The following is a 57671-nucleotide window of genomic DNA, read 5'->3' as shown; positions in this document are numbered from 1 at the left end:
TTCCAGGGCGATGAACCACCAGGCCGCCGCGTCGACGGAGGTGCCGACGGTGAGCGCCCCGTGGTTGCGGAGCACGATCGCCTTGAAGGTGCCGAGGGCGACGGCGATCCGGCGTGCTTCCTCGGCGTCCACGGTGACGCCGGTGTAGGCGTCGTAGAGGGCATGGTCCTGGTAGAAGGCGCAGGCCTCCTGGGTGATCGGGTCGAGGAGTTCGCCGAGCGCGGCGAGGGCCCGCCCGTGGAGGGAGTGGGTGTGGGCGACGGCGACGGCGTCGGGCCGGGCCCGGTGGACCTGGGCGTGCACGGTGAACGCGGCCTGGTTCACGTGCCGGCCGCCCCGGAGCACCTGGCCTTCGCCGTTGACCAGGATGAGGTCGCTCGCGGTCACCTCCTCGAACGGCGCCCCGAAGGGGTTCACCCAGAAGGCGTCGGGGTACTCGGGGTCGCGCGCGGTGATGTGGCCCGAGACGCCCTCCTCGTAACCGAACCGTCCGAAGAGCCGGAGCGCGCCCGCGAGCCGCTGCTTGCGGTGGACGCGTTCCTCCTCGGCCGTCGCGTGGACGGGCGGCAGGGCGAAGTGGAGCCGGTCGACGGGGACGGGTTCGGGTATCACGCTCATGCGCCGGAAGGTAACGCCCGGCCGGGCAAGTCACCAGAGCCCGGACACGACGAAGCCGCCGCCCCGGAACCCCGGGACGACGGCCTCACACACCTACGGGAGCGACTACTCCCACTCGATGGTGCCCGGCGGCTTGCTGGTGACGTCGAGGACGACGCGGTTGACGTCCGCGACCTCGTTGGTGATGCGGGTGGAGATCTTGGCGAGCACGTCGTACGGCAGGCGCGACCAGTCCGCCGTCATGGCGTCCTCGGAGGAGACGGGGCGCAGCACGATCGGGTGGCCGTAGGTGCGGCCGTCGCCCTGGACGCCCACGGAGCGGACGTCGGCGAGCAGGACGACCGGGCACTGCCAGATCTCGCGGTCGAGGCCGGCCGCGGTGAGCTCCTCGCGGGCGATGGCGTCGGCCTCGCGCAGCAGGTCCAGGCGCTCCTTGGTGACCTCGCCGACGATGCGGATGCCGAGGCCGGGGCCGGGGAACGGCTGGCGCTGGACGATCTCCTCGGGCAGGCCGAGCTCCTGGCCGACCATGCGGACCTCGTCCTTGAAGAGCTGGCGCAGCGGCTCGACGAGCTCGAACTCCAGGTCCTCGGGAAGGCCGCCCACGTTGTGGTGGGACTTGATGTTGGCGGTGCCGGTGCCGCCGCCGGACTCGACGATGTCCGGGTAGAGCGTGCCCTGGACGAGGAAGGCGACGTCCTCGCCGGCGCCGGCCGACTCGGCGACGATCTCGGCCTGGGCCTGCTCGAAGACGCGGATGAACTCACGGCCGATGATCTTGCGCTTGGTCTCCGGGTCGGAGACGCCGGCGAGGGCGGTGAGGAAGCGCTCCTGCGCGTCGACGACCTTCAGCTGGACGCCGGTGGCGGCGACGAAGTCCTTCTCGACCTGCTCGGTCTCGTTCTTGCGCATCAGACCGTGGTCGACGTACACGCAGGTGAGCTGCGAGCCGATGGCCTTCTGCACCAGCGCGGCGGCGACGGCGGAGTCGACGCCACCGGAGAGACCGCAGATGGCGCGCTTGTCGCCGACCTGGGCGCGGATGGCCGCGACCTGCTCCTCGATCACGTTGCCCGTGGTCCAGCTCGGCTCGATGCCGGCGCCGCGGTAGAGGAAGTGCTCCAGGATCTGCTGGCCGTGCGTGGAGTGCAGCACCTCGGGGTGGTACTGGACGCCGTACAGCTTCTTCTCGTCGTTCTCGAAGGCGGCGACCGGCACGACGTCCGTGGACGCGGTGACGGAGAAGCCCTCGGGGGCGGCGGAGCAGGCGTCGCCGTGCGACATCCACACGGACTGCTCGACCGGGGTGCCCTCGAAGAGGGTGGAACCGGCCTTGGAGACGTGCAGCGGGGTCCGGCCGTACTCGCGGGCGCCGGTGTTGTCGACGGTGCCACCGAGGGTCGTCGCCATCAGCTGGAAGCCGTAGCACATACCGAAGACAGGGACACCCGCCTCGAAGAGCGCGCGGTCGAGACGGGGGGCGTTCTCCGCGTACACGGAGGACGGGCCGCCGGAGAGGATGATCGCCTTCGGGTTCTTGGCCAGCATCTCGGCCACCGGCATGGTGGACGGGACGATCTCGCTGTAGACCCGGGCCTCACGGACACGGCGGGCGATGAGCTGGGCGTACTGGGCGCCGAAGTCGACAACGAGGACTACGTCCGGGTTGGAGACGTCGGGCGCGGCAGCGGGAGTCGCTGATGACACTACGGCGGCCTTCCGGCGGTAGGGAGGGTCCCCCGAGAGGGGGGCTATTTGTCGATTCTACCGGCGCGCCGGTGACGCTTTTCGTCTCACCATCCGAACCCGGTTTGGCTCCGGATCGGTCCGGGGGCCCATACTGTCGCCATGCGCAAGCTCACGACCTTCGTCTTTACCTATGGCAACCGGCCCACCGGCTGCCATGGTCGTGCTGCTTGAGCAACTGACAAGCGACTTCCCAGGCGCCCCGGGCCGACAAGGCCCGGGGCGTTCTGCTGTTTCCGGGCCTGATCGGTCCAGGGCGTCCGACACCACGAGGAGCCCCACCATGACCGCTCTGACCGAGACCGAGAAGACCGGCGCCCGCACCGACGAGGCGGCGGCGCTGATCGGTGGCGCGCGTGAGCGCATCGACGCGCTCGACGACCGGATCATCGGGCTGATCCAGGAACGGATGGCCGTCTCGGCCGTGATCCAGGAGGCCCGGATCTCCTCCGGTGGCCGCCGGGTGAACCTGGCGCGCGAGATGGAGGTCCTCGGCCACTACCGGGACGCGCTGGGCAAGCCGGGCACGACGCTGGCGATGACGATGCTCGAACTGTGCCGGGGACGCGTCTGAGCGCGCCTGCGCCCGCGCCCGGACCCGCGCCCGAGTGGGTTCCCGGATCTGAGTTCGGGCCCGCTCTCACCCGTACGGCGCGTGACCGGCTCCGGCCCGGCTTCGTTGGTCCGGGTGTCCGTGCCAGCCAGGGGCGGGCCCGTAAGAAACCACGCGTGGCTTCGCTGGGGCGTGTGGCGTACTCCGGTACGTCGTGGGACCTCGCACCAGCGCTTGTGACCGGACAGCAGGGGACAGCAGTCCGGTCACCCAGAAAGGGCGGTCGGCCCCGGGGACGCCCGGGGCCGGCCGCAACCGGCCGATCTTCCGTCCCCCGTCCCCCGTCACCCCCGTCCCCGGTCCTTGCGTCCCTCCAGCCTTCCTCCCCCCGCGCGGCGCGACCTCCCGGCGCCGCCCCGCTCGGCACCGCAGCTGCCCTGACACCGGTGCCGACCCCAAGGGCCCCGTGCCGTCGCGACTCGAATCGCGGGCACGGGGCCCTTGCCCGTGCGCACCTCACCCTCACCGCACCGCACCGCACCAGATCGAACGTGACGCGCGTCACACGAAGATCCTGTGCAACCGCTACAACCAATCCCGCCGGTCGCGGGTCATCTATGCAGCATCACCAAAAAGCTGGTTGGGGCGCTGCACTCGGAGGGGGGTGCAGCGCCCTTTCCTGTGTCTCAGGTGACGCAGGTAACGCAGGTGACGCACATGACTCACACCTTCTTCGGCGGGACCGTCGGCATTCCCAGGAACGGCAGTCGCAGGGCGCCGAAGGCCTCGGCCGGGACCGCGGGGGACTTCGGCTCGACGGCCGTGAGCCGTACGTACGCCTCTCCCTGGCGCGGGCGCGTGTCCTCCTCGCCCTTGTTCGGCCAGAAGGACATGGCCCGTTCGGCCTGGGCCGTGATCGTCAGGGACGGGTTGACGCCGAGGTTGGCGGAGACGGCGGCCCCGTCGACGACGGAGATCCCCGGGTGGCCGAAGAGCCGGTGGTACGGGTCGATGACGCCGGACTCGGCGTCGGCGCCGATCGGGCAGCCGCCCAGGAAGTGGGCGGTGAGCGGGGTGCCCATCAGCTCGCCGACGTTGGAGCCCGCGAAACCGTTGATCTCCTCGGCGAGGAGGGTCGCGGCCCGGGTGGCTTCCGGAATCTGGACCGGGTTCGGCGCCCCGTGCCCCTGGCGGGCGGTGAGCAGGCCCTTTCCGAGGCCGCCGGGCTTGCGGTAGGTCGTCAGGGAGTTGTCGAGGGACTGCATGACCAGGCCGATGATGGTCCGCTCCGACCAGTGCCGGTTGGAGAGCGAGCGGGCGGCGAGCGTGGGGTGCCTGAGCAGGTTGAGGAACCAGTTGCGTACCCGGTGGGCCCCGTAGGGCACCTGGAGGACGGTCAGGCTGCCCATCGAGTTGGATCCCTTGCCGTACCGCACCGGCTCGATGTGGGTGTTGGCGTCGGGGTGGACGGAGGAGGTGATGGCGACGCCGCGGGTGAAGTCGGCCTTCTCCTTGCCGAACTTCGCGCGGTAGCGGCGGTCGGTGGTCTGCGCGCCGACCAGGCCCTCGGAGTTGGTGCGGGTGAGTTCGCCGAGCCGGTGCGAGATCCGGGGCAGCAGTCCGCTGTCCTTCATCCGGTGCAGCAGGGTCTGGGTGCCGTACGTGCCGGCCGCGATCACCACCCGGCGGGCGGTGAAGGTCCGCCCGTTCCCCTTCCTCCGCCGGTCGGTGGGGAGGGTCTTCACCGCGAAGCCGCCCCGCGAGTCCTCGGTGACGGTGACGACGGTGGTCATGGGGTGGACGGTGGCGCCCGCCTTCTCGGCGAGGTGGAGATAGTTCTCGTTGAGGGTGTTCTTGGCGCCGTGACGGCAGCCGGTCATGCACTCGCCGCATTCGGTGCAGGCGCGACGGGCCGGGCCCGCGCCGCCGAAGTACGGGTCGGGGACCTCGCCGCCCGGTTTCGCCTTCGCCGTCCCGTCGGCGTCGTCACCGTCCCCGAAGAAGACGCCGACCGGTGCCATGTGGAAGGTGTCGCCGATGCCCATCGCCTGGGCGGCCGCCTTGAGGTGCACGTCGGAGGGGGTCGTCGTCGGGTTGAGCCGGACGCCGAGCATCCGCTGGGCCTGGTCGTAGTACGGCCGCAGCTCGTCCTGCCAGTCCGTGATGTCCTTCCACTGCGGGTCGTCGAAGAACGGCTTGGGCGGTACGTAGAGGGTGTTGGCGTAGTTGAGGGAGCCACCGCCGACGCCGGCGCCCGCGAGCACCATGACGTTGCCGAGCAGGTGGATGCGCTGGATGCCGTAGAGGCCGAGCGCGGGGGCCCACAGGAAGTTCTTCACGTCCCAGGAGTTCTTGGGCAGGCTCGCGCGGGTGAAGCGACGTCCGGCTTCGAGGACGCCGACCCGGTAGCCCTTCTCGGTGAGACGGAGGGCGGTGACCGAACCGCCGAAGCCGGAGCCGACGACGAGGACGTCGTAGTCGTACGCGGTGTTCCCGGCGTTCCCGGCGTTCCCGGCGTTCTCCTGATTTTGGGTAGGGGGTACCGCGGCCATGGCTCTCCTCGTACGAAAAGGTGTGAAAAGGAAAGTGCGTCAGCGCAGGCGCAGGGCCTTCATCGCCTTCAGGGACACGCTCATGAAAGCGGCGTACTTCTCGTCGTCCATCCCGAAGGAGGGCGCGAGCGGGATGAGCCGCTGCTGGGCGACGGTCTGGGCCTCGGTGTACTTGAGGATGCCCTCCGAGCCGTGACGTCGGCCGAGCCCGGAGTCCTTCATGCCGCCCATCGGGGACTGCACGCTGCCGTAGGCGGGGGCGTACCCCTCGTTGATGTTGACGGTGCCGGTCCGCAGCCGGGCCGCGACGGCGTGGCCGCGGCGCGAGTCCTTCGTCCAGACCGAGGAGTTCAGGCCGTACGGAGTGGCGTTGGCGAGGGCGACGACCTCGTCCTCGTCGGTGAAGCGGTAGATCGAGACGACCGGTCCGAAGGTCTCCTCGGTGCAGACGGCCATCGGCGCCTCGACGCCGTCGAGGATGGTCGGCTCGTAGAAGAGGGGGCCGATGTCGGGGCGGGCGACGCCGCCGGCGACGAGCGTGGCGCCCTTGGCGACGGCCTCCTCGACGTGCTTCGTGACGGTCTCCAGCTGGCGCTCGCCGACGAGGGAGCCCATGTCCGCCCCGTACGCGAGGGAGTTGCCGAGCCGCATGGCCTTGGTGCGGGCGGCGAAGCGGTCGAGGAAGACGTCGGCGACCGACTCGTGCACGTACAGCCGCTCGATGGAGATGCAGAGCTGGCCGGCGGAGGAGAAGCAGGCGCGGATGGCGCCGGCGGCGGCCTTCTCGATGTCGGCGTCCTTCAGGACGAGCATCGCGTTCTTGCCGCCGAGTTCGAGGGAGACGCCGACGAGCCGGGCGGCGGCGCCCTGGGCGACCTCACGACCGGTGCGGGTCGAGCCCGTGAAGGAGACGTAGTCGGCGTGCTTGACGACCTCGGGGCCGACGACCGGACCCTCGCCGAGGACGACCTGGAAGACCTCGGCGGGCAGTCCGGCCTCGATGAGCAGGTCACGGGCCCACAGCGCGGTGAGCGCGGTCTCCGTGTCGGGCTTCATGACGACGGCGTTGCCCGAGACGAAGGCGGGCAGCGCGTCGCCGACGGAGAGTTCGAGGGGGTAGTTCCAGGGCGCGATCTGGCCGACGACCCCGCGCGGCTGGCGCAGCTCGGTGACCTTGGTGAGGGTCGGGACGACACCGGTGTGGTGACGGGGGCGCAGGTAGGAGGAGGCCTTGCGGCCGTAGTGGCGGGCGGCGACGGCCACCGCCTGCACCTCCTCGTGGGCGTGCAGGCGCGCCTTGCCCGTCTCCAGCTGGATGAGGTCGAGGACCTCGGACTGGCGCTGGAGGACGAGGTCGTGGAAGCGGAGGAGTACGGCGGCGCGGGCCTTGACCGGGGTCGCGGCCCAGGGCTCCTGGGCGGCGCGGGCGCGCGCGAAGGCCTCGGCGACGTCCTCGGGGGTGGACTCGGGCAGGTCCGCCAGCTTCTCCCCGGTGAACGGGGTGTGGTTGGCGGTACGGCCGGAGCCGACGACACCGCGGACGAGCCGGGCGACCACCTCGGGCGTCACGACGTCGGCGGCGGTGCGCGCGCCGGCGGGCGCGGGCGCGACCGGGTTGGTCGCCGCGGCGGGCGCCCCGGTCGCTGCGGGCGCCTTGGCGGCGGTGTCGGGAACCGAGGGGGCGGCGGGGGCCTGCGAGTCCGTCATGAGGGCGAGCGTAAGCCGCCTTCCGCCCTTTGGGTACCCGTCGGTAACGCGTTTTCACCGGGTACGCGCATCGCGCCAGCGATCACTGGCACATAAGCCCTGATCAGGGGCTTGTGACTGAAGGAGGCTCTCCTCGGAGATTTTCCGGCGGGTTCGGTCGCCCGGCTTCCGAGAGCTCAGTCGCCCGGCGCCCGCCAGTGCTGGAGGACGATGTCGAACTGCTCGCGGGTGGTCTCCCAGCTCGACTCCGGCGAGGACATGTAGATGGCGTACTCGGTGCCGTCGTCCTCGTAGTACATGAGGTCGATCGCGTGCCGCGGCCCGGGGAAGTCCTTCTTCTCGGTCCAGGTGAACTCCCACTGGGCGGAGCGGACCTGGTCGCGGTAGGTGACCTGACCGAGCTTGATCCGGGTGTAGTCCATCCGCTTCTCCAGGACGCGCTCCAGGTCGAGCGCGTGCATGTACGGGTTCTCGAAGTCGGGGCTCCTGTCGATGCTGATCCGGATGCGGTGGTTGCCGTTGTCCGGGGTGTAGTCGATCTGGTCGCCCTCCGTCTGCCGCTTCCAGCCGTCCGGTACGAGCAGGCTGAAGCCCTCCCGGTCGTGGACGCGGTGCCAGCCGGCCGGCACGTCGTTCGCGAGGCCCTTGGCGGCGGTGGAGGGGGCGGGGCCGGTGGCCGCGGTCCGTCCGCCGTCGCCTCCGCCGCCGTTCCGGTCGGCGTCCGCGTAGTTCATGGCGGCGAAGACGGCGCCGCCCGCGACGAGCCCGGCGAGCACGGCGGCCAGGACGGCGGTGCGCCAGCGGCCACGGCCGGGGGACGACCCGGGAGCGGTGGGCGACGGCACCACGGTGGACGGAGAGGCGACGGGACGGTGCGTGGAGGGCTCGGGCCTCTGCGACGGGTAGTGCGTGGAGGGCTCGGGCCTCTGCGGCGAGTGGTACGTGGAGGACTCGGGCCTCTGCGGCGGCTGGGGCCACTGGGCGGTACGGGCCGGTCCGGACGCGCGGGAGGCACCCGTCGGTCCCGTGGCGTCCCGGCCCCCCTCTCCGTCGTCCTCCTCGCTCAGCTCCACCAGGCCGTGGCCGAAGCCGGTCCCGTCTCCCGTTCCGTCCAGGTCCGTCCTGGTCACGCGCTGGGTCGGTACGTACGCCTGCGCCGCCTCCGGCGTCCGTCCCTCCATCGCGTCGAGCAGCATCCGTCCGGCCTCGTCGGCCTGCGGCCGCTGCTCCGGATCCTTGCGCAGCAGGGCCACGATGACGGCGGCCAGCGGCCCCGCCTTCTCCGGATACGGCGGCTCCTCGGCCACCACGGCCTGCATGGTGCTGATCGGGGAGGTCCGGCGGAACGGCGAAGTGCCCTCCACCGCCGTGTACAGGGTGGCGCCCAGGGACCAGAGGTCGGAGGCCGGCCCCGGATCGCCGCCCCGTACCCGCTCGGGCGCCAGATAGTCGATGGAGCCCACGAGTTCACCGGTCCGGGTGATCGTGGCGTCTCCCTCGATCGCCGCGATCCCGAAGTCGGTGATCAGGACGCGGCCGTCGCGGGCGAGCAGCACGTTGCCCGGCTTGACGTCCCGGTGCAGCACCCCTGCGGCGTGCGCGGCGCGCAGCGCGCCGAGCACGTGCAGCCCGATCCTCGCCGCCTCCCGTGGCTCGATCGCGCCCGTCTCCTTGGCGGCGTCTGCGAGCGAGGGCCCGTCGACGTACTGCATGACGATCCACGGCCGGTCGTCGTGCTCCAGGACGTCGTGGACGGTCACCACACCCGGGTGGGAGATCCGCGCGGCGGCCCGCGCCTCCTTCTGCGTGCGGGCGTGCAGCACGAGCCGGTCGGCCTCGGCCACGAACCGGCCCGCCGTCAGCTCCTTCACCGCCACCACGCGGTGCAGCACCTCGTCGTGCGCGCGCCAGACCTTGCCCATGCCGCCGCGTCCGATGGACTCGCCCAGCCGGTAGCGACCGGCGAGCAACAGCCCCGCCCCTGTGCTCTGAGAATGTTCCACTAGCCCCCGCCCGTTCCTTCGGATGACAGGTTACGGAGGGGGGTACGGACGGCGGAACCTCGGGGCGGTCATAGGAACAGCACTGTGACCGGGGGCTGGTGACGTTCCGGCCTCCGGGCGGGCTCCGCGGAAGCCCCGCCCGGTTCAGCGCCCCGGTCGGAACGCCTTCGTGGCCTCGCCGTAGATCTCGGACACCTTGTCGCGCTCGCCCTCCGGACCGATGACGAGGACGACGTGGTACCTGCCACCGTCGATCAGGGCGAGATTGCGCACGAACACCTCGCGGCCCGTGCTGTCCAGCCACACGTAGTGGCCCTCGGCCGTCGGCGTCCGGCCGATGTCCACCCGGCGGGCCTTCTCCACCCGCGACCAGCTCGACGTCCGCCACGGCTCCAGCTCGCGCTCCTTGACGCTCTGGTACTCCAGCGGGTCGGAGCCGTTGTCACGGACGCTGTCACGGCCGGGAACGACGATCATCGTGAAGTCGCCGCTCGTGTACCGCACTTGCCCGGCGTCGTTGATCGGGCTGCGCCGCCAGCCGTTCGGCACCCCGATCCGGAAGCCCTCGGGGTCCTGGCGCACCGCGTACCCGGCGGCGAGCGCGGGAGCCGACGGATCCGCGGCGGGCGGGGTGGTGCGCGGCGCGGCGGACGGTGACGCCGTGCTCGCGGACGGCCGTCCGGTGGGCGTGGGCGGGGTGGTGCGCGGGGTCCGGTCGGCGGTGGGCGTACTCGGCCCGGTGGGCGTCTCGCCCTCGCCGGGCAGGAAGAGGACGGCGTACGCGACGGCGCCGCCGAGCAGGAGGAGGACGAGGACCAGGAGCGTACGGCCGAGGGCGCGCGGGGACCCCTGGGACCGGGAGGACGACGGGCGCGGGGCGCGGGGGGCGCGCTGCGGGATCTCCTCGTGGAACGACTCCTGGTACGGCTCCCGGTACGACTCCTGGTGTCGCTCCTTGTACGACGACGGCCTGCGCGACTCGTGGAACTCCCCATGACCGTCGGCCTGTACGGGGGTGGGTTCGGGTCCGCGCGGGTGCGTGTCCTCGCGGCGGGCCGCGGCGCGCGGGGCCTTTCCGCGCTTGTGCCGGTGGCGCCCGGCGCCCGCTCCCCCGCGCCGGCGGCGCACCAGCTCGCCCCGCCGTCGCACGATCGGCAGCCGCGTCTCGTCGAAGGACGGCAGCGGTACGACTCCGACGCCGAAATCCGGCTCCGGTGCCGAGCGCACGAGGGAACGCAGCCAGCCGCGCAGCTCCTCGAAGTCGGGCCGCTCGGTGGGGTCCTGGCGCAGCAGGGACTCCACGACCGGGCGGAGCGGACCGCACTCCTCGGCGAAGGCGGGTGGCTCGGCGCAGACCAGCTGGACGAGCTCGGCGGCGCTGTCCTCCGGGTAGGGGGCGTGCCCCTGGACGGCCCGGTAGAGAAGCGCTCCGAGCGCCCACAGATCGGTGGCGGGGCCGATGGGCGGGGCCAGCCGCCAGTTCTCGTGGACGGGTCCCGCCTGTTCGGGCGCCCAGCGCTCGGTGACGGCGCCGACGACCGCGATACGGGTCTGCCGGGCCCGCTCGGCGGCGAGCCGGGTGGTGGGGCCGCGGTCCGCCTGCGCGGGGATGACGACCGGCGCTTCCTCCCGCGCGCCGGTGGGGACCGGAAGGCGCGCGGGGTCCGGGGTCGCGGCCGTGTACCCGGCGGGCAGGGCCGGACGGCCCGAACCCGGCAGCACGGGGCCGCGGCCCGGGCCCGAACCCCCACCGGCCGGGATCGGCCCCGAACCGTCCCGCGAGGCGTGCGGGCCGTCGCTCCAGCTGCCGGCCAGCATCACGCGCGGCGGCGGACCGGCCTGCGGGCCGCCGCCGTACGGCTCGTCGCCGTCGTCCTCGTCGTCCTCGTCGTCCGCCACCCGCGCCCACCACTGCGGCTCGGGCGCGCCCGCCGCCTGCGCCGTCGGTGCCGGGGGCGGCTCGGGCGGGTCCGTCGGCGCGGGACGCTGGACGGGGAGCGCGCCGGTCTCACCGAGGCGGGCGGCGGCGCGGGCACCGGCCCGGTAGGCGGCGATGGCCCCGGCCCGCGCGGCCCGTACGTCGGCGGTGGGCGGCGCGGCGGCGGGCTGCGTCTCGGTGGCGGGCGGGCGGGAACGGCCGTAGGGGTCGGCGCCGTACGCTCCGGGGCCGGGGACGGTTCCGTGGGTTCCGTGGGTTCCGTGGGTTCCGTAGGGGGAGGCGTCGCCGTCCGCGCCCGGGTCGTCGGAGGCCGGACCGGAGCCGTACTCCTCGACCGCATACGTGTCGGAGTCGTACGACCCGGAGTCGTACGGCTCGGCGTCCTGACCGTGGTACGGCTCCTCCGCCGTCTCCTCGACCGTTTCCGCCCCGTACGGAGTCCGCTCGTCCGCCTCCTCGTAGACCTCCGCCTCGTACAGGTCGGGCAGGTCGGGTCCGTACGTCTCGGAGTCGTGTCCCTCGGAACCGTCCTCGACCGACCCGTACCCCTCAGCCCCGTACCCCTCGGGCCCGTACTCCTCGGGCCCGTACTCCTCGGGCCCGTACTCCCCGGGCCCGTACTCCTCCTCCGGCGCGCGCCAGGCGGCTTCGTGCGGCTCCTGCTCCTGTTCCGGTACGGGCGCGTACCCGCAGAGGGCCTCCTCCGCCGCCCCCACCGCGAGGCCCGAGAGGACCACCCGGCCGTCGTCGCAGACGAGCACGGTCCGGGAGGTGATGTTCCGGTGCACCCAGCCGTGGGCGTGGAGCGCGCGCAGGGCGGTGAGGACGTCGGCGCCGATCTCGGCCGCCCGGTACGGGTTGAGCGGGCGCTCGGCGAGGAGCGCGGCCAGCGGCCGGGCCGCCACGCGTTCGCTCACTATCCACAGCGAACCGGCCTCCGCGAAGACGTCGAAGACCTGGTCGAGGAGGGGGTGGTCGGGGATCTGCGCTGCGGCCTGGGCCGCCTCGATCGCGCGGCGGACGACGGGCTCGGCCGGGCGGCGGGTCGCCCGCCCCGCGCCCCCGTGGGAACCGGCCCGGTCGCCCTCCTCGTCGAGCACCTCGGCGTCGACGAACTCCGGCAGCGGCACCTGGCGGACCAGGACCTCCTGCCCGCTGTACGTGTCGAAGGCACGCGTCTCGGCCAGGGCGTACGCGGCCCCGTGCACGTCCGCGTCCGCCGGCGGCAGCGGCAGGCGGTAGCGGTCCGCGAGCACCCTTCCCGCGTAGTCGTCCACGACGCCTCCCCACGCGCGCACGCTGTCCCCCGTGGGCCCGCGGATCCCTCGGGATCGTGCGGGATCACGCGAGTCCGTCAGTTCCGGTCCCGCACCGCGCAGTTAACGACTCTGTTCGGCTGTGTACGGTCCTCGAACTCTCACGATACGTGGCACCGGTCAGTCCTTGGGGCTGAACGTGGCGAACGCCGTCTCCCGCAGCGTCCGGCACTCCGCGCCGTTCCACTCCTCCGCCTTGCAGCTGATCATGATGGAGTAGCCGTGCTTGGCGTCCACCTTGAAGCCGCGGTTGAGGACGTGGACGCGCATGCCCTGCTGGACGCGCTCGAACTCCCAGTCGGCGACGGTCGGGTAGCCCTTGTACGAGACGGTCCTGATGCCGAAGTGCTTGTAGCCCTTGCTGGTGGCGGCCACACCGATCTTGCCCAGCTCCCAGGCGGCCGCCGCGTCGTCCTTCGGGCTGGCGTTGAAGTCGACCTGGACGCGCGGGAAGCCACCGCTCTCGCTGAAGATCCCGCCGCCGCTGTATCCCGGTATCGAGCGCACCCGGAAGGTCGAGGGCATCGCCATCGAGAAGTGGAAGCGCTTGTTGGTGACGAGGCTGTAGCCGGCGGGCAGCTTCGCGGCCGCGCCGCCGCCGGGCGTGCCGGACGGCGTGACGCCGCTGCCGTTCGTCGCTCCGGTGGATCCCGTCGTGCCGTCGGTGCCCGTCGACCCCGTGGCGCCGTCGTCGCCGGGCTGGGCGCCGCCCTGCTGGCCCTTGTCCCCGCCGGAACCGCCGGAACCGCCGGAGCCTTCGGAGCCCCCGGAGCCGTCACCGCCGGCCGAGACACCGGCGGAGGCCGTGGTACCGCCGTTCTCCTTGCCCTGGTTGCCCTCGTCCCCTCCCCCGCTGAGGGAGACCGCGAAGATCGTTCCGAGCAGGGCGAGAACGGCGACGGCGGCGATGATCACCAGTGTCCGGCGCGGTACGACGTCGGTCAGCGGCGCACGGGCCGGGGCCTGCCGGCCCGCTCCCCGCGGCGCCGCGGCACCCGCGCCCGCGTTCACCCGCGCGGCGCCCGCGCCCGCCTGTGCGTGCGCCGTGGGCTCGGCCTTCACGGAGGCCGCCGCGTTGCGCACGGACTTCAGGGCGCCTCGCATACGGTCGGCGGCCGCGTCGGGCGCCTTGGCCCGGTCGGCCGCCGGAACCTCCGGCGTCCGCTCGGGGTGCGGCGGCAACGGTACGACCCTGGTGACCTCGGGGGAGGCGTCGAGCACCGGCGTCGCGGGCGCGTCGAGCACGGCCCGCAGCAGGACGCGCGCGCCGGCGTCGTCGAGCCGCTGGGCCGGATCCTTGGCGAGGAGGCCGTAGATGACCTTCTCGAGATCGGGTCCGGCGTTCTTCGGCGGGTCGACCGGTTCGGTCATCACCGCGGTGAGGGTGGCGATGGCGGAGCCCTTGTCGTACGGCGGGCTGCCTTCGACCGCCGCGTACAGGAGGCCGCCGAGCGACCACATGTCGGCGGCGGGGCCGGGCTTGTGGCCCCGGGCGCGCTCCGGCGAGATGTACGAGGGGGCGCCGACCAGCATGCCGGTGGAGGTGATCGAGGGGTCGCCCTCCACCTGGGCGATGCCGAAGTCGGTGAGTACGACCCGGCCGTCCTCGGCGATCAGCACGTTGGACGGCTTCACGTCGCGGTGCAGGATGCCCTCGCGGTGGGCCGAACGCAGGACGTCGAGGATGGCGAGGCCGACCTCGGCGGCGCGCCGGGGCGTGAGGGTGCCGTCCTCGCGCACGGCGTCCGCGAGGGACTTGCCCTCGATGAGCTCCATGACGATCCACGGGCGGTCGTCCTCGTCGACGACGTCGTACACGGTCACGGCGCCGTTGTTGCGGATCCGGGCGATGGCCTTGGCCTCGCGCAGGGTCCGGGTGATGAGGCGCCGCTTCTCGTCCTCGTCGATGCTGCTGGGGAAGCGGAGTTCCTTGACGGCGACGGTACGGCCGAGGGTCTCGTCGACCGCGCGCCAGACGGTGCCCATGCCGCCGCGGCCGAGGACCACGCCGAGCCGGTAGCGGCCCGCGAGCAGACGCCCCTCTCCTGCCGGGGTCCTGCTCGGCCTGCCGCCGCCGGTACCGCGTCCGGCGCCCGGCGCCCGCCGGCGGTCGCTCTCGCCGTCGCCGTCACCCGCGCCGAAGCCGGCCCGTCCGGTCGACGGCTCGGTGCCGCGCAGCCGGCCGGCCCCGGCGACGTCCTCGCCACGGCTCGCGCCCGGACCTGCGGCCCCGCCGGAAGGCGTTCCCGCGGAGCCCTTCGCGTCCCTGGGGTCGTCCCGGGGGTCCACGGTGTCCACAGGCTCCTGCTCCTTGGCGTCCTGGACGCGCCCGGGGTTCTTCACGTCCCGAACGTCCACGGCATCCTGAACATCCCTCACGTCCCGTACGCCCGAATCGCGTACGCCCGAATCCCGTACGCCCGAGCCACCGGCGTCAGCCGTGTCCGCCGTACCGGCGGGATCCGCCGAGCCGCCCGAGCCGCCCGGACCCGCGGGTTCCACGGCGTCCGCCGGGCCGAGCGCAGCTCGCGCTCCGCCCGCGTCGCCCGGCCCACCGTCCTGGTCCGTACCCCGCCTGACCTGCGCGTCCTTCGTGTCCCGCGCCGGCTCACGCGCGGCCGGGACCGCTCCTCGGTCGCCGTCGGTCGCGGCCCCCGCGGCGGCGTCACGCCCGGGGTCCTTCGCCGTGTCCCGCGACTGCTCCGCCTCCGACATGCGTCCCCTCTGCGATCCCTGATCTTCGCCGCGTCCGCCGCTTCCCGCGCGATGCGGTAACCCGCCCTGGAAGAGAGGCCATTGTCCCTCACCTCGGGACGGGTGGCGCCCCCGGGTCCGTTCTCCGGGATGACGACGTCCCCGCACACCCCCAGGTTCCCACCGGACACGGCCACCCCGGAGGTCCTGCCGGATCGGCACGATCAGATCGGCACGATGTCCGGCGCGCCGAGTCGCGCCGCGTCCGCCGTCAGGTCGTCGGGCTGCCGCTGCGACTCGCGCTCCGCCTCGACCCGCTTCTCGTAGTGCTCGACCTCCTTCGCGATCTGGTGCTCGTCCCAGCCGAGGACCGGCGCCATGAGTTCCGCGCACGCGCGGGCGCTGCGCGTACCGCGGTCGAAGGTCTCGATGGAGATCCTGGTCCGCCGGGTGAGGACGTCGTCGAGGTGGCGGGCGCCCTCGTGCGAGGCGGCGTAGACGATCTCGGCGCGCAGGTAGTCGTCGGCGGCCGCGAGCGGTTCGCCGAGTGACGGGTCCTCGGCGACGAGGTCCAGGATCTCCTCCGTCAGGGAGCCGTAGCGGTTGAGGAGATGCTCGACCCGGACGACGTGGAGGCCGGTCCTGGCGGCGATTCCCGCCCGCGCGTTCCACAGGGCCCGGTACCCCTCGGCGCCGAGGAGCGGGGTGTCCTCGGTGACGCACGGGGCGACGCGCTGGTCGAGGCCGTGCACCGCCTCGTCGACGGCGTCCTTCGCCATCACGCGGTACGTCGTGTACTTGCCGCCGGCCACCACGACCAGGCCGGGGACCGGGTGGGCGACGGTGTGTTCGCGCGAGAGCTTGCTCGTGGCGTCCGACTCGCCGGCGAGCAGGGGCCGCAGGCCCGCGTAGACGCCCTGGACGTCGTCGCGGGTGAGCGGCGTGCCCAGCACGGTGTTCACATGCTCCAGGAGGTAGTCGATGTCGGCGCTGGACGCGGCCGGGTGGGCCTTGTCGAGGTCCCACTCGGTGTCGGTGGTGCCGACGATCCAGTGCCGCCCCCAGGGGATCACGAAGAGCACGGACTTCTCGGTGCGCAGGATGAGCCCGGTGGTGGAGTGGATGCGGTCCTTGGGGACGACCAGGTGGATGCCCTTGGAGGCGCGCACGTGGAACTGGCCGCGCTCGCCGATGAGGGCCTGGGTGTCGTCGGTCCACACACCGGTGGCGTTGACGATCTGCTTGGCGCGGATCTCGTGCGCCACACCGGCCTCGACGTCCTGGACGCGGGCGCCGACGACCCGCTCGCCCTCGCGCAGGAAACCGACGACACGGGCCCGGCTCGCGGCCATGGCGCCGTAGGAGGCGGCGGTGCGCACGAGGGTGGTGACGAAGCGGGCGTCGTCCATCTGGGCGTCGTAGTACTGCAGGGCGCCGACCAGGGCGTCCTTCTTGAGGCAGGGGGCGACCCGCAGGGCGCGGCGTCGGGAGAGGTGCCGGTGGACGGGGAGGCCGCGGCCGTGGCCCGAGGAGAGCGACATCGTGTCGTACAGCGCGACGCCGGAGCCCGCGTAGAACCGCTCCCAGCCCTTGTGCTGGAGCGGGTAGAGGAAGGGGACCGGCTTCACCAGGTGGGGTGCGAGCCGCTCCAGGAGCAGTCCGCGCTCCTTGAGGGCTTCCCTGACCAGGGCGAAGTCCAGCATCTCCAGGTAGCGCAGGCCGCCGTGGATGAGCTTGCTGGACCGGCTGGAGGTGCCGGAGGCCCAGTCGCGGGCCTCCACGATGCCGGTGGAGAGGCCTCTCGTGACGGCGTCGAGTGCCGTCCCGGCGCCGACCACTCCGGCGCCGACGACCAGCACGTCCAGCTCGCGCTCCGCCATGGCCGCCAGCGCTTCGGCGCGCTCGGCGGGTCCCAGTGTCGCTGTCCTCACGGCTGCTGCCTCCCGTCGTCCCCCGTCCGTCCGCACGAGCCGTACGCATCCGAGTCCCGCGTACACGTGCCGAGAACCGGTCCCGTGTGGTCCGGCTCACAGCTCGATTCTGTCCCGCCCCCGCGACTTCAGCCACCGCCTCGACACCGACCTGTGGATAACACCCGGCGACCTTCGGCCACACAATGCCGCATATCGGTCATATTTACGCCTAGTCTGACATTGCGCTCGACCCGTTCTGTCCACCGGGCTTGCGCGTCGCGTCCCCTCCGGCTATTGGGAAGGACGGCCCACCCTCCATGCCCGCTGATCTCGCCGTCATCGGCCTCGGCCACCACGGACTCCCCCTCGCCCAGGCCGCCACCGCCGCAGGCATCGCCACCGTCGGCTACGACACCGCCCCCCACCCCGTCACCGAACTCGCCGCCGGCCGGTCCCCCGTCGACGGCTCGCTCACCGTTCCCGAGATCCGCCGGATGCTCTCGGCGGGCTTCCGGCCCACCGCCGACCCCGCCGAACTGGGCCGGGTCCGCACCGCCGTCCTCTGCGCCCCCGCCCCCCTCGGCCCGGACCGCGCCCTCGACCTCACCGCCGTCACCGACTCCGCGCGCGTGCTCGCCGCCCGGCTCCGCCCCCACACCACCGTGCTCCTCGAATCCCCGGTCCCCCCGGGCACCACCGAGGGCCTGCTCCGTGACCTCCTCGAAACGGGCTCGGGCCTCCGCGCCGGACGCGACTTCCACCTCGCGTACTCACCCGGCCGCCTCGATCCCGGCAGCCGCACCCACGGCTTCGCCGGCACCCCCAAGGTCATCGGTGGTCTCACCCCGGCCTGCACCGAAGCGGCGGCCGCCTTCTACGGCCGGCTCACCGACAAGGTGGTACGCGCGCGTGGCCCCCGCGAGGCGGAGACGGTCAAGCTCCTGGAGACCAACTTCCGGCACGTCAACATCGCCCTCGTCAACGAGATGGCGGTCCTCTGCCATGAACTCGGCGTCGACCTGTGGGACGTCATCCGCTGCGCCGAGACCAAGCCCTTCGGCTTCCAGGCCTTCCGCCCGGGACCCGGTGTCGGCGGCCACGGCGCCCCCGTCGACACCGTCGGCGCCCACCGCCCGCTCCGCCTCGTCGAACTCGCAGGCCAGGTCAACGAGCGCATGCCGCGGTACGTCGTCCAGCGCGCCGCCACCCTCCTCAACGAGCACGGCAAGTCGGCCCGCGGCGCCCGGATCCTCCTCCTGGGCATCACGTACAAGCCGGATCTGCCCGACCGTCAGGGCTCCCCCGCCGACGAGATCGCCCGCCGCCTCATGGACCTGGGCGCGGCCGTCAGCTACCACGACCCGCACGTCCCCGACTGGCGCGTCCGCGAACTCCCCGTCCCCCGCGCGGACTCCCTCTACGAGGCCGCCGCCCACGCCGACCTGACGATCCTGCTCCAGCACCACCGCACCTACGACCTCCAGGGCCTCGCGGTCAAGGCCCAACTCCTCCTCGACACCCGGGGCGCCACCCCGACGGGCACCGCGCACCGGCTGTGAGGGAGGACCGCCGAAATGCCTATGCCGCCGTCATGGGCAACTGCTAGCCTCCGGGACCACCGCGCGCACCGTCCCACGCGCGCACCGTCCCGGGGGCTCGTTTGTTCTTCCTCATCCTCTTCCTGCTCACGTTCTTTCTGACGGCAGGGGTCAGCGGCCTCTGCGTCGCGCTGAACGTCAAGGACTGGGCCGTCCGGCTGGAGCGGTGGCATCTGAGCAACCTGGAGCTGCGCGCCCATGCCCGGGGAGACCTGGGGCCGCCCGACCGGGTCGCCACGGCCACCGGCTTTCGCGTGGCCGGCGGGCTGATGTCCCTGCTCGGTTTCGGAATCATCCTCGCGCCGCTGATCGCGATCATCGCCGGCTGACGCACGGTCAAGTCCAGCCGTTCCGCACACTTCACCGTTCCCTGGGGGGATCCACAGCATGAGCCAGCCCGTTCCGCCGCCCGGCAACCCGTTCGCCGACGGCGCCGCGCCGCAGCCCTACCCGATGGCACCGCCGCCCGCGCCCACCCGCGACAACCTGGCCCTCGGCCTGGTGGCGGCCCTGGTCGCGGCCCTCGTCGCGGGCGGGGTGTACGGAGCCATCATCGGCGGCACCGAGCGCGAGATCGGCTGGGCCGCCGTCGGTGTCGGCTTCCTCGTCGGCCTCGCCGCCGGCAAGGTCGGCGGCCGCAACCCCGTCCTGCCGGTCGCCGGCGCGGTGCTGTCCCTCGGGGCCGTCTACCTCGGCCAGCTCGTGGGCATCGCGATCATGGTGGCCAAGGAGCTCGACGTCTCCGCCACCGACCTCTTCCTCGAGGAGTTCGGTCTCCTGACGGAGGCCTGGAACGAGGGCAAGGACCCGCTGACGTTCCTGTTCTTCGCCCTCGCCGCCTTCGCCGCGTTCTCCGGGGCCAAGAAGGCCGCCCGGTAACCACCGGCACACGCCGAAGGGCCCCGCACCGAGTCGGTGCGGGGCCCTTCGGCGTGTCTGCGGGGGACGGTCAGCGCTTGTGCTGGGCGTCCGCGACCGTGACCTCGACGCGCTGGAACTCCTTGAGCTCGCTGTAGCCCGTCGTGGCCATCGCGCGGCGCAGGGCGCCGAAGAAGTTCATCGAGCCGTCCGGGGAGTGCGACGGGCCCGCGAGGATCTCCTCGGTGGTGCCGACGATGCCCAGGTCGACCAGCTTGCCGCGCGGCACGTCCTCGTGGACGGCCTCCATGCCCCAGTGGTGGCCCTTGCCGGGCGCGTCCGTGGCGCGGGCCAGCGGGGAGCCGATCATGACCGAGTCGGCACCGCAGGCGATGGCCTTCGGCAGGTCGCCGGACCAGCCGACGCCGCCGTCGGCGATGACGTGCACGTACCGGCCGCCGGACTCGTCCATGTAGTCGCGGCGGGCCGCGGCCACGTCGGCGACCGCGGTCGCCATCGGGACCTGGATGCCGAGCACGTTACGGGTGGTGTGCGCGGCGCCGCCGCCGAAGCCGACGAGGACACCCGCCGCGCCGGTGCGCATCAGGTGCAGGGCCGCGGTGTACGTGGCGCAGCCGCCGACGATGACCGGGACGTCGAGCTCGTAGATGAACTGCTTCAGGTTCAGCGGTTCGGACGCGCCCGAGACGTGCTCGGCGGAGACCGTCGTGCCGCGGATGACGAAGATGTCCACGCCGGCGTCGACGACGGCCTTGGAGAACTGCGCGGTGCGCTGCGGGGAGAGCGCGGCGGCGGTGACGACACCGGAGTCGCGCACCTCCTTGATGCGCTGCCCGATCAGCTCTTCCTTGATCGGCGCGGCGTAGATCTCCTGCAGACGGCGGGTCGCGGTCGCCTCGTCCATCTCGGCGATCTCGTCGAGCAGCGGCTGCGGGTCCTCGTACCGGGTCCAGAGACCCTCCAGGTTCAGGACGCCCAGGCCGCCCAGCTCGCCGATGCGGATGGCGGTCTGCGGCGACACGACCGAGTCCATCGGGGCGGCCAGGAACGGCAGCTCGAACCGGTAGGCGTCGATCTGCCAGGCGATCGAGACCTCCTTCGGGTCCCGGGTGCGCCGGCTCGGGACGACGGCGATGTCGTCGAACGCGTACGCCCTGCGGCCGCGCTTGCCGCGCCCGATCTCGATCTCAGTCACGATGTGTGGCCTTTCCCTCTACGTCTGCGCCTACCAGTATCCCCGACACAAGCGTGAGGGGCGGCTCCGGCCACATGCCGGAACCGCCCCCACGCGTCGCGCCGTGTTACTTCCTGCTGTAGTTCGGAGCCTCGACCGTCATCTGGATGTCGTGCGGGTGGCTCTCCTTGAGGCCCGCGGACGTGATCCGGACGAAGCGGCCCTTGGACTCCATCTCCTCGATGGTGGCGGCGCCCACGTAGCCCATCGTCTGGCGGAGACCGCCGACGAGCTGGTGCAGCACGTTGGCCAGCGGGCCGCGGTAGGGCACCTGGCCCTCGATGCCCTCGGGGACGAGCTTGTCGTCCGAGGCGACCTCGGCCTGGAAGTAGCGGTCCTTGGAGTAGGACCGGCCCTGGCCGCGGGACTGCATCGCGCCGAGCGAGCCCATGCCGCGGTACGACTTGAACTGCTTGCCGTTGATGAACTGCAGCTCGCCCGGGGACTCCTCGCACCCGGCGAGCAGGCTGCCCAGCATGACCGTGTCGGCACCGGCGGCGAGCGCCTTGCCGATGTCGCCAGAGTACTGCAGGCCGCCGTCGCCGATGACCGGGACGCCGGCCGCCCGGGCGGCGAGCGCCGCCTCGTAGATGGCGGTGACCTGCGGGACGCCGATACCGGCGACCACACGGGTGGTGCAGATGGAGCCGGGGCCCACGCCGACCTTGACGCCGTCGACACCGGCGTCGATCAGGGCCTGCGCGCCGTCACGCGTCGCGACGTTGCCGCCGATGACGTCGACGCCGACGCTGGACTTGATCTTCGCCATCCAGTTCAGGGCGTTGCTGTTGTGCCCGTGGGACGTGTCGACGATCAGGAAGTCGACGCCCGCCGCGGCCAGGCCCTGGGCGCGCTCCAGCGCCTCGGGGCTGGCGCCGACGGCCGCGCCGACGAGCAGCCGGCCCTCGGCGTCCTTGGCGGCGTTCGGGTACTTCTCGGCCTTGACGAAGTCCTTGACCGTGATGAGGCCCTTGAGGATGCCGGAGTCGTCGACCAGCGGCAGCTTCTCGATCTTGTGGCGGCGGAGCAGCTCCATGGCGTCCACGCCGGAGATGCCGACCTTGCCGGTGACCAGCGGCATCGGGGTCATGACCTCGCGCACCTGGCGGCTGCGGTCCGACTCGAAGGCCATGTCGCGGTTGGTGACGATGCCGAGCAGCTTGCCGCCCTGGTCGGTGACCGGGACGCCGCTGATGCGGAACTTGGCGCACAGCGCGTCGGCCTCGGCCAGCGTCGCGTCCGGGTGCACGGTGATCGGGTCGGTCACCATGCCGGACTCGGAGCGCTTCACGAGGTCGACCTGGTTGACCTGGTCCTCGATCGACAGGTTGCGGTGCAGCACGCCCACGCCGCCCTGTCGCGCCATGGCGATGGCCATGCGGGACTCGGTGACCTTGTCCATCGCCGCCGAGAGCAGCGGGATGTTCACGCGGACGTTGCGGGAGATGCGGGACGAGGTGTCGACCGCGTTCGGGAGGACCTCGGACGCGCCCGGCAGCAGCAGCACGTCGTCGTAGGTCAGCCCGAGTGTCGCGAATTTCTCGGGCACTCCGTCGACGTTGGCAGTCATGACACCTTCCCAAATGGCCTTGATCGGTGCGGGATGTCCATGCTAACGGGCCGAAGCGGTGTCTCATTCCACGATCAAGATCAGCGGAGAGCTTTGGACGTTCGCACGTGTACGAAAGGGCCGACAAGCCCCGGTGAGTCTTACTGCTCGGCCAGCGCCCTGAGCCGGCTGAGCGCGCGGTGCTGCGCGACCCGGACGGCCCCCGGGGACATGCCGAGCATCTGCCCGGTCTCCTCGGCGGTCAGTCCGACCGCGACGCGGAGCACGAGCAGCTCGCGCTGGTTCTCGGGCAGGTTGGCGAGCAGCTTCTTGGCCCACTCGGCGTCGTCGCTGAGGAGCGCGCGCTCCTCGGGGCCGAGGGAGTCGTCGGGCCGCTCGGGCATCTCGTCGGAGGGCACGGCCGTGGACCCCGGGTGCCGCATGGCGGCCCGCTGGAGGTCGGCGACCTTGTGTCCTGCGATGGCGAAGACGAAGGCCTCGAAGGGCCTGCCCGTGTCCTTGTAGCGCGGCAGCGCCATCAGGACGGCGACGCAGACCTCCTGGGCCAGGTCCTCGACGAAGTGCCGGGCGTCGCCCGGCAGCCGGTTGAGGCGGGTGCGGCAGTACCGCAGGGCGAGCGGATGCACCCGCGCGAGCAGGTCGTGCGTGGCCTGGGCATCGCCCTCGACCGCGAGGTGGACGAGCGCGCCGATTTCCCCGTGCCCGGCAGGCATGGGTGAACCCACGGTCTCGTCGTCGCGCATCGCTCCATGGTGCCCCGACGCCTCGGCGTTCGCGGCACCGCGTCCGTAGTTGTGCACCGAAGCGTTATGAGCAGGTGCGCCGGAACTCATCTCCCGCGCCCTCCCCTCCCGCTCGATCGACTCGTCCCCGAGGAACTCCACACCTCAAGGATGCGGCATACGGCGGGGAAGTGACACAAGCCCACCCCGTCCACCCCGCGACGGACGCGGACGAGGACGGGGACGTGGCGGGTGACCTGCGATTCAGCGGACCAGGCCCCAGCGGAATCCGAGGGCGACCGCATGCGCCCGGTCGGACGCGCCCAGCTTCTTGAAGAGTCGCCGGGCATGGGTCTTGACCGTGTCCTCGGAGAGGAAGAGCTCGCGCCCGATCTCCGCGTTGGACCGGCCGTGGCTCATGCCTTCGAGGACCTGGATCTCGCGCGCGGTGAGGGTGGGCGCGGCGCCCATCTCGGCCGAACGGAGCCGGCGCGGGGCGAGCCGCCAGGTCGGGTCGGCCAGCGCCTGGGTGACGGTGGCCCGCAGTTCGGCGCGCGAGGCGTCCTTGTGCAGATAGCCGCGGGCACCGGCGGCGACCGCGAGGGCGACGCCGTCGAGGTCCTCGGCGACCGTGAGCATGATGATGCGGGCGCCGGGGTCCGCGGACAGCAGCCGGCGGACGGTCTCCACGCCGCCCAGACCGGGCATGCGTACGTCCATCAGAATCAGGTCCGAGCGGTCCGCGCCCCAGCGGCGGAGGACTTCCTCGCCGTTGGCCGCGGTGGTCACGCGCTCGACACCGGGCACGGTCGCGACCGCGCGGCGGAGCGCCTCTCGGGCAAGCGGGGAGTCGTCGCAAACGAGGACGGATGTCATGCGTGACCTCCGCGGCTCTCGCAGCTGTAGCGCGTCACCTTGAGCCTCCAGGGCTGTACGTAATCGTCACCTGTGCGATTGACGCTCTCGGACACCTGCCCGATCGCTTGTTTCCTCAACCGCCTCCGCACACTCAACGACGGTCACTCGAAAGAGTTACGGGTTGGACGGCAGCGTTCGGCACTCTACGTGAGGACGCGCGTACGGAGGAGAACGACGCGAGCCTTCTGCCCACCATCGATAGGCACTGCCCCATTTAGCGCCTTTTCTTCCCTTTTCGTGGTGTCTGTGGCTAGATTCGCAATGAGTCATATTTACATCTGCTTAGACAGTAGGTGTATCGATCCGGACCCGTCGGGGCCCGAGGAGCCCCGGCCATCAGCCATCCACCCGCCCACCTATCCGTTCGACACGGTTTCAAGGGGACAAGCGCAATGGCAGATTTCTCCCGCCTTCCCGGACCCAACGCCGATCTGTGGGACTGGCAGCTCCTCGCGGCCTGCCGCGGGGTCGACAGCTCCCTGTTCTTCCATCCCGAGGGAGAGCGCGGCGCGGCACGGAGTGCGCGTGAGAACTCGGCGAAAGAGGTCTGCATGCGGTGCCCGGTGCGCGCGGAGTGCGCGGCACACGCACTCGCCGTGCGGGAGCCCTACGGCGTATGGGGCGGCCTCACCGAGGACGAACGCGAAGAGCTCATGGGACGCGCGCGCAATCGTCTGATCGCGACGGCACCGACGACCGCGTCGGTCACGTCCGCGCCCTCCATGACGACGTCGGCGACCGGCCGGCCGATTGTGGAGCGTATGTGAAGGAACGTTTCTCCAGCTGAGCGGGACCTCTCCGCGGCAGCACCGGCCGACGAGACTCGCCGACGGGCGAGCGGTGCCGATTCGGAACCGCGCCCGCGCGTCGCGCGTACCTACGCGCGCGTGGCGGCGCGGGTCAGTTCGTCGAGCGTGGCGGCGACGGCCGGCACCTGGGCCAGGTCGGGCAGCGTCAGGGCCACGATCTCCCGCTCCACGGCGGGTTCCACGGCCACGGTCCGCGCCCCCCTCTGCCGTACGGACTCGATGGCGAGCTCCGGCAGGACGGCCACGCCGAGGCCCGCGCCGACCAGGCCCACCACCGCCGGGTAGTCGTCGGTCGCGAAGTCGATCCGCGGGGTGAAGCCGGCCTCCTCGCAGACGTCCACGAGCTGTCGGCGACAGCGAGGGCAGCCCGCGATCCAGGACTCCTCCGCGAGTTCCGCGATGCCCACCGACCCGGCCCCGGCGAGCCGGTGCCCCTCGGGAACCAGGCCCACCAGGCGGTCGGCGAGGATCGGCCGCACCACCAGGTCGTCCCACTCGGCCCGCCCCGCCCCGTACCGGAAGGCGAGGGCCACGTCGCAGTCGCCCTCGCGGAGCATCTCGATCGAGCGCGGCGGTTCGGCCTCGACGAGCGAGACGCGGGTGCCGGGGTGCGCGGCGCGCAGCGCGGCCAGCGCGGTGGGGACGAGGGTGGAGCTGCCGCTGGGGAAGGAGACCAGGCGGACCCGGCCCGCCCGGAGCCCGGCGATGGCGGCGACCTCCTCCTCGGCGGCGGTGAGTCCGGCGAGGATGCCGGAGGCGTGGCGGACGAGGACCTCGCCGGCCTGGGTGAGGCGCATCTCGCGGGCCGCGCGGATCAGCAGCGGCGTGCCGGCGGAGGCTTCGAGGGCCTTCATCTGCTGACTGACGGCGGGCTGGGTGCAGCCGAGTTCACGCGCGGCGGCGGAGAAGGAGCCGGTGGCGGCGACGGCGCGCAGGACGCGGAGATGGCGTGCCTCGATCATGCGTTTCAGCATAAGCGAATCTTGGGTGAAGCGGCGGATATTCGTCCATCGCTTTGAGGGAGGTGTCCGTAAAGTGCCCACATGACCTTGCTGAGTGTGAATGTGGGCCGGGCCAGGGCCGTGGACTACACCGACGCCGCGTCCGGCCTCACCGCCATCGACAAGCGCCCCGTCGAGGGGCCGGTACGGATCGAGGCGCCCGGGGCGTCCGGCGTCGGGAGGAGCGGGCTCGCCGGGGACACGGTCTGCGACCTGCGGTTCCACGGCGGCGACGACCGGGCCGCGTACGCCTTCGCCCGCGAGGACCTGGACCGGTGGGAGCGGGAGCTCGGCCGCGAGCTCGCCAACGGCTCCTTCGGCGAGAACCTCACCACCCGGGGCCTCGACGTGAACGGGGCCCTGATCGGCGAGCGCTGGCGGATCGGTGAAGAGGTCGTCCTGGAGGTCACCGGAGGCCGTATCCCCTGCCGTACGTTCGCGGGCTTCATCGAGGAGAAGGGCTGGGTCCGGCGGTTCACGCAGTCCGAGGCCGGTCCCGGCGCGCTGCTGCGGGTGATCACACCGGGCGAGATCCGCGCCGGCGACCCGATCGCGGTCGTCCACCGGCCCGAGCACGACATCACCGTCGCCCTGCTCCACCGCGCCGCGACCGTCGAACGCGCGCTGCTGCCCAGCACGTTGGTGGCCGCCGAGTGGATGGAGTCGGGACTCCTCGCGCTCGCACGCCAGTACGCGGAGAAGTACGCCCGCGCGGAGGCGCCGGAAGGGGGCACTAACGTGCCCGTATGACGACTGCACTGATTACGGGAGCCACCGCGGGCATCGGCGCCGCCTTCGCACGGAGACTCGCCGCGGACGGTCACGACGTCGTGCTCGTGGCACGGGACGTGAAGCGGCTCCGGGAGCAGGCGACCGAGCTGCACGACCGGCACGGCGTCGAGGCCGAGGTGCTCGCGGCGGACCTCTCCGAGGAGAAGGGCATCGCCGCCGTCGAGGCCCGGCTCTCGGACCCGAAGCAGCCGGTGGACCTGCTCGTGAACAACGCGGGCTTCGGCAACAAGGGCCGCTTCCTCGAAGTGTCCATGGCCGACGAGCTGAAGATGCTCACCGTGCACTGCGAGGCGGTGCTGCGGCTGACCTCGGCCGCCGCCGCCTCGATGAAGGACCGCCGCCGGGGAGGGGTGGTGAACGTCGCCTCGGTGGCGGCCTTCGTGCCCCGCGGCACCTACGGGGCGTCGAAGGCCTGGGTCGTGCAGTTCACCCAGGGCGCGGCCCGTGACCTGGCAGGCAGCGGGGTGCGGCTGATGGCGCTCTGCCCCGGCTTCGTACGGACCGAGTTCCACGAGCGGGCCGGGATGGGGACGGAGAACATCCCGGGCTGGATGTGGCTCGACGCGGACAAGCTGGTGACGGCGGCGCTCTCGGACCTGGAGCGGGGGAAGACGCTGTCGATCCCCGACCCCCGCTACAAGGCCCTGATGGGTGTGGTGAAGCTGGCGCCGCGCGGTCTGCTGGGCGGGGTCTCCTCGAAGGCCGGTCGCAAGTACGGTCCGAAGTAGCGCGGCCGCCTTCCCGGTTCAGCCCGGATCGCTCGTACCGGCTGTGTCGAGTGCGGGCGCGTCGGGTACGTCCGCGTCCAGTGCGTCGAGGTCCAGTCGGGTGGGCGTGCCGTTCCGCCAGGTCACGTGGAGGGTGTGGCCGGTGACCCGGACGGTCGCCAGGTCGGCCACGGGGTCCGGGGCGGGTTCCGCGGTGAGTGAGGCGAGGGCGACGAAGAGGGTCGCCGGGCCCGTCGTGACGCCGTACAGGGCGAGGGTGCGGCTGCCGGGACCCTGAAGGGTTTCCCCGGCGGGGAGTTCGGTGGCTCCTTCGCCGTCCGGGTAGCCGTGGACCGGGTGGAGCTGGGCCCGCGGTCCCTCGGGAGTGGTGGCCCAGCCGGTCTGCCGTACGGGAGTCCCTTCCGGGGCGCCGAGGACGAGGTGGGCGCGGACCTCGGCGCGGCCGCGGGCGAGGGTGGCGGAGAGGACCCGGACGCCGGGGAGCGGGGTGTGCTGGGAGGCGGCCCAGCCGGGTCCGGTGCCGGCGGGGGTGGCGGGGCCCCGGGTGGTGGCCTTCCCGACGATCCCGTCGTGCCCGTCGGCCCCGGCGGGCCCGTCTCCTTCGTCGACGATCAGCGCGAAGTGGTTGTCGGCCGGGGCGGAGCCGGTGGTGGGGCCGGTACGGGTGGAGTAGGCGTGGCGGGCGTAGCCGGGGTCGTCCTCGGCCGACCCGGCGCTGTGCACATGGTTGCTGCCGTGGTTGTGGAGGCGTACGAGTCCGTCGGCGGCGGTGGTCTGGACGAGCAGCCCGGCCGGGGCGATGGGGCGGACGGTGTCGCCGCGTTCGGCGGGCAGGGGCGCCTCGGGGTCGGTCCAGGCGGGGTGGTCGCCCGGCAGGAGGAGGCCGAGGAAACCCTTGGACGCCCAGTAGGGGGAGCCGGGGCCCGAGTACTCCTGGACGAGCGGCGGGTACGGGCCGTGCCAGCCGAGGGTGAGGAGCCCGTCCGGGTCGGTGGCGCCGCGGTCGAGGAAGTACCGCAGGGTGCCGGAGGCGAGGCGGCGGGTGGCACCGGGGGTGAGGGGGGTGTATCCGGTGAGGGTGCCGAGCCAGGGTGCGGCGGCCGCGGCGAAGCGGTAGATCAGGGAGCGCCCGTACGGGACGGGGGCGCCGTTCGTGTCGAAGAGGTGGATGTAGTCGCCGAGGTGGGCGCGGAGGCGGGGCCCGTACCGGTCGAGGAGCGTCCGGTCGCCGGCGAGGTGGGCGTGGAGGACGGGGTAGAAGTGCAGCGCCCAGCCGTTGTAGTGGTCGAAGGCGCGGTTGTCGCCGTCGCTGTACCAGCCGTCGCCGAGGTACCAGTCCTCGACGCGGGCGAGGGAGCGGTCGATCGTGGCGGCGGCCAGGTCGGTGTCGGCGCCGACGTCCTGGAGGAAGCCGGCGACGGTGAGGCCGAAGAGCCACCAGTTGTTGTCGACGGGGGACGGCCGGAGGGCGGGGCGGAGCCAGTCGACGACCTGTTCGCGGGTGCGGTCGTCGAGCCGGTCCCAGAGCCAGGGGCGGGTGAGGCGGAGGCCGAGGGCGATCGAGGCGGCTTCGACGATCGCCTGGCGGGTGCCGGTGGTGAGGGGCCAGGAGTCGGGGTCGTCGGCACCCGGCCTGCCGGTGCCAGGCCCGTCGGCGCCCGGCCTGCCGGTGCCGGCCGCGAGTCCCTCGGCGTACCGGTCCAGGTGGCCGTGCGGGTCGGCTCCCCCGGCGCCCGCGACGCGGAGGGCGGCGAGCAGGAAGGTGCGGGCCCAGCCCTCCAGGCCGTCGGAGCGGGTTCCGGACCAGCTGGGGCGGGGGCCCGGCAGGTCGACGAGCCCGTACCGCGGCGAGGCGAAGGGGCGTACGGCCAGCAGGAGTCGGTCGGCCGTGGTCTCCCAGTGGGCTCGGGTCCAGCCGGTGTACGGGCTGAGCTCACGGTCTTCGGGCGGCGTGGGCATGATGCTCCCTGAGGGCTGCCTGGGTGACGTCTGCGTCGCCCGGAATCCTGAACAGGCTTCGATCGGACGTCAAGAGATTTAGAGCGAATGATCGAAACAAGGGTCGTTCGATCATTCCTGGGCTAGGGTCGACAGACCACCACCACCGCGAGGGGGAACTGCGCCGTGCGCGAGAGTGCTGCCGAACGACACGACCGACTGCTGGCCCTGGTGCGCGAGCGCGGCACCGCCCGCGTCGCCGACCTGGCCGAACGGCTCGGGGTCTCCCCCGTCACCGCCCGCCGTGACGTCGAGGTCCTGTCCGGCCGGGGACTGCTCGACCGGGTGCACGGCCAGGTCTCCTGGCCGCGGCGGCAGGGCGCCCCGGCCTCCGGGCGTCCCGGTGAGGGCCTGGTCATCGGCCTGCTCGCCCCCTCGGCCACGTACTACTTCGCCGAGGTCATCCGGGGGGCGCACGAGGCGGCCGCCCGCGCCGGCGCCCGGCTCGTGCTCCGCGTCTCGGACTACCGGCCGGAGGAGGACCGGGCCCGCACCGAGGGGCTGCTCGCGGCGGGTGCCGAGGGCGTGCTCGTCGCACCGGGCTGGCGGGGCCCCGAGGACCGGCTCGCGTACGGGGACTGGCTGGCCGAACTCCCCGTACCGGCCGTGCTCCTGGAGCGCCGGGCGGTTCCGGGCAGCCCGCTCGACGGCCTGGACCGGGTCGCGTCCGACCACGGCCACGGAGTGCTGCTCGCCCTGCGCCACCTGCTGGCCCTCGGCCACGCGACGCCGCTCCTGGTGGCGCGCGGGGACTCCCCGACCGCGCTCGCGGTGCGTGCCGGCTACGCCGAGGCGCTGGGGACGCTCGGCCTCGAGGAACCGCGGCCCGTCATCGACTCCGTACCGGCGGAGGCAGACCCGGAGGGCTTCGAGCGGGCGGTGCGCGCCCTGCACGAGGCGGTCGGCTCGGGTCTGGCGAGCGCGGCCCTCGTCCACAACGACGTGGACGCGATCGAGATCGTGCAGCGCCTCGCCGAGCTGGGTGTGCGGGTGCCGCAGGACCTGGCCCTGATCGCGTACGACGACGAGGTCGCCGCCCTCGCCGACACGCCGCTGACGGCGGTCGCCCCGCCCAAGCGGCAGGTGGGTCGGCACGCCACCGAGCTGCTCGTGGAGCGGCTCACCGAAGGCCCCGACGAGGACGCGGCGCGACGCCATCTGGGCCTGCTGCCGAGGCTCCGGGTGCGGGACTCGTGCGGCGCGCGTTCCACGACCCTCGTCTGATCATTTTTCGATCAATCAATCTTTCGCTCTTGACTTCGGTCATGAACGGTCACAGGATCACGGCCACAACCTCCCAGCCGCCCGCCCTCAGGAGCCGTGCCGTGACCCGTAGTTGGAGCAGAACGTCCCGTGTCATAGCCGGCACCGCCACCGCCCTCGCCGTTCTCACGGCCTGCGGCGGCGGCGGTGACGACACCGCGAAAGACACCGCGAACAAGCCGAACGAGCCCGTGACCATCACCTTCTGGGGCTGGGCCAAGGGCTCCAAGGACGTCGTCGACGCCTTCAACGCCTCCCACACCGACATCCAGGTGAAGTTCGAGGAGATCCCCTCCGGCACCGCCGGCGGCTACGCCAAGATCTCCAACGCCGTGAAGGCCGGCAACGCCCCCGACCTCGTCTCCATCGAGTACTCCTCGCTCCCCGAGTTCGTCAGCTCCGGCGCCCTCCAGGACATCGGCGGCGAGTTCACCGAGACCGACCGCGCCAAGCTGCTCCCGCAGACCGTCGAACTCACCACCCTCGGCGGCAAGACCTGGGCCGTCCCCTTCGACGCCGCCCCGCAGGCCTTCTTCTACCGCAAGGACCTCTTCGCGAAGTACAAGGTCCGGGTCCCCACCACCTGGGACGAGTTCAGGAAGGCCGCCGAGCAGGTCAGGAAGGCCGACGCCAAGGCCCGGATCGCCACCTTCTTCCCGGACGACCCGACCACCTTCGAGGCCATGGCCTGGCAGGCCGGCGCCCAGTGGTTCAAGGCCGAGAACGACACCTGGAAGATCAACACCACCGACGCCGCCACCACCAAGGTCGCCACCTACTGGCAGGGCCTCCTCGACGCCGGGCTCGTCCACAAGAACGCCTCCTTCAGCCCCGAGTGGACCGGCTCCCTCAAGAACGGCACCACCATCGGCTACCTCGGCGCCTCCTGGGGCGCCGGCGTCCTCAAGGGCACCCTGCCCGAACAGGACGGCAAGTGGGCCGTCGCCCCCATGCCCAGCTGGGACGGCAAGCCCGCCAGCGGCATGCTCGGCGGCACCTCCTTCGCCGTGACCAAGGACAGCGAGCGGAAGGCCGCCGCCGTCACCTTCGCCGAGTGGATGTCGACCACCGAGGACGGCGTCAAGGCCCGGATCGCCTCCGGCACCTCCTCCGCCTTCCCGGCCGCCGCCGCGCTGCGCCCCGTCGCCAAGAAGGCCTTCGACGCGAGCTACTACGGCGGTCAGGACATCTACGCCCTCTTCGAGGCCGCGGGCGCCTCCATCAGCCCGAACTGGGCCTGGGGCCCGACCACCGGCACCACCAACACCACCATCAAGGACCACTTCGGCAAGATCACCCAGGGCGGCCCCGGCATCGCCGACGCCGTCAAGGCCGGTCACGACGCCACCGTCGCCGAACTCACCAAGCGCGGCCTGAAGGTCGAGGGCTGACCGCATGAAGGCCCGCACCCGCGCCGCCACGATCCTGCTGACCCCCTTCTTCCTGCTGTTCACCGCGGTGATGGTGGTGCCGATCGGATACGCGGTCTGGCTCAGCCTCTTCACCGAGAAACAGTCCGGACTGGGCTTCGGCGGCACCGAGACCGTCTTCACCGGCCTCGACAACTACACCGCGGCGCTGGGTGACCGGGCCTTCCGCGAGGGCTTCGGCGTCCTGCTCGGATACTGCCTGTTCTACATCCCGCTGCTGCTCGCCGGAGCCCTCGGCCTCGCCCTCCTGCTCGACTCGGCGCTCGCCCGCGCCCGCCGCTTCTTCCAGCTCGCGCTCTTCCTGCCGCACGCCGTCCCCGGCATCATCGCCGCCCTGATCTGGGTCTACCTCTACACGCCCCAGCTCAGCCCGGTCGTCCAGGCCATGGAGGCCGGAGGCATCGGCTTCGACTTCTTCTCCCCCGAAGGCGCCCTGCCCTCCATCGTCAACATCGCCCTGTGGGAATGGCTCGGCTACAACATGGTCATCTTCTACGCGGCCCTCCAGGCCATCGACCGCTCCGTCCTCGAAGCGGCCACCGTCGACGGGGCCGGCGCCTGGCGCATCGCCTTCTCCGTCAAGATCCCGCTCGTCAAGGCCTCCCTCGCGATGGTCGGCCTCTTCACCGTCATCGGCTCGCTCCAGCTCTTCACCGAGCCGCTGATCCTCAACAAGGGCACGGGCTCCGCCGTCACCTCCACCTGGACGCCGAACATGTACGCGTACACCGCGGCCTTCGACCGCAACGACTACGGGCTCGCCGCCGCCGCCTCCGTACTCCTCGCCCTGACGGCGGCGCTGCTGTCCTTCGCCGTGACACGGCTGACCGGCCGGAAGGGGAAGCGCGCGTGAGCAAGCCCCGTACCCCCTCCGTCTGGCTGTCCCAGGCCGCCGTCAACGGCGCCCTCGTCCTCGCCGTCGTCTACATGCTCTTCCCGCTCGTCTGGCTGCTCACCGCCGCCACCAAGGACGCCGGCGGCCTCCTCGCCGGAAACGCCTTCTCCTTCGAGGGCTTCGACCTGGGCGGCAACCTCACCCGGCTCGCCGAGTACAACGACGGCATCTACTTCCACTGGTACCTGAACAGCCTGCTCTACGCCGGGATCGGCGCCCTCGCCTGCTCGTTCGTCAGCGTCGCCGCCGGATACGCCTTCCACGTCTACGACTTCAAGGGCAAGGAGAAGCTCTTCGGCCTCGTCCTGGTCGGCGTGCTCGTCCCCACCACCGCGCTCGCCCTGCCGATGTACCTCCTGGCCAGCGAGGTCGGCGTCGTCAACACCTACTGGGCCGTCCTGATCCCCGTCCTCGTCAACCCCTTCGGCGTCTACCTGTCCCGGGTCTTCTGCGGCGGCTACATCCCCGACGAGGCCCTGGAGGCCGCCCGTATCGACGGGGCCGGCGAACTGCGCGTCTTCTGGTCCATCGGTCTGCGCATGGTCATGCCCGGCTTCGTGACCGTCTTCCTCTTCCAGTTCACCGCCGTCTGGAACAACTTCTTCCTCCCCCTGGTGATGCTGTCGGACCAGAAGCTGTATCCGCTGAGCCTCGGCCTGTACGCGTGGAACAGCAACGCCCACGCCGAACCCGACTACTACCCCCTCGTCGTCACCGGATCCCTGCTCGCCGTCGTCCCCCTCGTCGTCGCCTTCGTCTCCCTCCAGCGCCACTGGAAGGCCGGTCTGACGGCCGGCAGCGTCAAGTGAGGAGCTCAGGTACAACGATGCACCCGACCACTGACAACCGCCCCGCCCTCCTCCTCGCGATGGGCGAAGGCATCACCGAACGCCTGCTCACCGACGCCCACCGCACCCGCCTCGCCCGGCTCACGCGCACCGACCCGCGCCTGGTCGCCCACGACCTGACGACACCCGGCCCGCGCGTCACCGCCGCCCTCGCCGAGGCCGAGATCCTCCTCACCTGCTGGGGAGCGACCCCGCTCACCGCCGAGATCCTGGACCGCGCGCCGCGCCTGCGAGCCGTCGTCCACGCCGCCGGCTCCGTCAAGCACCACATCACCGACGCCTGCTGGGACCGCGGCCTCCGCGTCACCTCGGCCGCCGCCGCCAACGCGCTCCCCGTCGCCGAGTACACGCTCGCCGCGATCCTCCTCGCCGGGAAGCGGATCCTCGGCTCGGCCCAGCGGTACGCGGAACTCCGCGCCGACCACGCCTGGCTCACCGAATCCGCGACCTGGGGCAACTACCGCCGCACGGTCGGCATCGTCGGCGCCTCCCGCATCGGCCGCCGGGTCATCGACCTGCTGCGCCCCTTCGACATCGAGGTCCTGCTGTACGACCCGTACGTCGGCGTCCCACCGCCCGGCACCGAACTCGTCGGCCTCGACGAACTGTGCGCCCGCAGCACGGTCGTCTCCGTCCACGCGCCGCAACTCCCGGCCACGTACCGCATGATCGGCGCGGCCCAGCTCGCCGCGATGCCCGACGGAGCGACCCTGATCAACACCTCACGAGGCTCCCTGATCGACGAGGAGGCCCTCCTCCCCCACCTCCTCACCGGCCGCCTCCACGCCACCCTCGACGTCACGGACCCTGAACTCCCGCCCCCCGACTCCCCCCTCTACACCCTCCCGAACGTCCTGCTCACCCCGCACGTGGCGGGCTCCCTCGGCAACGAACTGCACCGGATGGCGGACCAGGCGATCGAGGAGATCGCGCGGTACGCGCGCGGTGAGCCCTTCGCGGAGGAGGTACGGGCGTCAGACCTCCAGCGCTCGGCATAGCCGCTCCCCCTCGGCCTCGACGAGCTCCAGAGTCTCCGGAGCCACCGCGAGGACGGCGGGCAGGGCGTCGGCCCAGGTCCCGAGACGCAGGGCGAGGGCAGCGAACCGGCGGGCCCGGACGGGATCCGGGTGCACGCGGGCGAGAGCGGCGTACGCCGCGCCGCACGGAGGGCCGAAGTGGTGCAGGTCGGCGAGGACGGTGGCGATGCGGTCGTACTCGCGGGCCCTGAACAGCTCGGCGACGAGACCGGGGAGGGCGACCCAGGCCTCGTCCGCTCCCACCGTCCTCATGTGCGCGGCCGCTTCGTCGTACGCGCCGGCGATGGCCAGAGCCTCCGCGGCGTGATGGGGCGAGGCTTCGGCCGCTTCGTGTGCGAGATGTAACGCATCGGACCGCCCCCGGCTCAGCCGGGCCCAGGCGACGGCGGACAGCAAACGCGAACCGGCCCTGGCCCCCTCGTCGGCCGGGAGCCCCAACAACCGGTGGGCTCCCTCCCGATCCCCCTCCTGAGCCAGTTGCAGCGCCATCACCGCGCGCCTCGTCTCCAGGCCGGATTCCCGGGAGAGCCGGGAGACGAGGTCCAGCGCACGGGTCCGCGCGCCCACGGCCGCGTAGGCGACGGCCGCGGCCCCGACCACGTACGTCGGCGTGGCGGAACGGCTGACCAGGTGGTCGACACGGTCGAAGGCCCCTTCGGCCGCGTAGGCCGCGACGACCTCGGAGAACAGCGGGGCGACGTGGAAGGGGCCGGACCGCCAGGCACACCGCTCCGCCTGTACGGTCTGCCCCGCGGCCAGCATCGCGGGGACGACAGTCGGCACGTCGAGTACCCAGTCGTCGCCGATGGCCCGGACGAGATACCCCGCGGTGTCCCGTCGTCCCGCGGCGCCCACGGCACGAGCGATCCCCGCCAGTTCGCCGACCAGTGCCGCGCGAGTGGGGGCGCGATGCCGCCGCTCCACTTCCGCGAGCAGCTCCCGCGCCTCGGCAACGCGGCCGACGCGGTGCAGGGCGTCCGCCAAGACGACGGAGAGCACCGGGTCCCGGGCATCGGCCACCAGGGCCCGGGCACGCTTGGCCCGCCCCTCCTCCACCAGTCGGCGCACGAGGGCGCCCAGCACCCGCACCCTGGCGGCGCCGGCCATGAGGCGGTCGGCCGGCGCCGCCGCTCTGTCCAGCTGGTCGGACGCCAACAGGGCCGAGCCGATGGCCGGCCACGCGCCGAGGTTCGCGTCCCCTGGCACGCCGGCCGTCAGGACCAAGGCCTCCTCGACCTCACCCACCGAGGCCAGCCGGCTGGCCAGTCGGCCCCGTACCTCCGCCGCGCTCGTGGTCTCCAGCCCCTCGGCCGCGGTCAGCGCGCTCTCCCGCTCGCCCCGTTTCGCCAGAACCTCCGCGAACAGGTGCGGCCCCACCCTGTCCGCGTGCTCGCGTGCCGTGTCAAAATCCCCGGCCGCCGCGAGAGCAACGGCATACTCCCGTAGAGCGAGGGAAGCGATCGGATCATCGTGGTCGAGCGCCCATCGGACGACCACCGCTCCCTTACGCAGAGCCGTCTCGGCCCGCTCCTGGTGACCCATCTCGCGTAACACGACGGAGGCGCGAAGCCAACCGGCCCAGTCCACCAGCCGAAACCCCCAGCCCATCAGCAGGTCGGACATGGCCTGGAGGACCTGCTCCGCCTCGGTCACACGGCCGCTCCGGATCAGCGCCTCGGCGGCGTCGGCCGCCGCCATGGCGCGGGTCTGCAGCTCAGGCTCCTTATCGATCAGGGCGAGTGCCCGCTCGTGCCGCCCCGACGCGCACCACACGCGAACCAGCGCGAGAAGGACCTCGGGCCGGGCGGTCCCGATCGTCGGCAACAGCCGAGCGGCACGCTCGTACACGCCGAACTCGATCCACAGCATCGCGGTGGTCTTCGCGGCCTCGTCGTACGTGTACCCCGACCGGAACGCCCTGGTCGCGACCTCCGTCTCCTCGGCCAGGGCGACGGCCCGCTCCCGTTCGCCACGCTCGAGGAGCTGCGCCGCCACCGCGCACAGCGCCTTGACCGCGGAGACTCCGCCCATACTCCGCGCCAGTGCCACCGCCCGGTCGGCCTCTCCGACCGCCGCCCATCCGGCCGCGAGCACCGGCGGTACTCCGCCGCTGCGCCGCTCCAGCTCCCCCCGGTGGAACGCCAGCCGCAGCGCCACCGCCATCAGGTCCGCCCGGTCGTCCCCGGCCTCCAGCGCGGCCTCCGCGGCCCGCACCTCCCCCAGCGCCACCGTGTCCGCGCCGGTCCTGACCAGCAGCCGCTCGTGCCGTACGACGTCCAGCGCGCTGTCCACCAGTCGGTCCACCTCGCCCGCCGCGCGCAGCATCGGGACGTACCCCTGGAGCAGATAGGCCGGGCTCTCCTCGGGCCAGCCGCGTTCCCGCCACCGCTCGGCCCAGGCGTCCAGCACGCCCTTCCACCGGGAGAGTTCCCGCTCGCCGAGCATCTCCCGGGCACCGACGGCCAGTTGCTCATGGGCCAGCAGGTAGGCGTCGCCGCGCAGCGCGAAGGTCCGCGCGAGCCCCGTACGCAGCAGGTCCCGCACCCGGTACGGGACGTCGCCGGTCAGCTCGGCGAGGTCGTCGGCGGTGAGACCACCGACCGCGGCGGTCACCAGACCCAGCAGCTCGTACGCCAGCCCTCCCGACGCGAGCAGCGACTTCAGCTCGCGCTCGGCCTCGGCGCGGATCGCCCGGGCCTCCGGGGACGGGGCCAGGGTCCGGACGATCGCCGGGTCCCGGAGCGGGTGGTGCTCAGGGACGTCCGCCGGGAGCGGAGGGTTCAGGCGTCCGGAGACGATGACGGGGAGGTCGTACGGGAGGAGGGCCGCGATCGAGCGGGCGTCGGGGCCCGTCGTCACGCCCCGGTCCTCGTCGAGGCCGTCGACGAGGAGGACCAGGCGCTCGCCGCGCGCCGCGCAGGCCTCGGCGGCGGAGGCGTACAGGCGTAACAGGTGGGCCTCCCTGGTCGCCGTCGTGAGGAGCGCGGGCAGGCCCTCGCCCGCCAGCTCCGCGAGCTGCTCCAGGACGACGTCCGTGTAGGCAGCGACGTCGTTCTGGGCGCCGAGGCGGGCGGTGACGAAGAAGGGGACGATCCGTACGCCCGGCGGCGGGTCGAGGGCGAACCAGGAGAGGAGCGCGGTCTTCCCGGCCCACGCCTCGGCGCGCCACCAGACGTACGAGGGCCCCGACTCCGCGAGGCAGAAGGCTGCCAGGTCCGCCAACTCCGCTTCACGGCCGACGAGTTCTGGCGGCGCGATCCGGCGTACCTGCTCCCGGTACGCCGAGCGGACGACCGGCGCCTGATGGTTCACGACATGGTTGCCGTCGCCGATGACGACGACGCCCGCCCCGTTCTCGACCGTGATCGGCGGCCGCCGCTCTCCCCCTGCCCGCTCCATGCGCCCAACCTAGACTGGAAGGGTCCTACCTGGGTCGGGAGGCACCATGAGCTTCGTACAAATCATCGACTGCAAGACCAGTCGGGTCGACGACCTGAACCGCCTCATGGATCAGTGGGTCGAACAGACCAGGGGCAAGCGGACCGCCACCCACAGCATCGTCGGCAAGGACCGCTCGGACGCCTCCCACATCGTGGAGATCGTCGAGTTCCCCTCCTACGACGTGGCGATGCGGAACTCGCAGCTCCCCGAGACCGACCGGATCTTCCGGGAGATGGTCGCGCTCTGTGACGAGATGCCGACCTTCACCGACCTGGACGTGGTGCGCGACGAGGCGCTGTACAAGACCAACACCCGTCGGCTCCTGGAGATGCTCGCCGGCGAGCCGGAGCTGGCGCTGCTCGACGAGGTGCTGGCCGAGGGGTACCACGACCACGATCCGGTCAACGAGCAGGACGTCATCGGCATGGACGCGGTCCGGCGCGAGGTGCGGATGTGGCGGCAGGGCTTCGACTTCGCCTTCACCGTCGACGACCAGATCGCGGAGGGCGACCGGGTCTGCACCCGCTGGAGCTGGAAGGGCTCCCACACGGGCGACTTCATGGGGCTCCAGCCCACCGGCATGGAGGTGACCATGACCGGGATGGTCATCCACCGTTTCCGGGACGACGGGAAGATCGCGGAGGGCTGGTGGCAGTACGACCTGCTGGGGCTGATGGAGCGGCTCGGCGCGGTGGAGGCGTGAGCCCTACGCGGATCCCCCCATGAGCCCCGCGTGGACCCCTACGTGAGCCCCCCGTGGATCTCTGGGAAACGCCGAGGCCCGGTGCCCCCGCGACGGGGGCACCGGGCCTCGGTGCTCGGCTGCGAGCCGATCGGTTACGAGCCTCAGTGCGAGTGGCCGTGACCGTGGCCGTGGCCGTGGTCCGCGGGCTCCTCTTCCTTCTTCTCCACCACGAGGGTCTCGGTGGTGAGGAGGAGGGAGGCGATCGAGGCGGCGTTCTCCAGGGCGGAGCGCGTCACCTTCACCGGGTCGATGACGCCGGCCTTGACCAGGTCGCCGTACTCGCCGGTGGCCGCGTTGAAGCCCTGGCCCTTGTCGAGCTCCGCCACCTTCGAGGTGATGACGTAGCCCTCGAGGCCGGCGTTCTCGGCGATCCAGCGCAGCGGCTCGACGGCGGCGCGGCGGACGACCGCGACACCCGTGGCCTCGTCGCCGGTCTTGCCGAGGTTGCCCTCGAGGACCTTGACGGCGTGGACCAGAGCGGAGCCACCACCGGAGACGATGCCCTCCTCGACCGCGGCGCGGGTCGCGGAGATGGCGTCCTCCAGACGGTGCTTCTTCTCCTTCAGCTCCACCTCGGTGGCGGCGCCGACCTTGATCACGCACACGCCGCCGGCCAGCTTCGCGAGGCGCTCCTGGAGCTTCTCGCGGTCCCAGTCGGAGTCCGTGGACTCGATCTCGGCCTTGATCTGGCCGACGCGACCGGAGATGTCCTCGGCGTTGCCGCCACCGTCGACGATGGTGGTGGCGTCCTTGGTGATGGTCACGCGGCGGGCGGTGCCGAGCACGTCCAGGCCGGCCTGGTCGAGCTTGAGGCCGACCTCCTCGGCGATGACGGTGGCACCGGTGAGGGTGGCCATGTCGCCGAGCATCGCCTTGCGGCGGTCGCCGAAGCCGGGGGCCTTGACGGCCACCGCGTTGAAGGTGCCACGGATCTTGTTCACGACCAGGGTCGACAGGGCCTCGCCCTCGACGTCCTCGGCGATGATCAGGAGCGGCTTGCTGGCGCCGGCCTGGATGACCTTCTCCAGAATCGGCAGCAGGTCCTGGATCGAGGAGATCTTGCCCTGGTTGATCAGGATGTACGGGTCGTCGAGGACGGCCTCCATACGCTCCTGGTCGGTGACCATGTACGGGGACAGGTAGCCCTTGTCGAAGGCCATGCCCTCGGTGAAGTCGAGCTCCAGACCGAAGGTGTTGGACTCCTCGACGGTGATGACACCGTCCTTGCCGACCTTGTCCATCGCCTCGGCGATGAGCTCGCCGACCTGCTGGTCCTGCGCGGAGAGCGCGGCGACGGCGGCGATGTCGGACTTGTCCTCGATCGGACGGGCGGTCGCGAGGAGCTCCTCGGAGACGGCCTTGACGGCGGCGTCGATGCCCTTCTTCAGGGCGGCCGGGGAGGCACCGGCGGCGACGTTGCGCAGACCCTCGCGGACCAGGGCCTGGGCGAGCACGGTGGCGGTGGTGGTGCCGTCACCCGCGATGTCGTTGGTCTTGGTCGCCACCTCCTTCACCAGCTGGGCGCCGAGGTTCTCGTACGGGTCGTCGATCTCGACCTCGCGGGCGATCGTGACACCGTCGTTGGTGATGGTGGGGGCGCCGAACTTCTTGTCGATGACGACGTTGCGGCCCTTGGGGCCGATCGTCACCTTCACCGTGTCGGCAAGCTTGTTGACGCCGCGCTCAAGGGCGCGACGGGCGTCTTCGTCGAACTTCAGGATCTTCGCCATGGGAGCGGTTCAGCCCTCTCGGAATCGGGTGGAACGAACCGCGCCCCGGGGCGCCTGGAAGAGGCCTCGGGGCGCAGCTCTGAGCATCTGCTTCAGTGCTCGGTACTTCGGTACTTCAGTACTTCGGTGAATTACTTCTCGACGATCGCGAGCACGTCACGGGCCGAGAGGACGAGGTACTCCTCGCCGTTGTACTTCACCTCGGTGCCGCCGTACTTGCTGTACAGCACGACATCGCCGGTCTGGACGTCGAGCGGCAGACGCTCGCCGTTCTCGAAGCGGCCCGGGCCCACGGCCAGGACGACGCCCTCCTGGGGCTTCTCCTTGGCGGTGTCCGGGATGACCAGGCCAGAGGCGGTGGTCTGCTCGGCGTCGAGCGGCTGGACCACAATGCGGTCCTCGAGCGGCTTGATGGCAACCTTGGAGCTGGTGGTCGTCACGATCCGACCTCCCCCTTCGGAGATCACGGGGTTGACTGTCTGAGGTGGCGAACCAGGTGGATCCGTCGTCGCGGGTGCCGGACCTGCCCGTCGCTGTGTTGGCACTCTCCGGTGGGGAGTGCCAGAGCCGAGACTATGACCGCGATTAGCACTCGGTCAAGCGGAGTGCCAATTCCGTGCCGCGCGGCGATTCGGTCTCGGTACGGGGAACGGCTTCCCGCACTCCACGGTTCCGTACGAGGGTTCGACCCATGACGACTTCCCGCCCCCCTGTTCGCACCGGTGCCGACATCGCGTTCGCGTGCGTACTCCTGCTCCTGGAAGGCGTGCTCGTCCTGATCGCCACCTTCGTGCTGGGCATGCGGAAGTGGGGCGAGGCGTACGGCTCGCGGCCCGGGGGGACACCGCCGATGGACTGGGTTCCGGTGCTCGTCCTCGGCGCGATCGCGGCGGGCGTGCTGCTGCTCGGCCTGTCGATGCTGCGCGGGGGCTGGACCCGGTCCGCCTGGGGCCAGTTCTTCGCGGTGGGGCTGCTCGGCCTCGCGACCCTGCTCGTCGCGAACGAGGAATGGTCGCGGTCCCACCCCGCGCCCCCGGCCCGGCGGTCTCCCCGACCCCGTCGTCCGGGGCCCGGTGCGTCTGCCGCAGCGGGGGCGGGCCCTGCGAGTGCCCGGGAGGCTGGAACGCACCCGGCGACTCGGGGGGCGGAGAGGCCGCGCCCGGCGGATCGGTGCGGCCTGCGGCTCGGGATCGGGCAGGCCGCCCCTGAACGGGTCAGGGTCGGGCAGGCCGTGGCGGCTCGGGGAGGGCGCGGCCGGCCGGCCGCTCCGCGGTCGTCGCCGTGTCCCGCGGCTCCGCCGTCCCCACCCGCTCCACCGCCTTCCGCCCGAGCCGTTCGATCGGGTCCACGGCCGAGGCGCACCCGGAGGCGGCGAGGAGCGCACCGGCCAGCACCGCGGCGGCCACCGGCCGACGCGCCCGGATCGGCCTGATCAGCCCGATCAGTCGTCGGCCCGGCTTCCCGGTCACACGTAGTCCTCGAGCTTCGCGACCGCGTACCCCTTCGCCGTGATCACGTTCATCACCCGGCGGATCATGTCGGCCATGCTCCCCTTCCAGTCGCCCTTGCCCCGGAAGTGGGTGAGCACGATGTCGCCGGGGTGCAGGTCCCGGTCCCACTCGCGCCACTCCATGCGGTCGGGGAAGGCCTCGGACGCCCACAGCGGTACGGCCTTGATCCCGCAGGACTTGGCGGCGCGCAGGGTGTTCTCGTTGTAGTTGCCGTACGGCGGGCGGAACAGCGGGGGCCGCTTGCCGAATCGTTTCTCGATGACGTCCTGCATGCCGCAGATCTCGCGCTTCTGCTGCTTGTACGAGAGTCCGGGCAGGTAGGGGTGGTTGAGGGTGTGGTTGTGCAGGGAGACCCCGCCCTCCTGCGACTTCTGCATCCGGGCGAAGTAGCCGTAGTCGTCCTTGACGACGTAGTCGCTGAGGAAGGCGCTGTAGGGGATCCGGAGTTCCTTCATCATCCGCAGCAGTTCGGGGTCCTTCTCCGCCCCGTCGTCGATCGTCAGGAAGACGACCTTCTGCTTGGTCGGCACGGTGGTGAAGACCGGCGGCAGGCCTTCGCCGTCCGTCTCGAAGCCCTTGCGGGTGGTGATCCTCGGCTTGACGGCGGGCGGGGCGGGCGCGTCGAGCGGCGGCCGGGCGAGGCCCCACCTCTTCGCGGCGAGCACACGGGCGGCGCGCTGCGCGCGGACCTTCTCGACGTACGCGTTGAGCGCGCCGGACGCGGCCTGGGCCGGGGCCTGCCGGCCGGCGGCGGGGGCCTGCTGACCGGCGGCGGGGGCCGCGGGCGCACCGGTGACCGGTTCGGGGCCGTCGGAGCAGGCCGTGGCCGTGGAGGCGAGGGCGGCGACGACGAGGGCGGCTCCGAGCACCCGGGACGGACGGTGCACACCGTGTGCCATCTGTTTGTCCTTTTGTCGTATGAGTCGTATGGCGCCGCATCCTGCCAGCGCGGACGCCCGTTCCCGGCCGCGACACCGCCGTACCGCACCCACGTCCCCCGGCCGGCCCACAGCGGCACAGGGCCCACAATGGGACGGGTGACCGACCTCGCCTCCTTCGCCCCCCTCCTCGGCCCCGAGGGACAGACCCTCCTCACCGCCCTGCGCGACTACGACCCCGCGCGGGAGCTGGCGGTGGCCTCCCGGCTGCGCCGCGACCACCCCGCCGAGCTGGTCACGGCGGCCATCGGGCAGGCACGGCTGCGGCAGCGGGCGGTGGCGAAGTTCGGCGCGGAGGACGCGTACCGGATGTACTTCACCCCGAACGGCGTCGAGCAGTCGACCCGCGCCTCGGTCGGCACCCACCGGGCGGCCCGGCTGAAGGCGCTCGGCGTCCGCAGCGTCGCCGACCTCTGCTCCGGGATCGGCGGCGACGCGATCGCCCTGGCCCGCGCCGGGATCTCCGTACTCGCCGTCGACCGCGACCCGCTGACCGCCGAGGCGGCCCGCGCCAACGCCGAGGCGCTCGGCCTCGCGGAGCTGATCGAGGTGCGGTGCGCGGACGTCACCGCCATCGACACCACCCCGTGTGACGCCGTCTTCGTCGACCCCGCGCGGCGCGGCGGGCGGGGCCGGATCTTCGACCCCGAGGCCTACTCCCCGCCGCTGTCCTGGGCGATCGAGGCGGCCCGCCGGGCCCCGCACGCGGCCCTGAAGGTGGCCCCCGGCATCCCGCACGAGGCGGTGCCCGGCGAGGCCGAGGCCGAGTGGATCTCGGACGGCGGGGACGTCAAGGAGGCGGTCCTCTGGTTCGGTACGGAGCCGGGCGCCCGCCGGGCCACGCTGCTCCCCTCGGGCGCGGCCCTCGCCGGCCGGGGCCTGCCCGACCCGGCGGTCCGCCCGGTCGGCCGCTACCTCTACGAGCCGGACGGCGCCGTCATCCGCGCGCATCTGGTCGCCGAGGTGGCGGAGGAGGTGGCCGGCGGCCTGATCGACGCGACGATCGCGTACGTCACGGCGGACGCGCTCGTCCCCACCCCGTACGCCGCCGCCTACGAGATCACCGACGAACTCCCGTTCAACCTGAAGAAGTTGAAGGCCCTGCTGCGGGAGCGCGAGGTCGGCACCCTGACGGTGAAGAAGCGCGGCTCGGCGGTGGAGCCCGAGGAGATCCGCCGCAAGGTGAAACCGAAGGGACCGAACGCGGCGACGGTCCTGCTCACGCGAGTGGCGGGCGCCCCGACGATGCTGATCGGCCACCCGGCGAGGCCCGGCGCCGGCCGCTGAGGCCCGGTGTCAGCCCCTGGGTCTCAGCGCCGGCCGCCCGTCAGGCGTATCGCGAGGCGGTAGTGGCCGACGGCCTTCGCCAGGCCCGTCAGCCCCGTGTTCCAGAGGATCAGGGCGACGCCCATGCCGTAGGCGACCATGCCGTATCCGTCGTCCCGGCTGACACCAGCCGGGACCGCGAAGCCCATCCACGGACCGAGCCCGCACATCGCGAGGGACAGCAGCGGCCAGCAGACGCTGAGGACGGGGCGCGCAGCCGGGCGTCCGTCGGACCGTGCCGGTCCAGGGCGGCCCACAGGACGAGGCGCTCCCGGACGGTCCGGTCGCGGCGCAGGCCGCGGACCACCAGCCACACGGCCGTACCGAGCACGCCGACGCCCGGGAGCGCCGTGAAGAGGCCCGTCAGCAGGACGATCGGGTCGGGTACCGGCCTGCCGAGCGAGACGAGAAGGACGCTCAACAGCCCCCAGCCCAGTCGGAGCAGGAAGAACCCGAGCAGGAACGTCACGAGCCGCCCGCCGCCGGGCAGCCGCCCGCCGAGCTCGTCGAGGGCCGACGCCCGGTCCGCGAGCCGCGCGTCCCGGTCGGGCCGGCTCCGGAGCTCGACGGGCGGAGGCGGCGGAGGCAGCGGGATGCGCGGGGACATGCCAAGCACTCCATGGGAGCGCCTCACCGGCCCGGCCGGACGTCCTCGGAGGCCCGCCCACCGGCCCGACGGACCCCCGGGGCCCTGGTGGGCGCGTCCTCACCGGCCGCCCCGCGACTCCCGCGTCCTCACCGGCCGCCCGACGACTCCCGCGCCCTCCCCAACAGCAGCGCCCGCTCGCTCTCGTTGCGGGTGAGCGCGGCCGCCCGCTCGAACTCCGCGCGGGCCTCCGCCGGTCTGCCGAGCCTGGCCAGCAGGTCGCCCCGCACGCTCGGCAGCAGGTGGTAGTGCGCCAGGGCGGGTTCCGCGGCGAGGGCGTCGACGATCGGAAGGGCCGCCGCGGGGCCCTCGGCCATCGACACGGCGACCGCGCGGTTCAGTTCGACGACCGGGGAGGGAGCGAGGAGGCCCAGCCGCCCGTAGAGCGCGGCGATGGTCGCCCAGTCGGTCTCCTCGTACGAGGCGGCCCGCGCGTGGCAGGCGGCGATGGCGGCCTGGAGGGCGTACGGCCCGTACGAGCGCCCGTCCCCGGCCCGCTCCAGGGCGGCGAACCCGCGCCGGACCATCAGCCGGTTCCAGTGCCGCCGGTCCTGCGCGGCGAGCAGCACCGGCCGTCCGCCGGGCCCGGTCCTGGCCGCCGCCCGGGAGGCCTGGAGCTCCAACAGGGCGGCCAGGCCCTGTGCTTCGCCCTCCTGCGGCACGAGGGCGGCGAGGCACCGGGCCAGTCGCAGCGCGTCCTCGCACAGGCCGGGCCGCAACAGGTCGTCGCCGGCGGTCGCCGCGTACCCCTCGTTGAAGATCAGGTAGATCACTTCGAGGACGGAACCGAGCCGGGCCGCCCGGTCCTCCCCGTACGGCACCTCGAACTCGACGCCCGCCTTCGCGAGCGTCCGCTTGGCGCGGGTGATCCGCGCCGCGACCGTCGCCTCCGGTACGAGGAAGGCGCGGGCGATCTCGTCCGTGCGGAGCCCGCCGACGAGCCGCAGGGTCAGGGCCGCCCGCGCCTCGGCCGAGAGCACCGGATGGCAGGCGGTGAAGATCAGCCGCAGCACGTCGTCGTCGATGTCGCCGGGTCCGGTGGGCTCGGGGTCGTACGACTCCTCCGTGAGCGTCCTGCCCACCTCCGCGAGCTTCCGGGCGTACGTCTCGCGCCGCCGCACGAGGTCGACGGCGCGGTGCTTGGCGGTGGCCGTCAGCCAGGCGCCAGGCCGCTCCGGGACCCCTGCCAGCGGCCACTGCTCCAGGGCGGCGACGAGCGCGTCCTGGGCGATCTCCTCGGCGATGCCGACGTCGCGGACGATCCGCGCCGCGGTGGCGACGATCCGCGCCGACTCCATCCGGAACACCGTCTCCAGTGTGCTTTCCACCGTCATGTCCCACATGACAGCACAGGGGTCGGACAGTGCGGCCGGGCCGGCCCTCCGGCATCCGTACGGGTCAGCCCTCCGGCATCTCCTCGACCTCGCGGACCTCCAGGCCGACCTTCCAGTGCGGCGGGTGGACGGCCAGGAAGCGCTTCCCCCACTCGACGGCCTCGGCCATGTCCTTGCACTGGAGCATGGCGTAGCCGCCGACGACCTCCTTGGTCTCGGTGAACGGTCCGTCGGTGTACGACAGCTTCCCGTCCGACCAGGTGATCCGGGTGGCCTCGGCGGTCGGCCTGAGCCCGGCCGTGTCCACCATGGCGCCGGCCTTGCTGATCTCCTCGAAGAGCGCGCCCATGCGCTCCTCGAAGCCGGGGTCGGCGCTCTCCATGTCGATGGTGTTCTCCTCGATCCGGACGAGGGACAGGAAGCGGGGCATGACGGCTCCTCGGGGGTGCGGTGGCGGGGCCGTTCCCCGCCTTCCACACATACGTCGAACGGGCCGGGCCCGCATCGACACCACGCCCGGGGAATTTCCTACACGTAGTCCTCGAGCCGGGCCACGGTGAAGCCCTGCTCCTGGATGCGGCGCAGCATGGTGGCCGTCATCTCCGTCATCGTCCGGCCCTTGAGCTCGGACGGGCCCCGGAAGTGGGCCAGGATGATGTCGCCGGGACGCAGCTTCCGGTCGCCGCGCTGGTACTGCATGTTCTTGATCTGCATGGACTCGCGCCACAGCACGATCGCGTCGACGCCGCACTCGCCGGCCGCCGCGCGCGTGGCCTCGTTCCAGTTGCCGTAGGGCGGGCGGAAGAGTCGCGGGGCCTGACCGTAACGGTTCTTCAGCTTCGTCTGCTGACCGCAGATCTCCCGGCGCTGGGCGTCCTGGGAGAGGGTGCGCAGGTTCGGGTGGGTGAGGGTGTGGTTGGCGAGGCCGTGGCCCTGGGCGACGAGCGGCGCGAAGTAGGCGTAGTCGGCGCGGATGGCCGAGTCGGTGAGGAACATCGTGACCGGGACCTTGAGGTCCTTCATCATCGTGACGAACTCGGGGTCCTTCTCCGCCCCGTCGTCGATCGTGATGAAGACGATCTTCTCGGTGGTGGGGATGTCGCTGATGACGGGGACCGGGCCGCCGGGCGGCCGGACGACCGGCTTGGTCGCGGGCGGGGCCGGCGGCGGCGCGAAGGGCTCGAGACCCCACTTGCGGTACGCGGCGGCGGCGCCCGCGGCCCCGGGGGCCGCGTCGGGGGCTGCGGGCGCCCCGGGCGCCTTGTCACCGGCGGCACGGTCACCGGCGGCACGGCCTCCGGTGTTCCCTCCGGCGGTCTCGTCCGCCGAGGGACCCCCCTCGTGCCCGGCCGGCGTCCTCGGGGCGTGCGCGACGGGGTCCTCCGCCGCGCAGCCGGTCACCAGGAGGGTGGCGGCGGTGAGGGCCGCCCACAGCGCGATCGTCTTCTTCACGCGTTGTGGGATGCCCGCCCGGGTCGAAAGGTTGCTCGAGTCTCGCCCGTTCCACCGATCCGGCCTCGCCTATTCCACCGATTCGAAGCGCCAGCGGTGGACCGGACGGGTGATCAGCTCCGCGTCCGGCTCCGGAAGCTCGGGCAGCTCCGCGTCGAACGACGCCGTCTCCCACCAGGTGAGGACGAGGACCCGGTCCTGGGGGGCGCGGAGGATCTCCCGGCGCACCGGCTCGTACGGGAGGACCTGGGCCCTGGCCCACTCCAGGAGCTCGGCGCCCCGGCCCTGGGCGGCCCGCGCCTCCCACATGAGCGTCACGGTGGTCACGGGTACAGGTTCTCCTTGCTGACCTCGTGCACGTGGTCGTGGTCGTGGTCGTGCGCGTGATTCCCCGGCACGTGCGGGTCCGTCACCGGAAGCGACGAGTCCGCCGACAGTTCCAGGTCGGAGGCCGGCCGGTTGCGGGCGACCATCTCGGAGCCGAGGGCCGCGACCATGGCGCCGTTGTCCGTGCACAGGCCGGGACGCGGCACCCGCAGCCGGATGCCGGCCCGCTCGCAGCGCTCCTCGGCGAGGGCCCGCAGGCGCGAGTTGGCGGCGACGCCGCCGCCGATCATCAGATGGTCGACGCCCTCGTCCTTGCAGGCCCGGACGGCCTTGCGGGTGAGCACGTCGACGACCGCCTCCTGGAAGGACGCGGCCACGTCCCGTACCGGCACCTCCTCGCCGGCCGCCCGCTTGGCCTCGATCCAGCGGGCCACGGCGGTCTTGAGACCGGAGAAGGAGAAGTCGTACGCGGGGTCCCTGGAGCCGCTCAGGCCGCGCGGGAACGCGATGGCGGCCGGATCGCCCTCCTTGGCGAGCCGGTCGATGACCGGTCCGCCGGGGAAGCCGAGGTCGAGGACGCGGGCGATCTTGTCGAAGGCCTCGCCGGCCGCGTCGTCGATGGTGGCGCCGAGGGGGCGCACGTCGGAGGTGATGTCGGCGGAGAGCAGCAGCGAGGAATGGCCGCCGGAGACGAGCAGGGCCATCGTCGGCTCGGGCAGCTTGCCGTGCTCCAGCTGGTCGACGCAGATGTGGGAGGCGAGGTGGTTGACGCCGTAGAGCGGCTTGCCGAGGGCGTAGGCGTAGGCCTTGGCGGCCGAGACGCCGACGAGCAGGGCGCCCGCGAGGCCGGGTCCTGCGGTGACGGCGATGCCGTCGAGGTCCCTGGCGGAGATACCGGCCGTCCTGAGGGCGCGCTCGATCGTCGGGACCATCGCCTCCAGGTGGGCGCGGGAGGCGATCTCGGGCACGACGCCGCCGAAGCGGGCGTGGGTGTCGACGCTGGAGGCGACGGCGTCGGCGAGGAGCGTGGTCCCGTGGACGATGCCGACGCCGGTCTCGTCACAGGAGGTCTCGATGCCGAGTACGAGCGGTTCGTCAGCAGCCATCAGTCATTCCAGCCATGAGTCGGTACGGTCCAGTCATGAGTCGGCGCGGTCCGGCCGTGGGTCGGCGCGGCCCGGCCGTGGGTCGATACGCCCCGGCCGTAGGCCGGTACGGCCCGGCCACGAGTCGGTACGGCCCGGCCGGGGGTCGGTACGGCCCGGCCGGGGGTCGACGCGCCCCGGCCACGAGTCGGTACGGACATCAGATCTCGGTCCCGGTTCCTTGAACGGTCAGTCGCATCACGAGCGCGTCCACGTTTCCGGGCTGGTAGTAGCCGCGCCGGAAACCGATGGGCTCGAAACCGAAGCGCTCGTAGAGCTTCTGGGCCCGGACGTTGTCCACGCGCACTTCGAGGAGCACCTCGTCGCACTCGAAGGCGGTGGCTTCCTTGAGGAGTTCGGTGAGGAGCCGGGCGCCGAGGCCGGTGCCCCACTGGTCGCGGGCGACGGCGATCGTCTGCACGTCGCCGAGTCCGCCGGCGGCGGCGAGCCCGGCGTAGCCGACGAGCCGCCCCTCACCGTCCTCCGCGACGATGTAGCGGCGGGTGGCCCGCGGTCCGCGCGCGTGCGCGAGCTCCGACCAGAACATCCCCGCCGACCAGGCGTCCTCGGGGAACAGCTCGTCCTCGAGGGTCAGCACCGGCGCGATGTCCCACCAGCGCATCTCGCGCAGTTCCACGGCGCCGGTCACTGGGGTGTGACCACCTTGTAGTTCTTCGGCACCTGCGCGTCGGGGCGGCGCAGGTACATCGGCAGCGGGTCGAGGAAGCCGTCCCCGCCGGCCGTCAGCTTCTCCGCGGCGAGCGCGGCGAGCGCCGCCGCCGACTGGTGCTCGGGGTCGCGGGCGTCGGGGAAGGCCTCGGGGTAGAGGCGGGCGCCCGCGCCGACGACCGGGAGGCCGGCGAGCCGCTCGGCGATGTCGGCGGGCCGGTCGACGGCCGCGTCGGTGACGCGCGTGCGGGAGTCGTCGTACCGCGCCCAGTAGACCTCCTTGCGCCGCGCGTCCGTGGCGACGGCGAAGGGACCGTCGATGCCGGAGGCGTACGCGAGGCCGTCGAGGGTGCAGAGGCCGTGGACCGGCACGCCGAGGGCGGAGGAGAAGGTCGCGGCCGTGACGAGGCCGACGCGCAGGCCCGTGTACGGGCCGGGGCCGACACCGACGACGACGCCGGTGAGCGCGTCGAGCGTGAGCCCGGCCTCCTTGAGGACCCGGTCGACGGCGGGCAGCAGCAGCTCCCCGTGGCGGCGGGCGTCGACCTGACCCGACGAGGCGACGACGGCCTCGCCGTCGTGGAGGGCGACGGTGACGGCGGGGGTGGCGGTATCCATGGCGAGCAACAGCACGCGAACAGCCTACGGCTCCCGGGCACGGTGCCCGGCCCCCCGCTCCCCCGGCTGCTACCGTCACCCTTCGATACGTTCGTACGAGAGGTGGGCACGGTGGCACGGAGCAGCTCGGGATTCGTGGCCGGGCTCACGGCGGCGGCCGTCGCCGCGGTCGCCTTCCTCGCGTACCAGGCCTCGGCCAACGTCCCCGCCGATCTGGCGCAGAAGCCTCGGACGCCGGGCACGACCGCCCCGTCGGTCTCGCCGAGCGGCGGCCCGAAGCAGCCCGCGAGGAACCCGCTCGCGATCCCGGTGAACTCGGGCAGCGGCGAGCGGGTCGTGTACGCGCTCGCCGACCGCCGGGTGTGGCTGGTCGACGCGAAGGGCAGGGCGACCCGTACGTTCACGGTGATGCCGAGCACGGTGGACCCGCTGCCCGGGGCGTACAAGGTGACGTCCCGTTCGGGCTCGGTCCGCGGCTCGGACGGCGTGCAGATCGAGCACGTGGTGCGGTTCGCGACGGCCGAGGACGTGGCGATCGGCTTCAGCGCGGCGGTCGACGGCTCGACGCCGAGCCCGGACCCGACGAGGAAGACGGGCGGCATCCGCATGAAGCGGGCCGACGGGGACGCGCTGTGGATGTTCGCGGTGATCGGCGCGAAGGTCGTCGTCGTCGCCTGAGCCGTGGTGACGGCGGTGACGGCGGTGACGGCGGTGACGGCGGTGACGGCAACCGTATGCCCGAGCGACCGACGCCGACGCCGACAGTGACCGTACGCCCGGTGACCGGCGTCGACGACGGCCGTACGCCCGGATCATCGGCGTCCTGCCGCCACCGTCCTACGCGGCCTCGTCCCGCGCGTCCCGCACGTCCTGCGGCCGCAGCCCTCCGTCGGGCCCTTCCAGCCCCTCCTCTTCCCGCTCCGGCCGGATCCGGGGCGGGGTCGAGAGGGTCTGGGCGGCCACGCAGGACGCCAGCAGCTCACTCATCGAGACGTGGTCCCGGATGTGTTCCGCGCGCTTCGGCGTCGCCATGCATGCCTCCCGTAGGTTAGGTAGACCTAACCAGCTCGTGCATCCATGTCACCACGGCACGTGCGAACGACGCAACACCTTCCCGACGCGTTGTCGGAATCTACGTCTCCGCCTCCCGGCCCTCGGAGCGCACCCAGGTCAGCCGGGTCAGAGCGCACCCAGGTCCTCGTCGGCCCAGCGCGGGCCGATCCCGCGCAGGACGACCGTGCGCCGGTCGTCGTCGGTGTCGCCGGTCACCCGGTGGATCAGGAGGTGCAGCCGGTCGTCGGTCAGCTCCTCGACCTTGCCGTCACCCCACTCGACGACGATCACCGACTCGGGCAGCGAGACGTCCAGGTCGAGGTCCTCCATCTCGTCGAGACCGCCGCCGAGGCGGTACGCGTCCACGTGCACGAGGGCCGGGCCGCCGGTCAGGGACGGGTGGACGCGGGCGATGACGAAGGTCGGGGAGGTGACGGCGCCCCGCACCCCGAGCCCCTCGCCGAGGCCCCGGGTCAGGGTGGTCTTCCCGGCGCCGAGCTCGCCGGTGAGCATGACGAGGTCGCCGGGACGGAGGATCTTCGCGAGGCGTCGGCCGAGCTCCTGCATCTGCTGGGGGGAGTCGACGGAGAGGGTGGCGCCGGAGACGGGCGGGTGCGCTGCTTCCATGCACGCCAATTTAGTCGTTGCGGATGTCCGGCTCCGCCGCCGTGACCGTCGCCACCGCCGTCCCGGGGACGGCCCCGGCCCGTACCAGCAGGTCGGCGAGGCGGTCGGTGACCGCCTCCGGGTGCTCCAGCATCACCAGATGGCCCCCGTCGGGGACTATGACGAGTTCCGCGTCGGGGAGCAGATCGGCGATGGCCTCGGTGTGGGAACTGGGCGTCACCAGGTCGTTGTCCCCGGCGAGCGCGAGCACCGGCAGGTCCCGGAAGACGGGCAGGGCGGCGGCCTTGTCGTGCTCGGCGAAGGCCGGGTAGAAGGCGGCGACGACGTCGATCGGGGTCGACTCGATCATCCGCTCCGCGAAGCGGGCCACCGCCGGGTCCACGTCCCTCGACGCGAACGAGTACTTCTTGATCAGCCCCGCGAACAGGTCCGCGGTCGCCCTGCGGCCCCTCTCGACCAGCTCCGCCTGGGCGCCGAGCGCCCGCAGCACGCCCGGCAGGACCCGGCGGACGGCGTTCACGCCGGCCATCGGCAGCCCGTACGACACCTCCGCCAGCTTCCCCGCCGAGGTGCCGACGAAGGCCGCGCCGACCACCCGCTCGCGGACGAACTCCGGATAGCGGTCGGCGAGCGCCATCATCGTCATGCCGCCCATCGAGTGCCCGACGAGGACGAGCGGGCCCTCCGGCGCGGCGACGTCGAGCACCGCCTTGAGGTCGCGGCCCAGCTGGTCGATGGAGACGGACACCGCGCCGGGGCCGCCCTGGGAGACGCCGAGGCCGGAGCGGCCGTGGCTGCGCTGGTCCCAGTGGACGGTACGGACGAGACCGCGCAGCGCCGCCCGCTGGAAGTGCCAGGAGTCCTGGTTGAGGCAGTAGCCGTGGCTGAAGACGACGGTGACGGGCGCGGGCTCCTTGCGTCCGAAGAGCCGGCGGCGGCGGGCGGGCGGGGCGTCCGCCTCGACCTCGTCCACCTCGTAGTACAGGACGGTCGAGTCGTCGGCGAGCGCCCGGCCGGGGGTCCCGCGCAGACCGCCGTACGGGCCGGTGGCGTCGAGCGCGAGCCGCGCCTTCTGGCGTACGGAGCGGCCGACGGTGAGCCGCTCGACGGCGACCCCGGCGGCCGCGCCGGCGGCCAGGACGCCTATCGCGGCGCCGGCGAACCCGGCGCGCCGCCAGCTGGTGGTGCCCGTACCGCCTGCCTCGACCACGTCGGCCCCCCTACTCGCCCAGGTACACGCGCGGGACGCGCGCGCCGATCCGGGTGACGATCTCGTACGCGATGGTGTCGGCGGCCACCGCCCAGTCCTCGGCGGTCGGCTCGCCCCCCTCGCCGGAACCGAAGAGCACGGCCTCGGTGCCCGGCGCGGGCTCGTCCCCGCCGAGATCGACGACGAACTGGTCCATGGCGACCCGTCCGGCGACCGTGCGGACCGTGCCGTCGACGAGGACGGGACCGCGGCCCGAGGCGTGCCGGGGGACGCCGTCGGCGTAGCCGAGGGGAACGAGCCCGAGGGTGGTCTCGCCCTCGGTGACGTAGTGGTGCCCGTAACTCACCCCGTGCCCGCCCGGCACCCGCTTGACGAGCGCGACGCTGCCCTTCAGCGACATGACCGGCTTCAGTCCGAGCTCGGCGGCGGTGCCGAGCTCGGGGCTCGGCGAGACGCCGTACAGCGCGATGCCGGGCCGGACCAGGTCGAAGTGGGCCTCGGGGAGGGTGAGGGTGGCGGGCGAGTTGGCGATGTGCCGGACCTCGGGGGCGACACCGGCCCGCTCGGCGTGGTCGAGCATCGAGCGGAAGACGTCGAGCTGGGCGGCGATGGAGGGGTGGTGGGGCTCGTCGGCGCACGCGAAGTGCGACCAGAGCCCGGTGACCTTGACGAGACCGTCGGCCTCCCCCTTCAGCGCCGCTTCCACGAGCTCGGGCCAGTCGGCGGGCTGGCAGCCGTTGCGCCCGAGCCCGGTGTCGGCCTTGAGCTGGATACGGGCGGTCCCCCCGGTCCTCCTGGCCGCGTCGAGAACCTCCTCCAGGGCCCACATCCCGCTCACGGACATGTCGAGGCCGGCCTCGATCCCCCGGTCCCACGGATCCCCGGGCGTCCAGAGCCAGCACATGACCGGCACGTCGACGATCCCGGCGGCCCGCAGCGCGAGCGCCTCGTGCGGCGTGGCCGTCCCGAGCCAGTCCGCGCCCGCGTCCAGGGCGGCGCGGGCACACCGGACGGCGCCGTGTCCGTACGCGTCGGCCTTGACCACGGCCATGATCCGGACATGGGGGGCGACGCGGGCGCGCAGCGTGCGGACGTTCGCACGCAGCGCGCCGAGGTCGATCTCGGCGCGGGCTCTGCGGGGCGGCGGTGTCTCAGTCATCGCGCCCAGTCTCTCAGGTGTCAGCCACCGGGCCGCTTTCCCCAGATGTAGACCCGGTCACCCTTGCGCAGCACGTCCCAGAGTTTCCGGGCGCCCCCATAGCCGAGATTGACGCAGCCGCGGCTGCCGGTGGGCGTGGCGAGCTGCCCGTAGACGGCGTGGAAGGCCTGGCCGCCGTCGAAGAACTGGGCGTACGGCATGGGGGTGTCGTAGATGGAGGACCAGTGGTCCTTGTTCCGCCAGTAGACGGAGTGCCAGCCGGTACGGGTCGCGTACCCGGGCCGTCCGCTCCGGATGTTGACGACGGCGAACGTGACCTTCTTGTCCTTGCGGACCCACATGAGCTGCCGGTCGAGGTCGACGCAGGCCACGGTGTACTTCTTCACCGGGCAGCGCCGGCCGGGGTCGAGGTCCTTCCGGGCGGCGAGCAGCTCGGCCCTGGCCCAGGTGACGGGTCCGGCGTACCCGTTGGCCGGTTTGATCTTCTCCTTGACCTGGAAGGCGCGGATCGCCCGGCAGTCGGCGGCGGACTGCTTCCCGTCGACACGGAGCTTCAACAGCCGCTCGACCTGCCGCTGGTGCGTCCCGGTGGTGGCGGTACAGGCGTCCCCGACGGCACTCCGGGGCATGTACTCGACCAGCCCGTCGGCCTCCCCCTCCGGCTCGGGCACGGGTACGCCCCCCTCGGACCGCAACGGCGGCAGCACCTGATCGGGCGTATCCATCGGGTACTCGCTCCGCCCGCCCCCGGCCACACCGGGCACGAGCACGTCCCCGTCGGCACCGGCCACGGCCCCGGGTCCGGGTCCGGGCTCGGCCCCGGGCTCATCGGCGAGGGCGACGGGTCCGACCGCGAGCGCGGCGGCGAGAGCGAACGACAACGACGCGACACGGCTTCTGCTTCTCCGACTGATCACCCCACCCACCCAAACCCCACCCACCCCGCCGAGCACGCCGGGAAAGGCAGCCGGGGCAACGAATTCGCCCGAGCGGGGGCCCCGACCGACCCCAGGGCCGCACCCGTCCACCCCGACCCGGCCATGAGCGACGGGGGAAGCGCAACGGCTGCGCCGTGAAACGGACACGGCGAGGGGCCGGGGGCCGAGCCCCCGGGCACGCCCCCCACCCGCCCCCGGCAGGGTTTCGGGAAGGGGTGGGGTGGGGGATCCCCGCCCGCAGGCCCCCGCAGGGCCTACGCGTCGACCGTCACGTCCCGCCACACGTCCCCCACCGCCCCCGCCACCTCCGACGCCGTCACCGGCCCCCGGCCCTCCGACACCCGCCGGGCCGCGAGCCCGTGCAGGTACGCGGCGCACGAGGCCGCGTCCACCGGCGGCAGGCCCGCCGCCAGGAGGGAGCCGGCGAGGCCGGAGAGGACGTCGCCGCTGCCGGCGGTGGCCAGCCAGCCGGTCCCGGTGGGGTTCACCCGTACGGGGCCGCCGCCGGGCCCGTGCACCAGCGTCGTCGAGCCCTTGAGCAGCACCGTCGCCCCGAACCGCCCCACCAGTTCCCGTACCGCCGCGAGCCGCCCCGCCTCCACCTCCTCGCGGGCCACGCCGAGCAGCGCCGCCGCCTCCCCGGCGTGCGGGGTGAGGAGGGTCGGTGCCGGGCGGGCCCGTACGAGAGCCGGGTCCAGGCCCCGCAGTCCGTCGGCGTCCACGAGGACCGGAACCTCCGAGGCGAGGACCTCCTCGATACCCGGTTCGTCACCGAGCCCGGGTCCGATCATCCAGGCCTGCACGCGCCCCGCCGCGGAGGGCGGCCCCGCGTGGACGAGCGTCTCGGGATGCCGGGCGATCACCGCCCCGGCCGCGGGCCCGACGTACCGCACGGCTCCCGCCCCGCCCCGCAGCGCCCCCTCGACGGCGAGGACGGCCGCGCCCGGGTAGCGGGCGGATCCGGCGACGACACCGAGGACTCCGCGCCGGTACTTGTCGCTCTCGGCGCCGGGTACGGGCAGCAGCCGCGCCACGTCCTGGTGCTGGAGCGCCTCCAGGTCGGGCACGCCCGGCAGTTCGGCGCCGATTCCGATGTCGACGAGCCGCAGCGCGCCCGCGTACTCCCGTGCGGGGTCGACGAGCAGCCCCGGCTTGTACGCCCCGAAGGTCACCGTCACATCGGCCCGCAACGCCTCTCCTGTCACCTCGCCCGTGTCCGCGTCGACCCCGCTCGGCAGGTCGACGGCGACGACGACGGCGTCGGAGCCGCGTGCGGCCCGGGCGACGGGGACGGCGTCGGGCCGGAGTCCGCCGCGCCCCCCGATGCCGGTGATGCCGTCGAGGACGAGGTCGGCACCGGCGAGGGGTTCGAACGGGTCGTCGGCGATCCGGCCCCCCGCCGCCCGGAGCGCCGCGAGTCCGCCGACGTGGGCGCGGTCGCCGAGCAGGACGGCGGTGACTCCGGCGCCGCGCCGGGCGAGCCGGGCGCCGGCGTACAGCGCGTCGCCGCCGTTGTCGCCGCTGCCGACGAGGAGGACGACCCTCGCTCCGTACACCCGCGGCAGCAGTCCGCAGCAGGCGGCGGCGAGCCCGGCGGCGGCCCGTGCCATGAGGGCGCCTTCGGGCAGTCGGGCCATGAGGGCGGCCTCGGCGGCCCGGACGGTCTCCACGCGGTGAGCGGTACGCATGGTCAGCAGTCTGCCGCAGTCCTCAAGCCCCTGCCCGGGGAGGCGGGTTGACACCCCCGGAGGCGCTCGGCACTCACCCCCGGACGCCGGTCCCGGCAGTCGCGCGCCGCACGGCCCCTGTGACCGCGTGTCCGCGTCACCCCTCGGCGATCACCACCGCCGAGGCCACCCCCGCGTCATGGCTGAGCGAGACGTGCCAGTGCTTGACGCCCAGCTCCGCCGCCCGCGCCGCCACCGTCCCCCGCACCCGCACCCGCGGCTGCCCGGTGTCCTCGACGTACACCTCGGCGTCCGTCCAGTGCAGCCCGCCCGGCGCGCCGAGCGCCTTCGCCAGCGCCTCCTTCGCGGCGA

General features: G+C 72.7%; 49 protein-coding genes and 1 pseudogene (2 of these 50 cut by a window edge). 16 read left to right on the top strand and 34 right to left on the bottom strand.

Annotated elements, in window-relative coordinates:
• A protein-coding gene (locus ACFWUY_RS17095; protein ID WP_384108164.1) for a class II aldolase/adducin family protein crosses the window boundary here: on the bottom strand, positions 1–618 show its 5' portion. It extends 171 nt beyond the left edge of the window; the window shows 618 of its 789 coding nt (coding positions 1–618); its start codon is at positions 616–618; its stop codon lies beyond the left edge, outside the window.
• Between the two features lie 105 nt (positions 619–723).
• Positions 724–2325, bottom strand: a complete 1602-nt coding sequence (guaA, locus tag ACFWUY_RS17090; protein WP_384108162.1) for a glutamine-hydrolyzing GMP synthase — start codon at positions 2323–2325, stop codon at positions 724–726.
• A gap of 322 nt (positions 2326–2647) precedes the next feature.
• On the opposite strand from guaA, the gene ACFWUY_RS17085 reads away from it, so the two are divergent.
• A complete protein-coding gene (locus tag ACFWUY_RS17085) occupies positions 2648–2938 on the top strand; it encodes a chorismate mutase (protein ID WP_384108160.1) in 291 nt (96 codons plus the stop codon).
• Positions 2939–3639: 701 nt separating this feature from the next.
• On the opposite strand, the gene ACFWUY_RS17080 is transcribed toward ACFWUY_RS17085, so the two are convergent.
• From ACFWUY_RS17080 to ACFWUY_RS17055, 6 genes are all read right to left on the bottom strand, one after another.
• Positions 3640–5469 carry a GMC family oxidoreductase N-terminal domain-containing protein gene (locus ACFWUY_RS17080; protein ID WP_384108156.1) on the bottom strand — a complete coding sequence of 610 codons (1830 nt, stop codon included), beginning with the start codon at positions 5467–5469 and terminating at the stop codon, positions 3640–3642.
• Between the two features lie 39 nt (positions 5470–5508).
• Entirely contained in the window at positions 5509–7176 is a 1668-nt protein-coding gene (locus ACFWUY_RS17075) for a succinic semialdehyde dehydrogenase (RefSeq protein ID WP_384108153.1), read from the bottom strand.
• Positions 7177–7352: 176 nt separating this feature from the next.
• Positions 7353–9179 (bottom strand): protein kinase, encoded by a 1827-nt coding sequence (locus ACFWUY_RS17070; protein ID WP_384108150.1) that lies wholly within the window; start codon positions 9177–9179, stop codon positions 7353–7355.
• 144 nt (positions 9180–9323) lie between these two features.
• Positions 9324–12395, bottom strand: coding sequence for a protein kinase (locus tag ACFWUY_RS17065; RefSeq protein ID WP_384108145.1), 3072 nt, complete (start codon positions 12393–12395; stop codon positions 9324–9326).
• 159 nt (positions 12396–12554) lie between these two features.
• Positions 12555–15149 (bottom strand): serine/threonine-protein kinase, encoded by a 2595-nt coding sequence (locus ACFWUY_RS17060; protein WP_384108142.1) that lies wholly within the window; start codon positions 15147–15149, stop codon positions 12555–12557.
• Between the two features lie 203 nt (positions 15150–15352).
• Positions 15353–17059 carry a glycerol-3-phosphate dehydrogenase/oxidase gene (locus ACFWUY_RS17055; RefSeq protein ID WP_384108140.1) on the bottom strand — a complete coding sequence of 569 codons (1707 nt, stop codon included), beginning with the start codon at positions 17057–17059 and terminating at the stop codon, positions 15353–15355.
• A gap of 299 nt (positions 17060–17358) precedes the next feature.
• On the opposite strand from ACFWUY_RS17055, the gene ACFWUY_RS17050 reads away from it, so the two are divergent.
• From ACFWUY_RS17050 to ACFWUY_RS17040, 3 genes are all read left to right on the top strand, one after another.
• Positions 17359–18600 (top strand): nucleotide sugar dehydrogenase, encoded by a 1242-nt coding sequence (locus ACFWUY_RS17050; RefSeq protein WP_384108138.1) that lies wholly within the window; start codon positions 17359–17361, stop codon positions 18598–18600.
• Positions 18601–18701: 101 nt separating this feature from the next.
• A complete protein-coding gene (locus tag ACFWUY_RS17045; RefSeq protein WP_384108136.1) occupies positions 18702–18968 on the top strand; it encodes a hypothetical protein in 267 nt (88 codons plus the stop codon).
• Between the two features lie 58 nt (positions 18969–19026).
• Positions 19027–19518 (top strand): hypothetical protein, encoded by a 492-nt coding sequence (locus ACFWUY_RS17040; protein ID WP_384108134.1) that lies wholly within the window; start codon positions 19027–19029, stop codon positions 19516–19518.
• A 70-nt stretch (positions 19519–19588) separates the two neighbouring features.
• Here ACFWUY_RS17040 and ACFWUY_RS17035 read toward each other — a convergent pair whose 3' ends face one another.
• The 4 genes from ACFWUY_RS17035 to ACFWUY_RS17020 all read right to left on the bottom strand — a co-directional run bounded on the left by ACFWUY_RS17035 (position 19589) and on the right by ACFWUY_RS17020 (position 23920).
• A complete protein-coding gene (locus tag ACFWUY_RS17035) occupies positions 19589–20713 on the bottom strand; it encodes a GuaB3 family IMP dehydrogenase-related protein (RefSeq protein WP_384108131.1) in 1125 nt (374 codons plus the stop codon).
• Positions 20714–20819: 106 nt separating this feature from the next.
• Positions 20820–22322, bottom strand: a complete 1503-nt coding sequence (guaB, locus tag ACFWUY_RS17030) for an IMP dehydrogenase (protein WP_384108129.1) — start codon at positions 22320–22322, stop codon at positions 20820–20822.
• Between the two features lie 140 nt (positions 22323–22462).
• Positions 22463–23065, bottom strand: a complete 603-nt coding sequence (locus ACFWUY_RS17025) for a sigma-70 family RNA polymerase sigma factor (RefSeq protein WP_384108127.1) — start codon at positions 23063–23065, stop codon at positions 22463–22465.
• Between the two features lie 243 nt (positions 23066–23308).
• Entirely contained in the window at positions 23309–23920 is a 612-nt protein-coding gene (locus ACFWUY_RS17020; protein WP_003948568.1) for a response regulator transcription factor, read from the bottom strand.
• Between the two features lie 434 nt (positions 23921–24354).
• Here ACFWUY_RS17020 and ACFWUY_RS17015 point away from each other — a divergent pair, with 434 nt between their 5' ends.
• Entirely contained in the window at positions 24355–24729 is a 375-nt protein-coding gene (locus tag ACFWUY_RS17015; protein ID WP_384108125.1) for a WhiB family transcriptional regulator, read from the top strand.
• Positions 24730–24839: 110 nt separating this feature from the next.
• Here ACFWUY_RS17015 and ACFWUY_RS17010 read toward each other — a convergent pair whose 3' ends face one another.
• Entirely contained in the window at positions 24840–25733 is an 894-nt protein-coding gene (locus ACFWUY_RS17010; RefSeq protein WP_384108123.1) for a LysR family transcriptional regulator, read from the bottom strand.
• An 81-nt stretch (positions 25734–25814) separates the two neighbouring features.
• Here ACFWUY_RS17010 and ACFWUY_RS17005 point away from each other — a divergent pair, with 81 nt between their 5' ends.
• Both ACFWUY_RS17005 and ACFWUY_RS17000 read left to right on the top strand, forming a co-directional pair.
• Complete coding sequence (locus ACFWUY_RS17005) at positions 25815–26522, top strand: MOSC domain-containing protein (RefSeq protein WP_384108121.1); 708 nt, start codon at positions 25815–25817, stop codon at positions 26520–26522.
• The gene (locus tag ACFWUY_RS17000) at positions 26519–27292 is read left to right on the top strand and encodes an SDR family NAD(P)-dependent oxidoreductase (protein WP_384108119.1); all 774 of its coding nucleotides are present in this window, start codon (positions 26519–26521) and stop codon (positions 27290–27292) included. Before ACFWUY_RS17005 ends, ACFWUY_RS17000 begins: the two co-directional genes overlap by 4 nt.
• 18 nt (positions 27293–27310) lie before the next feature.
• On the opposite strand, the gene ACFWUY_RS16995 is transcribed toward ACFWUY_RS17000, so the two are convergent.
• Complete coding sequence (locus ACFWUY_RS16995; RefSeq protein WP_384108117.1) at positions 27311–29251, bottom strand: DUF2264 domain-containing protein; 1941 nt, start codon at positions 29249–29251, stop codon at positions 27311–27313.
• Between the two features lie 165 nt (positions 29252–29416).
• Here ACFWUY_RS16995 and ACFWUY_RS16990 point away from each other — a divergent pair, with 165 nt between their 5' ends.
• The 5 genes from ACFWUY_RS16990 (at position 29417) to ACFWUY_RS16970 (ending at position 34724) form a co-directional block, all read left to right on the top strand.
• A complete protein-coding gene (locus tag ACFWUY_RS16990; RefSeq protein WP_384108115.1) occupies positions 29417–30514 on the top strand; it encodes a substrate-binding domain-containing protein in 1098 nt (365 codons plus the stop codon).
• A 101-nt stretch (positions 30515–30615) separates the two neighbouring features.
• On the top strand, positions 30616–31944 hold the full coding sequence (locus ACFWUY_RS16985; RefSeq protein ID WP_384108113.1) for an ABC transporter substrate-binding protein: 1329 nt from the start codon (positions 30616–30618) through the stop codon (positions 31942–31944).
• Positions 31945–31948: 4 nt separating this feature from the next.
• Positions 31949–32836, top strand: a complete 888-nt coding sequence (locus ACFWUY_RS16980; RefSeq protein ID WP_384108111.1) for a carbohydrate ABC transporter permease — start codon at positions 31949–31951, stop codon at positions 32834–32836.
• On the top strand, positions 32833–33687 hold the full coding sequence (locus ACFWUY_RS16975) for a carbohydrate ABC transporter permease (RefSeq protein ID WP_384108109.1): 855 nt from the start codon (positions 32833–32835) through the stop codon (positions 33685–33687). Before ACFWUY_RS16980 ends, ACFWUY_RS16975 begins: the two co-directional genes overlap by 4 nt.
• Before the next feature lie 17 nt (positions 33688–33704).
• Positions 33705–34724: a hydroxyacid dehydrogenase gene (locus tag ACFWUY_RS16970; protein ID WP_384108107.1), complete on the top strand. Its 1020-nt coding sequence runs from the start codon at positions 33705–33707 to the stop codon at positions 34722–34724.
• Here the strand turns inward: ACFWUY_RS16970 and ACFWUY_RS16965 are convergent.
• The gene (locus ACFWUY_RS16965) at positions 34701–38162 is read right to left on the bottom strand and encodes a hypothetical protein (protein ID WP_384108105.1); all 3462 of its coding nucleotides are present in this window, start codon (positions 38160–38162) and stop codon (positions 34701–34703) included. The two genes, ACFWUY_RS16970 and ACFWUY_RS16965, sit on opposite strands and share 24 nt — an antisense overlap.
• A 46-nt stretch (positions 38163–38208) precedes the next feature.
• Here ACFWUY_RS16965 and ACFWUY_RS16960 point away from each other — a divergent pair, with 46 nt between their 5' ends.
• Positions 38209–38907 (top strand): ester cyclase, encoded by a 699-nt coding sequence (locus ACFWUY_RS16960; RefSeq protein ID WP_384108103.1) that lies wholly within the window; start codon positions 38209–38211, stop codon positions 38905–38907.
• Between the two features lie 143 nt (positions 38908–39050).
• Here the strand turns inward: ACFWUY_RS16960 and groL are convergent, their stop codons facing one another.
• Positions 39051–40679 carry a chaperonin GroEL gene (gene groL, locus ACFWUY_RS16955; protein WP_384108100.1) on the bottom strand — a complete coding sequence of 543 codons (1629 nt, stop codon included), beginning with the start codon at positions 40677–40679 and terminating at the stop codon, positions 39051–39053.
• 131 nt (positions 40680–40810) lie between these two features.
• Positions 40811–41119: a co-chaperone GroES gene (groES, locus tag ACFWUY_RS16950; protein WP_384108098.1), complete on the bottom strand. Its 309-nt coding sequence runs from the start codon at positions 41117–41119 to the stop codon at positions 40811–40813.
• Positions 41120–41370: 251 nt separating this feature from the next.
• On the opposite strand from groES, the pseudogene ACFWUY_RS16945 reads away from it, so the two are divergent.
• Positions 41371–41712, top strand: a pseudogene (locus ACFWUY_RS16945) (DUF6234 family protein); the annotation flags it as partial.
• A 181-nt stretch (positions 41713–41893) separates the two neighbouring features.
• On the opposite strand, the gene ACFWUY_RS16940 reads toward ACFWUY_RS16945, so the two are convergent.
• On the bottom strand, positions 41894–42148 hold the full coding sequence (locus ACFWUY_RS16940; RefSeq protein WP_384108219.1) for a hypothetical protein: 255 nt from the start codon (positions 42146–42148) through the stop codon (positions 41894–41896).
• Entirely contained in the window at positions 42145–43089 is a 945-nt protein-coding gene (locus ACFWUY_RS16935; RefSeq protein WP_384108096.1) for a polysaccharide deacetylase family protein, read from the bottom strand. The genes ACFWUY_RS16940 and ACFWUY_RS16935 overlap by 4 nt, the downstream gene beginning before the upstream one ends.
• 129 nt (positions 43090–43218) lie before the next feature.
• Between ACFWUY_RS16935 and ACFWUY_RS16930 the strand changes: the two genes are divergently transcribed.
• On the top strand, positions 43219–44415 hold the full coding sequence (locus tag ACFWUY_RS16930; RefSeq protein WP_384108094.1) for an SAM-dependent methyltransferase: 1197 nt from the start codon (positions 43219–43221) through the stop codon (positions 44413–44415).
• 109 nt (positions 44416–44524) lie between these two features.
• Here ACFWUY_RS16930 and ACFWUY_RS16925 read toward each other — a convergent pair whose 3' ends face one another.
• The 8 genes from ACFWUY_RS16925 to tsaB form a co-directional block, all read right to left on the bottom strand.
• Positions 44525–45061: a hypothetical protein gene (locus tag ACFWUY_RS16925; protein WP_384108091.1), complete on the bottom strand. Its 537-nt coding sequence runs from the start codon at positions 45059–45061 to the stop codon at positions 44525–44527.
• A gap of 128 nt (positions 45062–45189) precedes the next feature.
• The gene (locus ACFWUY_RS16920; RefSeq protein ID WP_384108089.1) at positions 45190–46434 is read right to left on the bottom strand and encodes an RNA polymerase sigma factor; all 1245 of its coding nucleotides are present in this window, start codon (positions 46432–46434) and stop codon (positions 45190–45192) included.
• A gap of 64 nt (positions 46435–46498) precedes the next feature.
• Positions 46499–46864 carry a YciI family protein gene (locus tag ACFWUY_RS16915; protein WP_384108085.1) on the bottom strand — a complete coding sequence of 122 codons (366 nt, stop codon included), beginning with the start codon at positions 46862–46864 and terminating at the stop codon, positions 46499–46501.
• Positions 46865–46962: 98 nt separating this feature from the next.
• Entirely contained in the window at positions 46963–47886 is a 924-nt protein-coding gene (locus ACFWUY_RS16910) for a polysaccharide deacetylase family protein (RefSeq protein ID WP_384108083.1), read from the bottom strand.
• Positions 47887–47955: 69 nt separating this feature from the next.
• Positions 47956–48195: a hypothetical protein gene (locus tag ACFWUY_RS16905; protein WP_384108215.1), complete on the bottom strand. Its 240-nt coding sequence runs from the start codon at positions 48193–48195 to the stop codon at positions 47956–47958.
• A 14-nt stretch (positions 48196–48209) separates the two neighbouring features.
• Entirely contained in the window at positions 48210–49319 is a 1110-nt protein-coding gene (gene tsaD, locus ACFWUY_RS16900) for a tRNA (adenosine(37)-N6)-threonylcarbamoyltransferase complex transferase subunit TsaD (protein ID WP_384108080.1), read from the bottom strand.
• A 199-nt stretch (positions 49320–49518) separates the two neighbouring features.
• On the bottom strand, positions 49519–49980 hold the full coding sequence (gene rimI / locus ACFWUY_RS16895) for a ribosomal protein S18-alanine N-acetyltransferase (protein ID WP_384108213.1): 462 nt from the start codon (positions 49978–49980) through the stop codon (positions 49519–49521).
• 23 nt (positions 49981–50003) lie between these two features.
• On the bottom strand, positions 50004–50660 hold the full coding sequence (gene tsaB, locus ACFWUY_RS16890) for a tRNA (adenosine(37)-N6)-threonylcarbamoyltransferase complex dimerization subunit type 1 TsaB (RefSeq protein WP_384108075.1): 657 nt from the start codon (positions 50658–50660) through the stop codon (positions 50004–50006).
• 120 nt (positions 50661–50780) lie between these two features.
• Between tsaB and ACFWUY_RS16885 the strand changes: the two genes are divergently transcribed.
• A complete protein-coding gene (locus ACFWUY_RS16885; RefSeq protein ID WP_384108211.1) occupies positions 50781–51323 on the top strand; it encodes a hypothetical protein in 543 nt (180 codons plus the stop codon).
• 159 nt (positions 51324–51482) lie between these two features.
• Here the strand turns inward: ACFWUY_RS16885 and ACFWUY_RS16880 are convergent, their stop codons facing one another.
• From ACFWUY_RS16880 to ACFWUY_RS16850, 7 genes are all read right to left on the bottom strand, one after another.
• Positions 51483–51677, bottom strand: coding sequence for a hypothetical protein (locus tag ACFWUY_RS16880; protein ID WP_384108073.1), 195 nt, complete (start codon positions 51675–51677; stop codon positions 51483–51485).
• A 147-nt stretch (positions 51678–51824) separates the two neighbouring features.
• Positions 51825–52325, bottom strand: a complete 501-nt coding sequence (tsaE, locus tag ACFWUY_RS16875; protein ID WP_384108070.1) for a tRNA (adenosine(37)-N6)-threonylcarbamoyltransferase complex ATPase subunit type 1 TsaE — start codon at positions 52323–52325, stop codon at positions 51825–51827.
• Positions 52326–52335: 10 nt separating this feature from the next.
• On the bottom strand, positions 52336–53535 hold the full coding sequence (locus tag ACFWUY_RS16870) for an alpha/beta fold hydrolase (RefSeq protein ID WP_384108068.1): 1200 nt from the start codon (positions 53533–53535) through the stop codon (positions 52336–52338).
• Between the two features lie 10 nt (positions 53536–53545).
• Positions 53546–54694: an alanine racemase gene (gene alr / locus ACFWUY_RS16865; RefSeq protein ID WP_384108066.1), complete on the bottom strand. Its 1149-nt coding sequence runs from the start codon at positions 54692–54694 to the stop codon at positions 53546–53548.
• A gap of 20 nt (positions 54695–54714) precedes the next feature.
• Entirely contained in the window at positions 54715–55575 is an 861-nt protein-coding gene (locus ACFWUY_RS16860) for a L,D-transpeptidase family protein (protein WP_384108062.1), read from the bottom strand.
• 311 nt (positions 55576–55886) lie between these two features.
• A complete protein-coding gene (locus ACFWUY_RS16855) occupies positions 55887–57320 on the bottom strand; it encodes an NAD(P)H-hydrate dehydratase (RefSeq protein WP_384108060.1) in 1434 nt (477 codons plus the stop codon).
• A 136-nt stretch (positions 57321–57456) separates the two neighbouring features.
• Positions 57457–57671: the 3' portion of a holo-ACP synthase gene (locus ACFWUY_RS16850; protein WP_384108057.1), read on the bottom strand. The gene runs 154 nt beyond the window's last position; only the last 215 of its 369 coding nucleotides appear in the window; its start codon lies off the right edge, out of view; the stop codon is at positions 57457–57459.

Origin of the sequence: Streptomyces sp. NPDC058664 (genome assembly GCF_042716635.1) — a bacterium.
GTDB lineage: Bacteria > Actinomycetota > Actinomycetes > Streptomycetales > Streptomycetaceae > Streptomyces.
Note: the sequence above shows the minus strand (reverse complement) of the source record. Positions and strands in the feature narration are given on the sequence as shown.

Excerpts from the sequence above, each read along its gene's own strand:
- ACFWUY_RS17060 (WP_384108142.1), bottom strand. The coding sequence starts at position 15,149 with ATGTCGGAGGCGGAGCAGTCGCGGGACACGGCGAAGGACCCCGGGCGT.
- groL (WP_384108100.1), bottom strand. The coding sequence starts at position 40,679 with ATGGCGAAGATCCTGAAGTTCGACGAAGACGCCCGTCGCGCCCTTGAG.
- ACFWUY_RS16970 (WP_384108107.1), top strand. The coding sequence starts at position 33,705 with ATGCACCCGACCACTGACAACCGCCCCGCCCTCCTCCTCGCGATGGGC.
- ACFWUY_RS17020 (WP_003948568.1), bottom strand. The coding sequence starts at position 23,920 with ATGACATCCGTCCTCGTTTGCGACGACTCCCCGCTTGCCCGAGAGGCG.
- tsaD (WP_384108080.1), bottom strand. The coding sequence starts at position 49,319 with ATGGCTGCTGACGAACCGCTCGTACTCGGCATCGAGACCTCCTGTGAC.
- tsaE (WP_384108070.1), bottom strand. The coding sequence starts at position 52,325 with ATGGAAGCAGCGCACCCGCCCGTCTCCGGCGCCACCCTCTCCGTCGAC.
- ACFWUY_RS16960 (WP_384108103.1), top strand. The coding sequence starts at position 38,209 with ATGAGCTTCGTACAAATCATCGACTGCAAGACCAGTCGGGTCGACGAC.
- ACFWUY_RS17015 (WP_384108125.1), top strand. The coding sequence starts at position 24,355 with ATGGCAGATTTCTCCCGCCTTCCCGGACCCAACGCCGATCTGTGGGAC.
- ACFWUY_RS16880 (WP_384108073.1), bottom strand. The coding sequence starts at position 51,677 with ATGGCGACGCCGAAGCGCGCGGAACACATCCGGGACCACGTCTCGATG.
- rimI (WP_384108213.1), bottom strand. The coding sequence starts at position 49,980 with ATGCGCTGGTGGGACATCGCGCCGGTGCTGACCCTCGAGGACGAGCTG.
- ACFWUY_RS16855 (WP_384108060.1), bottom strand. The coding sequence starts at position 57,320 with ATGCGTACCGCTCACCGCGTGGAGACCGTCCGGGCCGCCGAGGCCGCC.
- ACFWUY_RS16925 (WP_384108091.1), bottom strand. The coding sequence starts at position 45,061 with ATGTCCCCGCGCATCCCGCTGCCTCCGCCGCCTCCGCCCGTCGAGCTC.
- ACFWUY_RS16920 (WP_384108089.1), bottom strand. The coding sequence starts at position 46,434 with ATGACGGTGGAAAGCACACTGGAGACGGTGTTCCGGATGGAGTCGGCG.
- guaB (WP_384108129.1), bottom strand. The coding sequence starts at position 22,322 with ATGACTGCCAACGTCGACGGAGTGCCCGAGAAATTCGCGACACTCGGG.
- ACFWUY_RS17040 (WP_384108134.1), top strand. The coding sequence starts at position 19,027 with ATGAGCCAGCCCGTTCCGCCGCCCGGCAACCCGTTCGCCGACGGCGCC.
- ACFWUY_RS17010 (WP_384108123.1), bottom strand. The coding sequence starts at position 25,733 with ATGATCGAGGCACGCCATCTCCGCGTCCTGCGCGCCGTCGCCGCCACC.
- alr (WP_384108066.1), bottom strand. The coding sequence starts at position 54,694 with ATGACTGAGACACCGCCGCCCCGCAGAGCCCGCGCCGAGATCGACCTC.
- ACFWUY_RS17075 (WP_384108153.1), bottom strand. The coding sequence starts at position 7,176 with ATGACGGACTCGCAGGCCCCCGCCGCCCCCTCGGTTCCCGACACCGCC.
- ACFWUY_RS17000 (WP_384108119.1), top strand. The coding sequence starts at position 26,519 with ATGACGACTGCACTGATTACGGGAGCCACCGCGGGCATCGGCGCCGCC.
- ACFWUY_RS17005 (WP_384108121.1), top strand. The coding sequence starts at position 25,815 with ATGACCTTGCTGAGTGTGAATGTGGGCCGGGCCAGGGCCGTGGACTAC.
- ACFWUY_RS17050 (WP_384108138.1), top strand. The coding sequence starts at position 17,359 with ATGCCCGCTGATCTCGCCGTCATCGGCCTCGGCCACCACGGACTCCCC.
- ACFWUY_RS16980 (WP_384108111.1), top strand. The coding sequence starts at position 31,949 with ATGAAGGCCCGCACCCGCGCCGCCACGATCCTGCTGACCCCCTTCTTC.
- ACFWUY_RS17025 (WP_384108127.1), bottom strand. The coding sequence starts at position 23,065 with ATGCGCGACGACGAGACCGTGGGTTCACCCATGCCTGCCGGGCACGGG.
- ACFWUY_RS16930 (WP_384108094.1), top strand. The coding sequence starts at position 43,219 with ATGGGACGGGTGACCGACCTCGCCTCCTTCGCCCCCCTCCTCGGCCCC.
- ACFWUY_RS16935 (WP_384108096.1), bottom strand. The coding sequence starts at position 43,089 with ATGGCACACGGTGTGCACCGTCCGTCCCGGGTGCTCGGAGCCGCCCTC.
- ACFWUY_RS17085 (WP_384108160.1), top strand. The coding sequence starts at position 2,648 with ATGACCGCTCTGACCGAGACCGAGAAGACCGGCGCCCGCACCGACGAG.
- ACFWUY_RS16965 (WP_384108105.1), bottom strand. The coding sequence starts at position 38,162 with ATGGAGCGGGCAGGGGGAGAGCGGCGGCCGCCGATCACGGTCGAGAAC.
- ACFWUY_RS16915 (WP_384108085.1), bottom strand. The coding sequence starts at position 46,864 with ATGCCCCGCTTCCTGTCCCTCGTCCGGATCGAGGAGAACACCATCGAC.
- ACFWUY_RS17080 (WP_384108156.1), bottom strand. The coding sequence starts at position 5,469 with ATGGCCGCGGTACCCCCTACCCAAAATCAGGAGAACGCCGGGAACGCC.
- ACFWUY_RS16995 (WP_384108117.1), bottom strand. The coding sequence starts at position 29,251 with ATGCCCACGCCGCCCGAAGACCGTGAGCTCAGCCCGTACACCGGCTGG.
- ACFWUY_RS16905 (WP_384108215.1), bottom strand. The coding sequence starts at position 48,195 with ATGTGGGAGGCGCGGGCCGCCCAGGGCCGGGGCGCCGAGCTCCTGGAG.